This is a genomic window from Lysobacter firmicutimachus (assembly GCF_037027445.1).
GTDB lineage: Bacteria > Pseudomonadota > Gammaproteobacteria > Xanthomonadales > Xanthomonadaceae > Lysobacter > Lysobacter firmicutimachus.
Map to the genome: position 1 here is coordinate 5,234,270 of NZ_JBANDL010000002.1, position 55,568 is coordinate 5,289,837.

A 55,568-nucleotide genomic window follows, 5' to 3' on the forward strand; every position below is an offset into this window, starting at 1 on the left:
GGTTCGAGAACGCCGCCCGCATAAAGCGAAACGCCGCCCGGAGGCGGCGTTCGGCTGGACGCGATCGGCGGCCGGCTTACTTGATGTTGGACAGCATCCAGTCGACCGTGGCCGCGACCTGTTCGTTGGTCAGGGCCGGGTTGCCGCCCTTCGGCGGCATCACCCCGGCGCTGCCGGTGAAGCCTTCGATGGCGTGCTTGTGCAAGGTGTCCTTGCCCTTGGCGATGCGCGCGCCCCAGTGCGCGCTGTCCAGGGTCGGGGCGCCGCCGGCGCCGGACTTGTGGCAGCCCGCGCACAGGCTGTCGTAGATCACCTGGCCGTCGAGCGTGCCGCCGTAGGCGACCTGCGAGGCGGCCTTGGCCGCGGCCGCGGCGACCGCCGCCTGCTGCGCGGCGGCGCCGGTCGAGCCGGCGTAGACCGCGCCGACCGGACCGATGCGGTTCTCGGTGCGCTGCGCCGCGCGCGGATCGATTTCCGCCGGCAACTGCTTGTGGACGAAGTAGGCGGCGATCATCAGGCCGAGGGTGACCAGCATCAGGAAGCCGATCACCATCGAGAATTTCTTCAGGAATTCTAGGTCGTAATTGCGCACGATCCACCTATTGCGTGCGACCGCGAGGGCGCACCTGAGCCATCGACGTGGCCGTACCGGGGATCGGCGCGGCCGCTGCGGACCCGCCCCATGACGAACCCGCCGAGCGCTGCCTTGCGGGCAGAGATCGCGGGCCGGGAATGCCGGTCGGGTAGTTCCGCCGGACAGTTTAGCCCAATCGCGGCGGCCTGCGACCGGGCGCCGCAGGGGCCGCAAAGCCCCGTCGCGACGCGCATCCCACTCGCCGGCGCGGCCGGCGCACGGGACTTGTGCGCCTTGCGTCGGTCATCGCCCGCCCCTATAACCGTTCCCGATCCACGAGCACGGTCACGGACGATGATCGCAGGGCCAGGGTCGGGCCGCCGCCGGCGCCCGCGCCGCCCGCGACCCGGACGCGCGCCGCGCCCGTACGCCACCCCCACAAGGACCCCCTATGTCCCGTTGGACCACGCAAGAACTGTTGACCCGACTGGCCGCCAGCTTCGGCGCCGACAACGTCGAAGAAGTGCCGACCGCCGATTCGGCGATCCAGGTCACCCTGCCGGAAGCCGGCGACCTCGGCGTCACCATCGCGCTGACCGACCGCGAGATCTTCGTCTCCACCCCGCTGGTCGAGGCCGCCCAGGTCCGCGACGCGGCCGGCTTCAACGAAGCCTGCCTGCGCCTGAACCCGATCAACCCGCTGTCCAACCTCGGCCTGACCACGATCAACGACCGCGACGTCTATATCGTGTTCGGCGAAATGGCGCCGGACTCGACCGCCGAGCAGGTCGAGCTGGAAATCCGCACCCTGGCCGACAACGCGATCGACGCGGTCGAGGCCCTCAAGTCCTATCTGGTGAGCGCATGAGCCTGCTGCAGAAAATCCTGACCCTGTTCCGCGGCACCGCGCACGAGGCCGGCCAGGCCGTGGTCGACGCCAACGCGCTGAAGATCCTCGACCAGGAGATCCGCGACGCCGGCAACGAGCTGATCCGCTCCAAGGAAGAGTTGACCAAGGTCATGGCCCAGCGCCAGCTGCAGGCCAACCGCAGCAAGGACCGCTTCGCCAAGAAGGCCGAGTACGAGACCTACATCGCCGGGGCCCTGCGCCAGGGCAACGAGCAGCTCGCGCGCGAAGTCGCCGAGCGCCTGGCGACCGTCGAAACCGACCTCAAGAACGACGAGCAGGCCATCGCCAGCTACGACGCCAGCATCAACCAGCTCAAGACCGCGATCACCGCGACCGAGCGCAAGCTGGCCCGGGTCAAGCAGCAGGTCGACACGGTCAAGGCCACCGAGGCGGTGCAGCGGGCCCAGACCGCGGTCGCCGCGCGCCATTCCGGCGCCACCGGCAAGGTCACCACCGCGCTGGACTCGCTGGAGCGCATCCAGCAGCGCCAGGCCGAACGCGGCGCGCGCCTGCAGGCGGCGGCGCAGCTGGAAGCCGAGAGCGGCGACGGCGACCTCAACGCCAAGCTGGCCAACGCCGGCCTGCTGCCGGAATCGACCAGCGTCGACAACATCCTCGAACGCTTCCGCGAGAAGCCGGTGCAGCAGCTGGCCCACGAGCCGCTGTCGCTGCCGGCGATGGAGATCAAGGACGCCGAGCAGGTCGAGCGCAAGAACTGAGACCGCCGCGCGTCGTCCCCGTGCAGGCGGGGGCGGCACGCGGTACGGAGAGGGTTCGCGATCCACGCGCCCCGGCGCTCGCCATTTCTGCCAACGCGGGGCCGGGACTGCGCGGCGGCACGAGTGCGCAGTCTCCGGATTCCAGGCTCTTGCCCGTCGTTCCCGCGCAGGCGGGAATGGCGGGCGGCATCGCGGCAGGGGCTGTGAAGTCTTCGGATCTGCGCCCGCGCGAAGACGGCCGGCCCAAAGGAGACGGCGCGTCCGAGCATTCGTCTCCGCCGCCGCGATAGCTGTAGTCTTCGCCGCAACCGCAACCGCAACCGCAGCCGCAGCCGCGACCGCGACCGCGACCGCAGCCGCGACCGGCCCCGGACCGCGGCCAACCGCTTCCCGCCCCCCCGTTCCGCACCGCCCCACACGGACGTCACCAGGCACCCGCTCAGAATGATCGTCATCGGCAAGCTCTACCGCCTCGTCCGCGGCCACCTGCGTCGGATCAGCTGGGGCGTGGTCGCGACCGCGCTGGTGCTGCACATGGGCCTGACCTGGCTGCTGCTGGCCTGGGCCGGCGAAGCCAAGCTGATCGCAGCCGACGCCTTCCTCTACTACTACATGACCACGGCCAGCACGATCGGCTACGGCGACCTGTCGCCGGGCTCGACCGCCGGCCGCTACGTCGTGGCCTTGTTCGTGATGCCGGGCGCGATCGCCCTGTTCGCCTCGGTGCTGGCCAAGACCAGCGCCAGCCTGCTGCATTTCTGGAAACGCCACCAAATGGGCAAGATGAGTTACGACGACCTGCAAGGCCACACCGTGCTGATCGGCTGGCATGGGCGCGAATCCGAGCGCCTGGTGCGACTGCTGCTGGCCGACACCCACACCGACGACGAGGGCATCGTGCTGCTCGCCGAAGGCCTGACCGAGAACCCGATGCCGGACCAGATCCGCTTCGTCGCGGTCGACTCCTATGCCGACTGCGGCGAGTACACGCGCGCCGCCTTGGCCGGCGCGGCACGGGTGATCGTGCACGCGGCCGACGACGACCGCTCGCTGGCGGCGGTGTTCGCGGTCATGTCGCACCGACCGGCGGCGCACGTGGTCGCGCATTTCGACGCCACTGCCGCGGCCGATCTGGTGCGCAGCCATTACCCGCACATCGAGTGCACGCGCCCGCTGCATGTCGACGTGATCGCGCGCGCAGCGCAGGACGCCGGCAGTTCGCTGGTCGCCGGCGAATGGCTCGGCGCCGGCGGTCCGACCCAGTTCAGCCTGCAGGTGCCGGCCGACGCCGCGCCGGTCCAGGCCGGCAAGCTGGCCGGCGCGTTCCGCGCCCAGGCTGCGTTGTGGGTCGGCTACCGCGACGGCCGCAGCGCGGCGCCGGTGCTCAACCCGCCCGATCATGTCGAGATCGCGCCCGGCACATTGTTGTATTACCTTGCCGACGCCCGCATCGACGGACGCCGCGTGCCCTGGGCCGCGCTGGCGGCCGGCTGAGGCGAGTGCGGCGATACCGGGCCATGCGAGACGAGGGCAGGCGATGAGTTGGTTGAAGGGATTGTTCGGCGGCAACGACAAGGCGCCCGCGAAGCCGGCGCTGCCGTTCGCGCACGAACTGCCGTTGGGGCTGCGGATCAACGGCCGGGTCGCGTTCGACACCATGATGTACCGCGCCCACCCGCAGGCCTGGAGCGCGCAGCTGCCCGAGGGCCACCAGGGGATTCCCTGCTACGGTCACATCGACCTCGGCGGCGGCCATGCGCTGCACCGCTTCTACCTCGACGACGACGCCTACCTGCAGGTCAGCACCGCCAGCGGCCAGATCGAGGGCATCAAGGCCTTCATGTTCCAGGAAACGGTGAACCCGCCCAACCAGGCCGCGTTCCAGCGTTTCATCCACGAACATCCGCACCTGGGCGCGGACCGGATCGAATACGCCGGCCGCACCTGGTACCGCGAGTTCGGCGATGGCGAGGCCGCGGCCAAGGTGCCGGCGGTGGTCTACGACGAGGTCCTGTACCGCCACGACCCGCCCCGCCGCGACGACGACCTGACCCATTACGCCATGCTCTACCGCCGCGAGGTGGCCGAGCCGGAGCGCGAGGAATTCCTGCTGGTCACCGCCGAGGACTACGGCCCCAGCGAATTCGTCGTCACCTACGCGATCGGCCTGGACCTGACCACGGCCGACCTCGACATCACCTGAGCGCCGCGCCGCTCGTTCTTTCGCCTCAAGGATCACCATGGACGCCCCGATCACCGCCCACAGCTTCCTCAACTTCCTCGCCTACGCCGGCACCGGCATCGGCGTGCTGATCGCCGCCGCGGTGGCCGTGCTGCTGATCACCCCGCATCGCGAGCTGAGCCTGATCCGCGAAGGCAACGTCGCCGCCGCGACCGCGTTCTCCGGCACCCTGATCGGCCTGGCGCTGCCGCTGCATTCGGCGATTTCCAACTCGGTCAGCCTGATCGACGCGGCGATCTGGGGCGCGGTGTCGGTGGTGGTGCAACTGCTCGCCTTCCTGCTCGCGCGCCTGGTCCTGCCCAAGCTGTCGCAGCAGATCAGCCTGAACCAGGCCGCCGCCGGCATCTTCTCCGCCGGCGTGTCGATCAGCGTCGGCCTGATCAACGCCGCCGCGATGACCCCGTGAGCGATGCCATGAATCCGACCCAGAGCAAGCGTTCGCGCCAGCTGCGGCTGGTGTTGATGGCGGTGGCCGTGCCGGCCGCGCTGACCGGCTGCGAGGACGAACCCAGCGGCAAGATCCTGACCGCGCGCGAAGAGTGCGCGGTGCAGACCGAAATCTCGGTCGCCGACTGCCAGGCCGCCTACGAGAAGGCGCTGGCCGACCACGCCAAGCTGGCGCCGCGCTTCGAGAGCGAGCGCGAGTGCAACGACCAGTTCGGCGCCTGCCAGCCGGTGCCGCCGCAGTACGCCAACGGCAACCAGAACAGCTTCATGCCGCCGATGGCCGGGTTCCTGATCGGCTACGCCGTCTCGCAGGCGATGAACAGCGGCGGGGGCGGTTATTACTACGGCGTGCGCGGCGTCTCGCCGCTGTACCGCGACTACCGCGGCGGCGGCTACCTGCGCCCCGGCGGCGAATACGTCGGCAAGAGCAGCGGCATGGTCCGCGGCAAGTACGGCGACACCGCCCTGCCGTCCCGCGCGGTGACCGTGTCGCGCGCCGGCTTCGGCTCCAGCGCCGCCGCGCGCGGCGGCTTCGGCGGCAGCCGCAGCAGCGGCAGCTCGCGCGGTTGGGGCGGCTGAGCGCCGCCCCCATCTCGAACCGCATCCGACCGACCACGGACGACCGCACCGAATGAAGCGCATCGCCGCGACCCCGCGCCCGGACTGGCGCGAGCAGGCCCAGTCGCTGGGCTTCCATTTCCACACCATCGACGGCGCGCCGTACTGGGACGAGTCGGCGTACTACGCCTTCAGCCTGCGCCAGATCGAGGACGACATCGAGCAGCCGACCCAGGACCTGCACGACCTGGCGATGGGCCTGGTCGACGAGGTGGTCGGCTCGGAAGAACTGTTGCAACGGCTGGCGATTCCGCCGCAGTACTGGGACTGGATCGCCCAGTCCTGGCAACGCCGCGAGCCGCATCTGTACGGGCGCATGGACCTGGCCTACGACGGCCGCGGCCCGGCCAAGCTGTACGAGCTCAACTACGACACCCCGACCTCGCTGTACGAGGCGGCCTATTTCCAGTGGCTGTGGCTGGAACAGGGCATCGCCGCCGGCACGCTCGGCACCGGCGCCGACCAGTACAACCGCATCCAGGAACTGCTGATCGAAACCTTCGGCAGCCTGGCCCGCGACAAGCGCATCGTCACCCCGGTGCATTTCGCCGCGGTCGAGGGCTCGGCCGAGGACCAGGGCACGGTGCGCTATCTGCGCGATTGCGCCGAGCAGGCCGGCGTCGACACCCTGGAGCTGAGCATCGAAGGCATCGGCCTGAGCGCCGAGGGGTGGTTCACCGACGCCGACGACCGGGTCATCCGCACCCTGTTCAAGCTGTATCCGCTGGAATGGATGTTCGCCGAGGAGTACGGGGCCAAGCTCGCCGGCTCGCAGGTGCAACTGATCGAGCCGGCGTGGAAGGCGATCCTCAGCAACAAGGGCGTATTGCCGCTGCTGTGGGAGCGCCATCGCGGCCATCCCAACCTGCTCGAGGCGCATTTCGAGGACGATGCCGCGGCGCCGTTGCCGGCCGGCTGGGTGCGCAAGCCGCTGTTCTCGCGCGAGGGCGCCAACATCGAGCTAGTCACCGCCGACGGCCAGCGTCTGAGCAGCGACGGCCCCTATCGGGACGGCCCGACCGTCCGCCAGGCGCACCACGCCCTGCCGCGCTTCGACGGCGCCGACGGTGCGCCGAACTACCCGCTGATCGGCAGCTGGGTGGTGGCCGACGTCGCCGCCGGCATGGGCCTGCGCGAGGACGCCGGCCCGATCACCCAGGACAGCTCGCGCTTCCTGCCGCACGCGATCGTCGAAGACTGAGCGCTTCGGCGCGGCATGGGACGGCCGCTTCGCGGCCGTCCATACGCCGGCGCGTGGATTGAGCGAATTCCGCACTGCGGCCCAGTTTGGCCGTGATTGCGCCCGTGAAAGCCCGGGCCGCGATCCCTGGATGTATCGATGATCCCAGAGCGGGCCGGGCGGCCCGCCCGCGTCCGCCTCGCGGACCGGCGCCTCGATTCCAATCTCGGGAGTAAGGAAGCTATGCGACTCGAATCCAAGCCGACCCCCCTCGCGACGGCCCTCGCGATCGCCGCTGCCCTGAGCGTCGCCGGCAGCGCCCAGGCCGCCGACCTCAAGTCCGCCACCGCAGCGCAGGCGCGCGGCCTGATCGGCCAGCACCTGGCGACGCTCCAGGCCGACGCCGGCGACGTTTTCCAGGTGCGCGACACCGTGGTCGACCGCGACGGCACCGGGCACGTGCGCTTCGAGCGCAGCTACCGCGGCCTGCGCGTGATCGGCGGCGACGTCGTCGCCAAGACCCAGCGCGGGCAACTGCGCGCGGCCCAACTGACCCTGCGCAGCGCGCAGCGGCCGTCGCTGGTCGCGCGGATCGGCCGCGAGGCCGCCGCGATCGAGGCCGGCGCGCGCTTCGACGGCAAGCTGGTCCAGGTCCACCGCAACGAACGGGTGATCTACGCGCGCGGCGCGCAGCCGGTGCTGGCGTACGAGGTCACCCTGCAGGGCGAGGACACCCGCAAGCACTCCGGCTTCGTCACTTATTACGTCGACGCCACGAGCGGCAAGGTGCTGGACGCCCAGGACCAGTTGCAGACCGCGGCCGCGGTCGGCACCGGCAAGACCTACTACTACGGCAACCTCAGCATCGCCACCGACCAGAAGAGCGCGACCAGGTTCGACCTGATCGACACCACCCGAGGCAACGGCGCGGTCTACGACGCCAAGGGCGCGGCGATCTCGAACCTGTTCGACATCCTGTTCGCGACCTGGGGCGCGACCCTGTTCACCGACACCGACAACACCTGGGGCAACAACGCGCTCAGCGACCGCGCCACCGTCGCCACCGACGTCCACTACGGCGTCGGCGCCACCTGGGACTATTTCAAGAACGTGCACGGCCGCAACGGCCTGTACAACGACGGCGTCGGCATCAAGAGCTACGCCCACACCAACTTCAAGCGCGCCGACGGCAGCACCACCGGGGTCAACGCCGCGTATTTCGCCCTGACCAAGGTGATGTTCTACGGCGACGGCGACGCCGCGCGCGGCTTCGGCCCGATCGTCGGCATCGACGTCGCCGGCCACGAGATGTCGCACGGGGTCAACGCCGCCACCGCCAACCTGGCCTATTCCGGCGACGCCGGCGGCCTCAACGAGGCCAACTCGGACATCTTCGGCACCCTGGTCGAGTTCTACGCCAACCACCCCAACGACCCGGGCGACTACCGGATCGGCGAAATCATGCGCAGCGGCGGGCTGGCCTTCCGCGACATGTACAACCAGGGCGCCGACGGCAAGTCGTTCAACTGCTACATCCCCGGCGGCTTCGATCCCAGCCAGGGCGCCGGCGGCGCGCACGACCCGCACTACACCTCCGGGGTCGGCAACCGCTTCTTCTATCTGCTCGCCGAAGGCGCGGTGGTGCCGGCCGGCTCCGGCCTGACCCCGGCCCAGCTGGTGTGCAACGGCGACACCGCGATCGCCGGCATCGGCCGCGATAAGGCCGGCAAGATCTGGTATCGCGCGCTGACCACCAAGTTCACCTCCAGCACCAGCTACCCGCAGGCGCGGGCGGCGACCCTGGCCGCCGCGGCCGAGCTGTACGGCGCCGGTTCGGCCGAACAGACCGCGGTGGCGCGGGCCTGGAGCGCGGCCGCGGTCAACTGAGCCGCGACCCCGCCGAGGATGCGGCGGCCCGCTGCGGCGGGTCGCCGTGCGGCGACGGAAACCTTGCGCGGCGCCGCAAGCGTGCGCGCGGTCGCGGTCCGTAAGCGCGAAACCCGGCGCAGACGCTGCAGCCGGTGTTGCGCTATGCGATCCTGCCGGGCCGATCCGACGCGACCCCCGGCGCGAACGAACCGACCCGCATGAGCCAGCCCTGTCCGCCCGCTTTCCGTTCGCCCTGTCCGCCCGCCGAGCGCCGTCGCGCGATGGGAGGGCGGCGATGAGCGCCGATGCCGCCGCGCTGGAGCCCGCCGTGGACGCGGCCGATCCGCGGTCCGGCGACGACGGTTTCGTGTTCGACGCCGGTGCCTTCGCCTGCGTCGCCGCCGGCCGCGACCTCACCGGTTACGCCTGCCGTTTCCGCAGCGACGGCTACCGCGACGATCTGTTCGCCGCCTATGCGATCGCCTGGCCGTCCCAGCTCGACCGCGCCGTGGTCAAGCGGCGCAGCGACTACCTCGCCGGGCGGATCTGCGCACGGCGCGCGCTGGTTGCGCTCGGCCTGGGCGCGGTCGACGTGCCGATCGGGCCGGACCGCGAGCCGGTGTGGCCGGCCGGGGTGATCGCCTCGATCTCGCACGCCGGCGACCGCGCCGTCTGCCTGGCCAGCGCCGACCCGCAGGTCGTCGGCCTGGGCATCGACATCGAGGGCCGGCTGCCGCCAGGCATGGCCGCCGACATCCGCAACGAGGTCGTCGACGCGGCCGAGTCGGCGGCGATCGAGGCCCATTTCGCCGACCCGGTGCAGGGCCTGGCGACCGTGTTCTCGGCCAAGGAAAGCCTGTTCAAGGCCTTGTTCCCGCAGGTCGGCGAGTTCTTCGGCTTCGAGGCCATGCGCATCGCCGGGCTGCAGCCGGGACGGATCGAGTTCGCCGCTACCCAGACCCTGGCGGCGACGGTGCGCGAGGGCGACCGGTTCGCGGTCGACTATCTGCTCGACGGCGAGGATGTGCGCACCGTGGCCTGCGTGCTGCGCCGCGACTGAGCGTCGGCCGCCGTCCGGTCCCGGCCCGGCGGCGCCGATCTGTACGACAATGGGCGGATGCGTTGCCTGTTGATCGACAACTACGACTCTTTCACCTGGAACCTGGCCGATCTGATCGGCAGGGCGTTCGGCGAAGCCCCGGTCGTGGTGCGCAACGACGAGTACCGCTGGCCCGAACTGCGTGCGCGCGGCTTCGATTGCGCGGTGATCTCGCCCGGCCCCGGCAGCCCGACCCACGAAGCCGATTTCCACGTTTCGGCCCAGGCCATCGCCGAAACCGAACTGCCCCTGCTGGGCGTCTGCCTGGGCTTCCAGGGCATCGCCCACGCCGCCGGCGGCCGCATCGTGCACGCGCCCGAGCCCTTCCATGGCCGCGCCTGCGCCGTGCATCACGACGGCGACGGATTGTTCGCCGGATTGCCCACGCCGTTCCAGGCCATCCGCTACCACTCGCTGATCGCGGCCGCGCCGCTGCCGCCGGCGCTGATCGCCACCGCGCACACCGAAGACGGCCTGATCATGGCCCTGCGCCACCGGCAGCGGCCGCAGTGGGGCGTGCAGTTCCATCCCGAGTCGATCCTGACCGAACACGGTCTGGCGATGATCGGCAACTTCCGCGACCTGGCCGCGCGCGCGCGCGGTCGTGCGTGGAGCGCGCCCGGCGCGCGCTCCACGCACGAAACCGTCGAGTCGCAAGCTGGCGCCACACACGGAACCGCCGAGCCGCAGGCGCGCGCCGCGCCCGAGCCCGCCGCGCAACTGCGCTGGCGCGCGCTGGCGCCGGGGCTGGATCCGCAGTCGGTGTTCGGCGCACTGTACGCCGCGCGCCCGCATGCGTTCTGGCTCGACAGCCAGAGCGCCGACGAAGCCGCCGAGCATTCGTTCATGGGCGCAGCCGAGGCCGGCGAGGTCTACGCCTACCGCGTGGCCGACGACGACGCGGCCGGCAGCGCCGGCCAGGCCTGGCTGGCGCGGCTGGACGAGGAGCTCGAACGCACCCGCGTCGACGGCGCGCAAACTTTGCCGTTCGCGTTCTGCGGCGGCTTCGTCGGCTATTTCGGCTACGAGATGCAGGCATTGTTCGGCGGCGAGCGCCGCGCCGGCACCGCAGCGCCCGACGCCCTGTGGATGCGGGTGCGCCGCTTCGTCGCCTTCGACCACGCCGGCGGCGCCGCCTGGGCGGTGGCGGTCGCCGACGCCGGCGAAGATCCGGCCGACGCCGAGGCCTGGCTGGACGCGACCGCGCGCGCGGCGGAAGCCACGCGCGGTACGGCCGTCGCCGAGTCTGCCGCCGCCACGACGACGCAGTTGGACGTCGCAATGGACCTCGGCCGGGACGACTACCTGGCGGCGATCGGCGAGTGCCGTGCCGCCATCGTCGACGGCGAGTCGTACCAGGTCTGCCTGACCAATCACTTCCGCTTCGCCGCCGCGTTCGATCCCTATGCCCTGTACCGGCGCATGCGCCGCGGCAATGCCGCGCCGTTCGGCGCCTTCCTGCGCAGCGGCGCGTACAGCGTGCTGAGCACCTCGCCGGAGCGCTTCCTGCGCGTCGACCGCGAGGGCCGGATCCAGACCAAGCCGATCAAGGGCACGATCCGCCGCGCCGCCGACCCGCAGCGCGACGCCGAGTACGCGCGCAAGCTGGCCGACTCGCCCAAGGACCGGGCCGAGAACCTGATGATCGTCGACCTGATGCGCAACGATCTCAACCGGGTGGCGCAGCCCGGCTCGGTCGAAGTGCCCAAGCTGCGCGTGGTCGAGAGCTATCGCACCGTGCACCAACTGGTCAGCACGGTCGAAGCGCAACTGCGCCCGGACCGCAGCCTGATCGACCTGGTGCGCGCGACCTTCCCGGGCGGCTCGATCAGCGGCGCGCCCAAATTGCGCACCCTGCAGATCATCGACCGGCTCGAACGCAGCCCGCGCGGGGTGTACTGCGGTTCGATCGGCTACCTGGGCTATCACCGCGTCGCCGACCTCAATATCGGCATCCGTACCCTGTCCTACGACGGCCGCGAGGCCGCGTTCGGCGCCGGCGGCGCGATCACCTACCTGTCCGACGCGCAGGCCGAGTTCGACGAGGTCTTGCTCAAGGCCGAGGCGGTGCTGCGGCCGGTGTGGGACTTCCTCGCCGACGGCGCCGCCTACCGGGCCCGTCTGCGCGGCGATCGCCTGTCGCTGAGCGCAGCGCCGCTCAGCGACGCAGCGCCAGACTGAGCGCGACCGCCTGCACGGCGCGACCGCCCGGACCCGTGTCCGGCGGGCCGCGCATCGCCCGTCGCGCCAATCGCGATTGGTCCCACTTCAGTGCCGCGATGTAGTCCTCGTAAGCCTTCATCCGCGCCTGCCAGTAATCCAGCTCCATCGCGCTGCGGACCAGGAAGCGCTGCGCCTCGTTGTCGTTGGCGGCGAGATCGCCGGGGCTGTCGCGCACGCCGGCGCGTTGCAGTTCGATGTCCTGGAATTGCCGGCCGCGTTCGATCAAGGTCTTGAGCATGCGCACCGACTCGTTGTAGCGCGCGTTCTCGGCCAGCACCAGGCGCTGGCAGATCGCCAGCTGCTGGCGCGCGATCGGTCCGTTCAAGTCGGGAGCGGCCTGGCGCAGCACGCTCGGCAGGCGTTCGCGCACTTCGCCGCTGCGGCTCGGGCACAAATCCTCCAGGCCGTAGTCGTCCGGACGCGCGGCGAAGTCGTCGCGCATCTGCGCCGGAGCGAAATTCAGCCGGCGCAGGCCGATCAGTTGCTGGCGGAAATGCGCGACGGTTTCGCGCCAGCGCTGCGCCTGTTTGCCGAACTCGATCGCGTCCTTGCCGGTTTGCTGGATCTGGGCGCTGAGGTTGCCGGGGTCGCTGACCAGCATCTGCGCCGTCGCGGTGTGAGCGCACGACGCCGCGGACGCGACGAGCAGCAGGCGAGCAAGGCGGCGGCGAATGGGGCTTGCGGAAGCAGGCATGGCGATTCCTTTCGATGCGCAAGGCGCTGGTAGGTCGTTGCCGATGCGGCGACGCTGCGCACGACTATCGCACGCGCGGCGCGCATTGCGGCCGCGCGCGCAAGCGCGAGCCGCACGCACGCGTCCACGCGCGTGGCCGTTCGCGCCGATTGCGCTACTGCAGGTTTCGCGCGCGTGCATGCCGTCACCGCGCTCAACGAATGTGCGGCGATAAACATTTTGATTCCTGCGCGCTGTCGGCCCACAATCCGCGCCCCAACACGCGACACGGATGCGGCATCCGCCGCGGCGAGACGGCAACGCGACCGCTTCGCTCCATCCGAGCATCGCGCAGCGAACCAGCCATGATCCGAGTCCTCATCGTCGTCGACCTGCCCTTGCTCGGCAGTGGCCTGCGCTCGATTCTCGACCGCGAACCGGACCTGACCGCGACCGCGGAAATCGCGCCGGAACGGTTGAATGCGTTGATTCCGGCGCAGATCGACGCCGACCTGGCGCTGTGCGCGCTGGAGCGCGGCGACAGCGACGGCGTGCGCGCGGTGCGCCGATTGCTGCAATTGCGCTCGAATCTGCGCATCGTCTATTTCGCCGCCGCCGACGTGGCGGTGCCTGCGGCGCTGCTGGATGCCGGCGTGCACGGCTACCTCGCGCGCGGTTGCGATGCGCGCACCCTGGTCTACGCCCTGCGTCGTGTCGCCGGCGGCCACGACCACATCGACGCCTCGCTGCCGCGCAGCGTGCTGCTCGGTCTGTCGCCGTTCCGGCGCTTGAGCGCACGCGAACGCGAAGTCGCCTTGCTGACCGTGCAGGACTACAGCACCCGCGGCATCGCCGAACTGCTCGGCGTCGACGAGAGCACGGTGCGCACGGTGCGCTCGCGCGCCTATCGCAAGCTCGGCCTGCGCAGCGCGGTCGGCCTGAGCCGGCTGGCCGACAAACACGGCTTCGGCCAGTGAGGTCCATCGGGCCGGCGATGTGGGTGAAGCGTGAAAACCCTTTCGATTCCGAACGCGATCGACGCGTGGTCCGCACGGCCGCCCCGAGCTGAACGAGTCAGCTTGGCCGCCCGCGTCCGACTCGCGCACGGCTGCGCCGCCTTGCGATTGCCGTCACGAACGCAAGCGCGCCGGCGCTGCATTGTGTAGCCGACGCACTGCGGTCGATGCGGCCGCAAGACAAGCATCCGGGGGGCGTTGCTTGCGCAGAGCACTGGACCGACTGGAACCGGACGACCCGCGCCAGACCGCCGGCGACGGCGACGGACGGCCTGCCGATTTCGAAACCCGCTCACCGCCGCCGCGCGCGCGGGCCGCGGCGCAAAGCCGCCTGCGTACCCAGGCCGTGCCGCGGCGCGTGGCCGGTGCCCGACCGGCGCCGTTGGCGCGTTCTCGCGGCGAAGTCGAATGGAGCGAAATCGCCGCGACCCTGCTCGGCGCGCGCCGCGCCGGCCTGATCTGGCCGCCGGCGCCGGCGCAGCAGGCAGTGCTCGGCCGGGCGATGCCGACGGGGCCGCGCTGGCTGCACGAGATCCTGTGGAAAGGGCAGCGCCTGAGCGCGCTGATCGTCGACGGCGAGGCCCGGCTGTGGGCCGAAAACGGCGAGGAACGCAGCGACGCTTACCCGGGCATCGTCCTGACCCTGCAGCAATTGGGCTTGCAGCAGGCGCACCTGGACGGCGTGCTGATCGCCGATCCGGGCCTGCGCGAGCGCTACCGCACCGCAGCTCCAACGGCCGGCTTGGAACGGCGGCCGGCGGCGACCCTGATCCTGTTCGACCTGCTGCATGTGGACGGGGTCGACATCGAGCAGTCGCCCCTGGTCGACCGCAAGACCGTGCTCGAGCTGATGCTGCGCCAGGCCCCGCGCGGGCTGGAATACGGCACCCACATCCTCGGCAGCGGCAAGGCCGCCCTGGCATTGGCGCTGAGCCAGCACCTGGAAGGGGTGATCTGCAAGCGCGCGTTCGGTCGTCACGTGCAGGGGCCGAGCCCGGACTGGCGGCGGATCGGCTTGCTCCAGTTCGGCCAGTTCGCGATCGTCGGCTACACGCCGGCCGACCCGGCGGCGCGGCGGCCGGCCACGTTGCTGCTCGGCCGGCCCAAGGGCCAGACCGGTTGGCGCTATGTCGGCCGGGTCGCGGTCGAGGCCGGCAGCGAATTCGAACGCGAACTATTGCCGCGGCTGGTCGCGGCGGCGCGGCGACGGGTCACCTTCGGCCCTGACGTCGATCCGATCGAGGACGCGGTGTGGTGCAACCCGCGCCTGGTGGTCGAAGTGCGCAGCCACGGCTTCAACAGCAAAGGCCTGTTGCGCCAGCCGGGACTGCAAGCCTGGCGCCGCGAACGCAAGGTCGCCGAGCTGCGCCTGCCGGCTTCGACCCGCCGGCGTTCGTCCCGGCGCGATTGAGCCGGCTGCGCCGCGCGCCGCAACGGGCTGAACCGATGGCCTGAATCCGCAGCGTTGTGGCTGTCGGCACACGACAGGATGTGACGCAGAAGTGTGCCCCTGTTCGCTCTGCGTCAGTGTTTCATCTGCCCGTGCCGGCCCTGGACCCCGGTTTGCAAGGCTTCCGCAGATGGCATGATTTTTGTGACCATTGTCACTGAATAATGCTCGCAGCGAGGCCCCCGGTGGGCCGATGGACCTCCAAAAAGCCGGACGACGACGAAGGCGGGCGCAAACCCTCGCGCGCCTCGGTGATCGCTTTGGTCTGCGCCACTGCCTTGGCGGTGGTCGCCGCGCTGTTGGCCAGCCGCAGCCAGGCCGGCCCGGCCCCGGCGGCGCAGGGCCCGGCCGCCCGGACCGCACCTGCCGGCCCGCGTTGAATCATCGCGGCGTTGGGCCGGTCGAGGCCGTATCGCGGCATGGCCCGGCATTCCCTGGATGCCGACTTCGCGGGCATCACGGCTTGGGGACGCGCCGCTTTACCCACCCGCCGTCATCCGCGCCGCTACCGCCATTCGGCAGTGAGCGCCTCCTCGCGCGCGAAGCGCTGCAGGTGCTCCAGCACCACGCCTTGCAATGAAATCAGGCGCGCCGCATCGGCGGCGGCGAGTTCGAGCTCGAGGCGCTCATCGGCGGCGGTGGCGTCCAGGCGGGCGTCGGCGTCGAACACGATGCGGGCGCGGTCGTCGGCGTACTCGACCGCGAACTTGTGCCGCCAGTGATTGCACAGCGTGCGCAACAGCTTGCGCGCCTGGGCGCTGGCGATTCGGGCATGAGCGGTGGGCATGGCGTTTCCTCGATGGCGATGCAGCGGGCAGCGAAGGTCAGGCGGGCAGGGCGCAGCCGTCGGCGGCGCAGCCGAACGCGGCCGGCGCCGCGGCGCGCAGGCCGGCCAGGCGTTCGAGCAGATGTGCGCGCCAGGCCTCCGGTTGGCCCAGATACCGGCCGATGTCGAGCGATGCGGCGGTCGAGCCGCCGACCTCCAGCGCCACGGTCGGGAAGCCGTGACCGCCCAGCCGGCGCAGCAGGCCGCGACTGGCCTCGATGTGGGCCTGGCTCGGCGCGCCGAGCTGCGCCGCGAAGGCGATATCGAAGGCGTCCCCGTCCAGGCCGAGTTCGAGCGCGAGCGCGCGCAGGGTCGCCGGCTCGGCGATGCGCCGGCCGTGCTGGTAGTGCGCACGCTGGATTCGCTGCAGCAATTCCAGGCCGCGCCCGCCCAGGGTGTGCGCCGCCAGCACGGCGGCGATCGGCGGTTCGGAGTCGAGCAGCGCCGCTTCGTCGAGCAGCAGCCCGTCGAAGTAGGCTTCGCCGAACGGCTGGCCGCTGAGCTGGGCGATGCGGCGATCGTGCGGCAGCACGTACTCGCGCCAGTCGCGGCCGACGTGCCGGCGTTGCGCGCCGGCCATCATGCCGCCGGCGTGCAGTTCGATCGCCAGCCCGGGCAGACGGGCAGCGGTGGCGATCAGCGGGGCGACGGCGTAGCACCAGCCGCACAGCGGATCGTAAAGGTAGTGCAGGCGGGCGACCGGCGCGGTCGTGGCGGGGGCGGTGGTCATGGCAGATCCTGGATGTCGGCCGCGTGGCGGCTTGGGCGGCGGCGGGTCGCCGCTGCCGGGCAGGAGTGCACGATAGTTGAGTGAAACGGCGCAAAAAATGCCGTACAAGCGAAATATTTGTTGATCGAATCGCGCAGATATGGACCGGATCACCGCCATGACCGTCTTCGTCGAGGTCGCCGAACGCGGCAGCCTGACCGCCGCCGCCGAGGCCCTGGACATGTCCCGGGCGATGGCCACGCGCTATCTGGCCGCGCTCGAGGACTGGCTGGGCGCACGCGTCCTGCACCGCACCACCCGCCGGCTCAGCCTGACCCCGGCCGGCGAGGTGGCGCTGGACCGCTGCCGGCGCATGCTCGCGGTCGGGGACGAACTCAAGAGCGCGCTGACCGATGCCGAAGGCGTGCCGCACGGACAACTGCGGCTGACCTGCAGCACCTCGCTCGGGCTCAGCCATCTCGCCGGCGCCGTGTCCGATTTCGTCCGCCGCTATCCGGGCGCGGCGGTCGACGTGGTCCTGGCCGACCGCGCGGTCAACCTGGTCGAAGAGCGCATCGACGTCGCCATCCGCATCAGCCGCAGCCTGGAGCCGGGCCTGATCGCGCGCCGCATCACCGTCTGCCGTTCGGTGCTGTGCGCCGCGCCGGCCTATCTGACCGCCTGCGGCCTGCCGCACCGGCCGGCCGATCTGGCCACGCACAATTGCCTCACCCATCACTACGTCGGCAAGAGCCTGTGGTCGCTGCATCGCGACGGCCAGACCGACGCGGTCGCGGTGGAAGGTTCGATCAGCGCCAACGACGCCACCCTGATCGCCCAGGCGGTGCGCGCCGGCGCCGGCATCGGCCTGCTGCCGACCTATCTGGTCGCGCCGATGCTGCGGGCCGGCGAACTGGTGCGGGTGCTGCCGGACTATGCGCCCGACGAGATGGGCGTGTTCGGCGTGTACCTGTCGCGCCGGCAGATGCCGCTGATCGTGCGCGCCTTCCTCGACTTCCTGGTCGAACGTTTCGGCGAAGAACCCGAGTGGGACCGGGCACTGGGGCTGGCCTGAGCGAAGGCCGGCAAGACGCAGGCGACACTCTGCGGCCGGCGCGGCCGTAGGCTGCGGAACTGATAGTCCCGCAGGCCGCAGGCGCAACTGCATGCCGAAGTCGGCCTAACTTGGACAGGGCGATGTAGCGGTCACCTGTCGATTCGTCACTCATCAAGCCGGAAAAGCACACTGCTCGTGATCGAACGCCGACGACCGATCCTACGCGGTTCCTGTGGGCCGATTAGCGCGCTCTGGGTTCGTTGGCGTATGAGAGTGGTTTGGAGTTGGCTCAAAAGCCTTATTCGATAGGAATACAGGCAAGAACAAGAGAGAAGGCCCGCTGAGTCCGTTTACCGCCCGTCGGGACTCACGGTACCTCACATCGGGTGCCCGGCCGGACTGAGATCTATCCGGAGTCTTTTTGGGTTACTTTGTAAAAAATCGTGATATCAATCACATTTATGATTAGAGTTCAGTCGCATAAAAAGCAGGCGGAGATCCGATCGGAAAGCCGTTTGACTCGCGATTGTCCCGCTCCGGTCTGCTATTCACCACGGCGTGCGCTAGTGTGCTTGAGATCATTATCGCGGCCAACGCACGCCAAGACGAACGGAATCGACGACTAGCCAATCGCAGTTCTTTGGGCAAAGCACTTTGAAGGTCAGGGGGATAAAAGTGCCTATGAAGCAACTTATCGGCGAAGGTGCGGCACCGTCCCGAATTCGGACGTTCGCAACGATTTGCTCCGCGCTTTTCTTAGCTTTCGTCGGCGACGCGAACGCCCAGTTCAAGGTAGGAGCGACCTTCAGGAACGCTACCGAGCCTGGCTGGACCATATCCGGTACCAACAACGTAGGCACCGACGACAGCGGCATCCTGACCGGCGGCTACGGTGCGATTCCGAACAATGTCAACGACCCGGTTGGGAACGGCTGGTTGCGCCTTTCGACCAACCAGGTCAATCAATCCGGTACGGCGCTGTACACCGGCGCCACCTTTCCATCGACGCAAGGCGTTGTCGCCGAGTTCGACTACGTCAGTTGGGGCGGAACCGGCGCCGACGGTCTGAGTTTCTTCCTCTACGATGCGGCTTCGAACATGGCCGGCGCGGGTACCGGCGGGGCCTTGGGCTATTGCGCCGGAGCCGGCGGGTATCTCGGCATCGGGCTGGACGAATGGGGCAACTATTCCAACACGGGCGGCAATTCGTGCGCATCGGCTACCGGCATTGGATACGTTCCAGATAGCGTGGCGGTACGAGGCCCTGTTTCCAGCGGTAATCCCTATGTCGGTGGACAAACGCTCGCAGCGGGCATCGACGACCCCGGAGTCTTGGCCCGCCCCAGCATCAATCGCGTGCGGGTCGCCTTGGTTCCAAACGGTACCGGGGGATATCGCGTGAGCGTCGGCCTAGGCACGACGGCGACCAACATCGTCAACGTACTGAGCAATCTGAACTTTCCGTACGCAGCACCGACGAATCTGCGCATGGGCTTTGCCAGTGCGACCGGCGATGAAACCAATATCCACGAAATCCGCAACGTAACGGCTTCGGTGCCGGCGGACGTCGCCGTCACCAAGACTGTCGCTTCCGCCACGCTGTTTCGCGGCCAGACGCAGACCTACACCGTGGTCGTGCGCAACAACGATATCAATCCCGTCGATCCGGGAGACCAGTCGCCTCCGATCAACGCCGCCAACGCGCCGGACATCTCCGACGCCTTGCCGGCCCAGTTGCAGAGCGTCAGTTGGACCTGCGCCGCCTCCGCCGGCTCGACCTGCCCCGCCGCCAGCGGTACCGGCAACATCGCCATCGCAGGCGGCTACACCTTGGCCACCGGCGGGCAACTGACATTCACGATCACGGGCACGGTTGCCGCCACCGCAACTTGCGGCGCGACCGTCACCAACACGGCGACGGCGGACTTCTCCGCGACGGACGGCTTCTCCGATATCAACGTCAATAACAACAGCGCAAGCGCCGTTTTTACGGTGGCTTGCGCCGATCTGGCCATCAGCAAGACCAACAATCAGACGATCTATGCGCCCGGCCAGTCGATCAGCTATGTACTGGTTGCGAGCAACGCCGGTCCCGCAGCGGTGACGAACGCGGTCTTCGCCGATCCGGCCATCGCGAACTTCAACGTCACCGGCGTGACCTGCGCCAGCCCGGTAGGCGGTGCTGTCTGCCCCGCGGTAGGAGGCGCACCCGGACAGCTGTCGATAGCGAACATGCAAGGAAGCGGGGTGAACATTCCGTCCCTGCCCACGGGAGGTAGCGTTACCTTCACCGTCTCCGGAACCGTGGCTTCCAACGCGACCGGCAATTTGACCAATACCGCGCAGATCGCGTTGCCGAACGGCGGTGTCGACAGCACTCCAGCCAATAATACCGCGTCCGACACCGACACTCCCCAGCCCAATTTCGGAGTGTGCGACTCGCGGCTGTGGCTGGAGCAGTCGCCGGGCGCGCCGACGCCGACCACGCTGTACCAGATCAACACCAACGCCAATCCACTGACATTCACGCCGATCGGCGCTGCCAACTTGCTGTACAACGCAGTGGGCTACAACCCCAGCGACAACTATCAGTACGGCTTGGTGACGACCAACACCAACACCCTGGTCAAAATCGGCGCCGACGGCAGCGCAATCAGCCTCGGCGCGGTCAGCGGCCTGCCGGTGGCGACCTATATCAGCGGCGCGTTCGGTACCGCCGGCAACATCCTGTACGTCAAGGACAACGTCGCCGCCGGCACGACCATGTACGCGATCAACGTGACCACGTTGACCGCGACCGCGATTCCTCTCAGTACGGCGATCAACATTGCCGACTGGGCTTGGGTCAATGGCCTGCTCTATAGCGTGACCAACGGCGGCCAACTGGTGTCGGTCAATCCGACCACCGGCGCGGTGACCAGCATCGGCGCGCCGAACGGGCTGCCGGCCGGCTTCTTCGGCGCGATCTACGGCGCGCCCAACGGCCTCTACGGTTCGGGCAACAACCCGCCCAGCGGTTTCTATAAGTTCGACCTGGCCACCGGAGCGGCGACGCTGATCAGCGGCGCGCCGGGCTCCAGCGCGAACGACGGCTCCAATTGTCCGACCGCCAACATCACCTTCGGCGCCGACCTGCAGATCACCAAGACCAACACGCCCGCCTCGGGGCCGAACGATCTGGCCAACGACCGCTACACGCCGGGCACGGCGCGCACCTACACCGTCGTGGTCACCAACGCCGGACCGTTCGGCGCCGCCAATGCGGTGTTTACCGATCCGGCGATCGCCAACTTCACGGTGAGCTCGGTGACTTGCGGCAGCCCGACCGGGGGCGGCGTCTGCCCGAGCGTAGCCAACACCACCGTGGCGTTGATGCAGGGCGGCGGCATCGTGATTCCGTCGCTGCCGTACAGCAGCAACACGTCGAGCAGCGTCACCTTCACCGTGACCGGCACCATCGCCGCCGGGGCGACCGGCGCGCTGACCAACGTCGCCAACATCGCGGCTGGCGCCGGCACCAGCGACGCCACGCCGGGCAACAACAGCGCCACCGATACCGACACGCCGACCGGCACGATCGTGATCGTCAAGGACGCGGTGCCCAACGACGCTCAAGACTTCGCCTTCACCACCACCGGCACTGGCTTGAGCGCGTTCAGCCTCGACGACGATGCCGACGGTACCCTGCAGAACACGCGCACGTTCACCGGGCTGGAACCGGGCAGCTACGGCGTGACCGAGGCCGTGACCGCCGGCTGGAGCCTGACCGCCTTGAGCTGCAGCGATCCGGACAACGGCACCGTCGTCGACTTGACCAATCGGCTGGCGACGATCGACATCGACTCGGGCGAGACGGTCACCTGCACCTACACCAACGGCCGCCTGCCGATCCTGCGCTTGCAGAAGGCGTTGCCGCTGGGCCGCTTCGTCGCCGCCGACCAGTTCGCGTTGAGCATCGCCGGCAGCGGCGGTCCGGCGAGCGTCACCACCACCGGCAGCGGGACCACCGCGACCGGCGCGGCGACGTTGAACCCCGGCGCGATCGGAGCGGCCTACACCTTCTCCGAAGCGGCCGCCGCCGGCGCCGATCTGGCCAACTACGCCGGCACCTATGCCTGCACCAATGCCCTGGCCGGCGGCCAGGCGCCGAGCGGCAGCGGCACGACGTTCAACCTGACCGCCGCGGCCGGCGACGATCTCAGCTGCACGTTCACCAATACCCGCAATCCGATCGCCGATCTGTCGATCACCAAGACCAACACGCCCGGCTCGGGCCCGAACGATCAGGCCGGCGACACCCTGACCCGCGGCGCGAGCACGACCTACACGATCGTCGTCACCAACAACGGCCCCGACACGGTCGCCGGCGCGATCCTGGTCGACCCCCCCGGCGGCCGCAGCGGCCTGAGCTGCACCGCGCCGCCGGTCTGCACCGGTGCGGCCTGTCCGGCCGGGTTGACCCTGGCGCAGTTGGAAAGCGGCGTGGCGCTGGGCGCCCTGGCCAACGGTGCGACAGTGACGGTCACGCTGAGCTGCACGGTCAACTGAGGCCGGCGACTGTACGCGAGCGTGTGGCGGCGGCGGTGTGCAGGACTATTGCACACCGGCCGCAGCCACTAAGATGCCGCCGTTGCCCCACAGACGAGATACGGCGTTGATCATCCATCCCAAGGTTCGCGGCTTCATCTGCACCACCACGCACCCGCTCGGCTGCGAGCTCAACGTGCGCGACCAGATCCAGGCCACCCGCGCCCGCGGCACGCGCCAGGACGGTCCGAAGAAGGTGCTGGTGATCGGCGCGTCCAGCGGCTACGGTCTGGCCGCACGCATTTCCGCCGCGTTCGGCTTCGGTGCCGACACCCTCGGCGTGTTCTTCGAAAAGCCCGGTAGCGAGAAGAAGCCCGGCACCGCCGGCTGGTACAACGCTGCCGCGTTCGACAAGTTCGCCAAGGCCGAGGGCCTGTACTCGCGTTCGATCAACGGCGACGCCTTCTCCGATGAAGTGCGTGCCCAAGCCATCGAGCTGATCAGGAACGAAATGGGCGGTCAGGTCGACCTGGTGGTGTATTCGCTGGCGTCGCCGGTGCGCAAGCTGCCCTCGACCGGCGAAGTGAAGCGCTCGGCGCTCAAGCCGATCGGCAGCACCTACACTTCCACCGCGATCGACACCAACAAAGACCAGATCGTCCAGGCCTCGATCGAGCCGGCCAGCGAGCAGGAGATCGAAGACACCGTCACGGTGATGGGCGGCCAGGACTGGGAGCTGTGGATCGACGCCCTGGCCGACGCCGGCGTGCTCGCTCCGGGCGCGCGCAGCGTGGCCTTCAGCTACATCGGCACCGAAATCACCTGGCCGATCTATTGGCACGGCGCGCTCGGGCGGGCCAAGCTCGACCTCGACGCCACCGCGCAGCGCCTGGATGCGCGCCTGCGCGCGCACGGCGGCGGCGCGGCCAATGTGGCGGTGCTGAAGTCGGTGGTGACCCAGGCCAGCTCGGCGATCCCGGTGATGCCGCTGTACATCTCGCTGGTGTTCAAGGTGATGAAGGAAAAGGGCTTGCACGAGGGCCCGATCGAGCAGCTCGACCGCTTGTTCCGCGAGCGCATGTATCGCCAGGACGGCCAGCCGCCGGCGACCGACGAGCAGCGGCGCCTGCGCCTGGACGACTGGGAACTACGCGAAGACGTGCAGAACGAATGCAAGGCGCTGTGGCCGCAAGTGACCACCGACAACCTGTTCCAGCTCACCGACTACGCCGGCTATAAGCACGAGTTCCTCAAGCTGTTCGGCTTCGAGCGCGCCGATGTCGATTACGACGCCGACGTCGATCCGGACGTGCGCTTCGACTGCATCGAGTTGTAATCGCCCGCCGCTGGCGCGCGGACCGGCAACGAGGCGCGACACGGGGCAGACTCCGACGACGGGCCTGCCCCGTTCGTTTAGGGGGAGCGTGGCGTTTCCCGGCCCGCGGTGGCGTGGCTTTAAAGTGTCGAGCGGCTTGCCGCGGACGTTCGGTCGTGCCGGATTTGCGGCCGTTCGTCGGCGGACGGCTCGCCGCTGCCTTCGTGGAACCGGAGTTGAATTGATTAAAGCAACGGCTGGCCAAGGCTTGCTGATGTCCTTCTGGCGCCGTTCGGCATCGGTACCGGCGTCCGTGTGCCTTCTTGGCACTCGCAGAGCGGAATGGCGACGGTAAAATTGTGACATTCATTGCCGTATTTGCCGAGTAGCAATCGGAGGCCGGCTTGATTCACGCCGCATCCGCGGCGGCGCGCACGCGCAAGCCGCGACATCGGGCGCCCGAGGAGGGGCCTCCGCCGTGCTTCGCCATCGCCGCGGCCGAAGGCGCCGGCTTGGCCGCGGTCGCAATGTGAGTCTTGGTGAGTCCGGCCGTCGCGCGCGCATGCTTTGCTCTGCGCCCGCACGGTCGCGCGGCCGTTGTGCCATGTCGGCCGGCGCGGCCGACGAGCCGGAGAATCGCAGATGAGTCAGCAAGCGGCGGCGCAGTTCGATGCCTTGGCGGCGATGTACGAGGACATGGCGACGTGGCCGTTCCGTCGCGACATGGAAATCCCCAACGTGCTTGCGGTGCTCGGCGACCTGCACAACCGCGACGTGCTCGACTTCGGCTGCGGCAACGGCATGTACGCGCGCTGGATGAAGCAGCGCGGCGCGCGCCGGGTGGTCGGCTACGACCTCTCCGAGGGCATGCTGGACTACGCGCGCCGCCAGGAGGCGCAGCAGCCGCTCGGCATCGACTACGTGTCCGAACTGGGTCCGGCTTGCGACGGCGCGTTCGACCTGGTGCTGTCGGTGTACGTGCTGCCCTACGCGACCAATGCCGACGAACTGTTCGGGATGTGCGCGGCGATGGCGCGCGCGCTCAAGCCCGGCGGCCGGCTGGTGACGCTGCCGATTCATCCCGACTACGTGCGCCAGCGCGACTACTACGAGCGCTACGGCTTCCGCATGATGCCGGACGGCGCCGATATCGATGGCGGCAAGGTGCGCCTGGAGTTGTGCAAGCCGCCGTTCGACGTCAGCGTCACCGCCTACTACTGGAGCAAGGAAAGCCTGGAGTCGGCGATGCATCAGGCCGGCCTGTCGCCGGTGCAATGGGTGCAGCACGGCCTGCTCGGCGGCGACCGCCACGAGGCCGCCGACCGCTTCATGCGCGCCTACTGGCAAAGGCCGCACGCGGCGATCCTGCACTGCTGCCGCAACTGAGGCGACGCACCGCAGCGCCGGACGCACGTCCGACCGTGCGTCCGGTTTCGCCGCCGCCAATCCGTTTGGCGCAACGGAAAAGCGTTCGCGCGCGCCTGCGCCCACGGTCCTACGACCTTAGACGAACGCGCTCGCACCGCACGGTTTAACACCGGCGATGGGTCTACACCGATGCACGCGAACTCCGTCGATGCCGCCGCGTCGACGCGGCGTCGCCTGCGGGGCTCGCATCGTCGACCATCCGTGAGGACGCAATCATGAAACGCAGCATCATCCAAGCTTGTACGCCGGTCGTCGTCCTGGCCGCACTGTCGTGCCTGCCCGGCACTTCGCGAGCGGTGGCGTGCTACGGCTACATCAATGCCGACGGCACGATGCGCATGTCCGAACAGGACGTTCCCGATCGCTGGAGCACCTGTCGCGTGCACAGTTCGAACCGGCGGGGGACGGGAGTGTACTGGGTATGGATCGAGAATGGCGAGATCAGCGACCGTATCTGGACCCGCTCGACCTATTGCAGCGGGACGATCAGCCACCCCGGCACACAGAGTTCGAGCCTGACCTTCTGGCCGAGCATCCTGCCCAATCCGCACAGCAGCGGCGAAACCACGGTGTGGACCGTGCGCACTTTCGATCACCTCGGCGTTCCGGCGGACCGCGATTTCTTCCTGGTCTGCGCCGCCAGCGACCCGCCGCGTTGAGCCGGCGGCGGACATGACGCAACACGGGCGACGGGCCGGACACCGTCGCCCGACCGACCAACGGCAAGAAATTGCACGCTCCGACCCGGGAGGATGAATCATCTCCCCGCATAGGAGCAGTCGATGAGCAAGCACCTGCTGATGCTCACTACGGTATCGGGGCGGGCAAGCTCGGTGGATGTGGTCGGCGACCTCGCGCGCAGGGCGATGGCGCGTGTGCCGGAGGTCCGCAACTTCCGGATCGAGCGCCAGACCGAGTTGGAGGCGACGGTCAGTTTCGAAACCGATCGTTCCGACTGGCCCGGCCGGCTGGTACCCGAGTTGAAGTCCAGCGGACTGGTGCTGATCTACGCCGAGCTCAGCGACTGGTTGCCTTGATCCACAAAAAAGCACATTCGCAGGCTGGCACGGATTTTGTGAGTTGAATCACAAAACCCATGAGGTCTGCGGAGCAGCGAATGGACGATATTCCCGAACCCCGGATCGAGCGCGCGATCGGTTCATCGTCGGTCGCTGCCTGGACGGTGGCGTTCTTCCTGGTCCTGGTCGCCGTTCTGGTCGCCGGCACGCAGCTGGCCTGAGCCGGACGATATGCGCAGCCCCTCGAAGAAGATGCGCGGCCCCGGCCGGGGCGCGCCGGCCCTGGCGCGCGCCGTCGCCGAGCTGGCGAAGGCCGCGCTGTGCGGCCTGGCCGCCTTCGTCGCGTGCGCGGCCTGGCACCCAGACCGTCGGCCGGCGCCGGGCCTGTCGGTTCTCTCGCCCTTGGCGAGCGCTCCCACCGCGGCGATGACGGTCGAGGTTCCACCGCCGGCGTCGCTGTCGCAGCGGATGGGCACCTGCGTCCCGGCTGCGTTGAGGGCGGTGCGACTGAGCGATCGCGTCACAGACTGACCCGTCGCGACCCCTGTCGGCGATCAGCGTCAAATGTGCCAATTGAAACAGTAACGCCGCAGCGCGAGCGGTACGAGCCGCCTCAGTCCTTGCCCGGCTTGCCCGATGCGGGCATCTCGCCGTACAGCGTGCAGATCAGGCGTTGATCGCGGACGTGGAACAGCTCCGGCTCTTGCGCGTCCTGCTCGCCGATGAAGAACACCCAGGCCGCCTTGCCGCTGCCGCGATGCGCCTTGTGCTCCTGCACCAGCACCTCGACTTCGGTGCGCAGCGCATTGCGCGCCCGCGCGCTCCACGCCGCCCAGTGCACGCGAATGCGATACGGCCGCACCACCCGGCCGGCCTCGCGATCGCCGACGCTGAGCACGATCTCGAACCGCTCCGCGTCGTCCTCGTGTCGCGCGCTCCAGGCGATCTGGGTCAGCCAGACCTGGGCCTGCGCATAGCGGACCACGGCGTCGAACTTCAGTCGCCGGATCGCCTGGTCGTAGCTGCGGCCGGCGATGCCGTCGATGTGCAAGGGGCTGTTGCGATTGTAGGGAAAGCGGGCGTAGTCCTTGGCGATGCGGCGCAAGGTGTTGGCGGTGGTCGCGTGCCGTCGGGTACCGTCGGCCTCGCCCGCGTCGCCGCGAGCGGGCCGATGGCCGCGTGCCGCCTCGCGGCCGCCGTCGCCGGGCGTCGCCTGTGCCTCGCGCGGCGCGCGCAGCACCAGCCGGTTGGGCATGAACCCGGCGCGGCTGAGCTGCTCCTCGGGGATGCGCTCGGAGCGTGCGCGTTGCAGGCAGCCGTCTTCGTCCTGGGCGCCGCAGTCCGGGCGGTGGTCGACGTCCTTGGGCTTGAAGAAGTAGGGCCGCTTCTTGTTGATGTCCTTGCGGTAGGAGGCCGGGAACACCTGGATGTCGCAGCCGTGGCACTCGTAACGGCCGGGATCGACGACCTCGAGGTCCCACAGGTCCTCGGCATCGACCTCCTCGCCGGTAAGGGTATCCAGGGCCCGGTCCATCGTGCGTCTCCTTGCGGACTCAGTGCGGCGGCGCGCCGGTCGCCCGCAGCTTAGCCAAGCCGGCGGCGGCGTGGAGTGACCTGCGCCGCGATAGGCCGCGCGCGGGCGTCGATCGACGTGTGTGCCGTTCCCACGGCTGCGGCCACCCGCCGCGTGGGTTCGCAACTGCAGCTGCGACGGCGGCGGTACCGAAGCCCCCGCCGAATCGATGCGCGGCAGCGGCATATTGGGATATCTTCTGCTCGGGCGGTGGGCCGGTCAGACAGGGAGCGCGACGTAAGGAAACGTCGCAGGGCGATGCGCTACTTCGATGTCATCGAGGATACGTTGGGCCGATGGACCGTGAGAACGGACCCCGACGGATCGTCGGAGGGCCGTTACCCTTCGCGTGCCGACGCGATCGCCGCCGCCTGCGCCGCCGCGAAGATGCACCACCTAGACTCCGGCGCCAGCACTGCGGTGCGCCTGATTCATCCGCCCGACGACGACCAGATCCTGGTGCGCTATCTCTCGCCCGGCGAGCTCGACGCCCTGTGCTGGTTCGGCGACGACAGCCGCGGTCGGCACGGCTTCTGAGCTTCGGTCGTGGAGGGCGGCCGGCGGCGACTCGGCCGGCTGCGCTCCCGGTACGGGGCCACGGCCGGCACGTGCGTTTCCGGTACCCCGCCCAATCCCGGCAGGGGGCGAGCGGCGATGGGACATGCGCTCGTCGGCGGCGCTTCCTCGGCGGGACGTCAGGCGTGTACGCCGGTCTGCGGAGGCGACAAGGCGGTTTGAGTCTCGCAATCGGCAGCGGACGTTGTCGCTGTCGCCAGGCATCGATCGAGTACGAAGCGCGCCTCGGTTCTCGGGTAGCGCCGTGTGTCGTAGATCAGACCCATCGTCATCCGGGACGCACAGGAATAGGTGCACATCCGATAGCGATCGTCCAGGTCCTCGGCCTGTACGATCGCTTTCAGCAGCGCCAAGCGCGCCTGCACTTGCGGTCTTTGCCCCAGTACCCCGATCAGGCCGTCGCCGGTCAGCGCCGCCCACAGGGCGCGAATATCGTCGTCGGTGCGAAAGACCTGGGCCATGGCGTGCGATGCAATCGCGGGAACACGTCGTGTCGTGAGTCCACACCATCCCGTGTCGCGTGTGTAGGCCGAGAGAAGACTGTCGCGCCGTGATTCCCCGGTGCCGGCGGCGCGCCCGATAGGCACATTAGCCGTCCGCACAGAGGGGAAGCACATCATGGGAGCGCACAAGCGCCGCTACGTCGGCAAACCGATTCCCGGCGACGGTTGGCCGGTCTGGGACACCGCGCTCAGGCGCTGGCGGGGCAACGTTTTCGCCGACTATCCCGCGATGTTGCCGGACGGACCCGACCGCGTCGGCTCGCCGGAGCGCCTGACCGAATTCGCTCGCCGTGCGTGCGCGCCCAAGAGCTAAGGCGGCGGCCACCGAACGCCGAGGTCGCCGATAGGCTCGTCCCGGTCTGCGCCAGTTACGGATGTGAGCGGCTGCGCATGGCGGCGGGCAACCGATGGCATAGGCCGCCGCCGCGACCGCGCGGCTGAGGCCCGCCCGGGCCGGAACGGGCCTCCCGGCTTTCCGGCCCGTTCCCCGAAACTGGCCGAGCCCCGGGGTCTTCTCGCATGAAGCCCGCGTCCATCCATGTCCTGACGGGCGCGCTCCGGCCGACGCTGGCCTTGGCGCTGTGCCTGCCGGCGTCGGCCGCCGCGGCCGTCGATGCCGACACCGACGGCCTGATCGGCTCCTGGAACGTCGAAACCATCGCCGACACCGACGCCTCGGGCAAGACGACGTGTTCCTACGGTGTGCCTCCGAGGGCTGCCTGCTGTACGACGCCACCGGCCGCATGCACGCGCAAGTGATGCGGACGCCAGCGACGCCGCCGTTCGCATCCGGCGACGACGCCCGGGTCGCGGACGCGGAAGTGCGCGCCATCTATCTGGGCTGTGTCGCGTACTTCTGCACGCATCAGGTCGACGTCGAACGCGGCACCGTGGTGCACTGGGTACAAGAGAGCCTGATGCCCGGTTACACCGGCACCGCCCAACCCTGCCCGTTCAAGCGCGACAGCGCAGGGCCGACCATCGAAGCCGACAGCCAGGACTTGCACTTCCTGCGCCGGTTTCGCCGGGTCGAGTGAGGGCTCGACGACCCGGCAGGCGCGGGTCGCCGTGCGCTGGGCCGTCGCCGCGCAAACGCAACGCGAGTGTCCCCGTCGCCGCGGACACTCGCGCCGTCGGCGATCGACTTCAGCGATAGACGATCGCGCCCTGGACCGCGGCGTTGGCGGCCGCGGCCAGCGCCTGCCACTGGCTGGCCAGTTCCTTGGCGCAGACCGCGCCGGGTTTGCCGTTCACCGTCATTTCGATGTCGGAGCGGACCTGGTTGCCTTGGCGCACGTACTTGGCGGAAATCCGGCCCATCGCGTTCTCGAACGAGGCGTCCTTGGGCGTCTGCACCAGTTCCACGCTGTCCGGCAGGCGGATCGTGCGCCGGACTTTCATCTGCCCGGTGCTGCAACGGAACGCGGTCTTGCGCTGCTCCGGGTCGGGCAGCACCGGGACCTCGAAATCGGGCGTGCGGATCACGCCCTGGTACTTGTCCAGGTAGTTGCTCACCTTCATCGTCATCGTCTCGACGTAAGGTTCCTGCACCGATTCCAGCGCGGTCGTGCGCAGCGTGCCGGTGGCGATGAAGCCCTGGTCGGCTGCGGTTTTGGCGAAATCGCGATCGCGCTCGGCCTGACTGCGTTGCGCCATCATGGCGCGCCGTTCGATGCTCTGCGCCGCGGAGAAGCGCCGCACCGTGGTCCAGTCGGCGCCGCCCGCGGCGTCGACCACGATCGTTTCCTCGATATCGATCCCCAGCTCGGCCGGGCGCGGATGCGGCAAGCGCCGCTCGCGGACAAGGCCTGGCCGTGCTGCGACCAGCAGGGCGGGCTTGCCGGCGGATTCGGGACTCAGCACGCCGAAGTCGGCGTAGGCGATGGTGCTGTCGACGAAGGTGTCCCACTGCGGGAAATAGTTGATGACATGGTCGAACTCGGCGCGCACCGGCGCGGCGGCCGAGTTCGGAAACACCCCGTCCAGCCGCACCAACGCCTGCACCGAATCCACCCCGGCGACTTCGAGCATCGCCTGCAGCAAAGTCGCCTTGTCCTTGCAGTCGCCGTACATGGTGCGCAACACCTCGTCCGCGGCGCGCGGCACCTGGGCGCTGGACAGGTCGACTTTAAGGCTGGTGTATCGCACCTGCGAAGCGACCCAGCGGGTGATGGCCTTGGCCCGCGCCATCGGATCGTTCAGTCCGCGGGTGATCGTGGCGACGCGCGCGCGGATCGCGGGCGTGATCGCCGCCTTGCCGCGCACGCCTTCGTAGTAGCGGTCGCCGATTTCCTCGCGCGAACGGTAGCTGCTGATGTAAAGGCGCGGGTTGACCGAATAGTCCTCCACCGTGTTCGGCTCGTAGCCCATCGGCGTCGGATTGGACCAGCGCCAGGCGCGTACCGTCCGATCGGCGGACGAGGCCGTAGCCTCGGGCTCCCAGCCCTGGTGGTCGAAGCCGATCCGCATGGCCCGCGGGACGCTGATGCTGACGCGGTTGTCCGCGATCGCGATGTAAGGGCTGGCGGCGTAGAAGCGGTCGAACCGACCGGTCCGGTCGGGACGGTTGCGATAGCGCACCTTGGTATGGCGGGAGGAACCGGCCGCCAATTGCGGAAACACCACCGTGCGCACCGCCGCGTCGGAATCCACGCCGGTCTGCGTACCCGCGTCGCCGCTGGCCTCGTAGATCTGCGCCTTGGCCACATCGATGCGCTTGCCTTCCGGCGTGACGACATAAGCCTCGAGGATCTCGACCTCGCCGCTGGACTTGCTGTAGGCGAAGTTCTCGATGCCGAGCTCTTCCGCGCCGCGCAGCGAATTGATCCGGAATACGCTGGTGGTGGTCGTGGTGTCGCTGCCGTCGCTGTCCAGTTCGATCTCGGTGGCGACCGATTCCGCAGTCCAGTTGGGCGCATCCGCGGCTTGCATCGCGCCGGCGGGCAGCGCGATCGAGCATCCCAGCACTATCGGCGCAGTCCACGCGCGGGCGAAATCGGTACGTCGGTGATCCGTCATCAATACACACTCGGTTGGAAACGAGGTTCATGGTGTGCGCTGACGGCCGACGCTCACAACCGGATCGATGGCCGGTAATGTTTGCTCGATGTGTTTGCTGGCGTGTGTGCTATCGCGCTGTTACGTTGTGTTCGCGCCGCGTTTTGACATGCATCGCCACGCCGACCGTGCGGCGACGATTTCTTTCGGCGTCAATTGCGTCAGTTCTCGTACGACAGCAACCGCGGCGACGGTTGCGCATCCAGGTCCACGTCCAGGCCTTCCAGGAAGCGCGCGGTCATCATGTAGAACCCGGTCAGCAGGATCAGCTCGGCGACGCCGCGCTCGCCGAGCAGGGCCAGCGCGCGCTTGAAGCTCGGGTCCGCGATGCGCGGATGCGCCACGCATTCGTCGACCAGCCGCAGCACGATCGCGTCCGGCGCAGCCAGGCGTTGCCACTGGCCGTTCTCGATCGCCTCGATGTCGGCCTCGCTCCAGCCCGCATTCAAGGCGGGCTGCAGATGCTGCATGCGTTGATAGGCGCAACCGCTGAGCCGGGCCACGCGCAGGATCGCCATCTCGTAGTGCCGCACCGACAGACTGGTGCGGCGCAGAGCGAAGCCGAGATCGAGAAAGGGCTCGGCGCAGCTGCCGGTGGCGAGCAGCGCGCGCGTGAGGTTGACGGGAAGGCGCGCGTACTGCGCCGCTTCGGCGTCGCTCATCGCCGAGGCGTCCCTGAGCGGTAGTCTGGCCATGCGGTGGTCCCCCTGGAATGTCCGCCAGGGCATCCTCGCGGGGCCGGGCCGGCGCGTCTGCGACGGCTGCCGCCATCCGCGGTCGCGGGATATGCGGTTTGCGAGCCAGGTCCGGATCGCGGTCGCCGCCCGACGGCCTGGTCTTAGCCGGCGAGACCCGCGCCGGCTAGGGTCCGCCCCATGGACACGACCCAGACACCGCACGACCTGCCCGCCGGCTTCCATTGGGAAGCCCCGTTCGCCGGCTCGATCTTCCCTTCGCACCTGGTTGCGGTGCCCGACGAGGACGCCGAAGCCTGGCTGGCCACCGTCACGCCGCCGCGCGAAGGCCATTGCGCCGTGGCGACGATCCGCCGCCACCTCGGCGTGCGCGACCACGTCAGCCGCCCGTTCCGCACCGAGGCCGCCGCGGCCAATTGGGTCGCACGCTGGCTCAGCGCGCAGGGCGAGTCGGTGCGCGCCGAGCTGTCGGCCTGCGCCTGAGTCTAATGAGCCTAGCCGCCGCCGCGCCTGGGCGATGGCGCCGCAGGGGACGGGATCGGCTCAGCGTTTGGCGCGCTGCGGCGCGAATGCCAGAAACTCCTGCAGCGCCGGTGCGTGCGCTCGCCGGGATTGATCGCCGCCGGTTTCGCCCAGTCTGCGCCGCCGAACCGCTTCGATTACGCCATCGCCATCGCCACCGACGCGCCGCCGGAAGCGGTCTGGGCCTGCCTGACCGCTCCTGCACTGATGGCGCAATGGAGGATAGGCGAGGCGGAGACGGCGTTGACGGCGACGACCGATGGGACGGCCGGCAGCGCGGTCGCCGGTTTGCACCATGCCGCGTTCCGCAACCCGAGCAGGCTGCCGGACTTTGAGCGGCCGGCGCGACTGTGGTCCAGAGCCGCCTGTGTTCGCCGTCGTGCTCGGCCGGCGAACCGGCGCATCACGCCAGCTTCGCGTTTGGCTCGCGGCCGCAGGGCGCGGGCACGACCCTGGCGATGAGCGCACGCGGCTTCGCCAGCGAAGCGATCGTCGGCCATCTCGGGTTCTATGGAGTCACGCTGGAGCTGCCGACGGTCTTCGCCCGGACGCGCCGCGCGCTCGCCGGTCTGGACGCCATCGCGGCGGCGGCGTTGCGGCCGGGAGCGCGGACAAAACGATCCGGGCGGGCTACGCCCGGCGCTGCAAGCGACGCATCGGTGCGCACGAGGTCCGCTCGGCGCGCTGTCGATCGGGCGCCCCGGCTGCAGCCAAAGTTGGCATGATTTTTGTGATGATCATCACTGTGCATCAACGTACCGAGGGGCGTCACATGCTTCGTAACACACTCCATTCGTACACCCCGTGGGTCCGGGACGAGGCCATCCTCGCGGCGGAGATCCCGGCCGCGCCCCAGGCCCCCTCGGCTAAGCATCTGGTCATGCTGACGACGCGCGCCGGCGGCTTCCGCTCGTTGGCCGATCTCGCCGATCGCGTGCAGCGTTTGGGCGAGCGTTGCGGCGACGTGCGCAACCTGAAAGTCGTCCACCAGGCGGCGAAGGTGGTGACGGTGTGTTTCGACACCGACACCCCGTCCTGGCCGTATCGCCTGGCGCCGGAACTGCGCGCGCTGGGCTTGGTGCTGGTTTATACCGAGTTGATGGACTGGGTTGCGTGATCCGCGATGTCGCCACGGTGCGCAGTTCGAAGGTCAGGAACTGACCTGCCGCGACAGCCCGGCCGCAGTTAGGTCAAGTGTGCTTTTTTTTCGGAGCTTTGTGATGCGGCCGAGCCCGTCAGGGCCGGCCTAGATGGCGTAACCCGCAATGGCGCATCGCCAGGTTCGCCCCGCCCCGTTCGGCTCCTCCTCTTCCGCGCGATTGGCCCGCCGCCGGCGACGCCGATACAGTGACGTCGCATCGGGCTGGGACGCCCGGCCTGGACGGGTTGCCTATGGCAGGTTCGCTGCTTCCGCGATTGACTGCCGCCGTCGCGTCGTCGGGGCTGGCGCTACACGCGTACATCGCCCTGTTCGAGTCCTCAGGCAAGGATGTCTGGAGCGTCGCCTTCCTGGCCTGGGGTGGCCCGCCATATCTGATTTGCCTGGTCGTCGCCTGCCTCGGCCGCCGTGCGCTGCATGGGCTGTTCGCCGCGCTCGTCTGCCTGGGGTTGGATGCGGTCAATTACTACCAGGTGTTCGTCGATCCGCAGAGCTCGACCGCGGCGCTGGGCCTGTTGTTCGTTCCGCTGCTCAATCTCGTCGTGTCGATTCCGCTCGGCGTGACGGTCGCGGCGCTGATCGGCTGGACCGTGCGCAAGAAGGGCGGTTCCGTTCCGAAGCGCTGACGCGCGCATTCGCGGCGCGCGCCGTGAGCCCGCGCCGTGCGATGTACGGGGGCGGCGTGTCGTCACTCAGCGTCCGGCATCGTCCCCGCGGGCCGGGCGGCCGTCGAACGGATCTCGCCGCGTTGCCGTTGCGCCCAGCGTTGCGCATGGCGCGGCGCGATGCGGTCGGGGGTCAAGCGGCGCGGGGACGGGGGGCTCAGGCCATGCGCGCAGCAGGCAGGCGGGTCTGTTCCTGGCTCTGCTGCTCTTCGGCCGCGGCCTGTTGCGGGTGGAAGGCCGCCAAGCGTTGGAAGGAAGTCTCCAGCGGAATCTGCTCCGCGAGCTCGGTATGGGTTTGTGCCCGCTTGTGCGCCGGGTCGTGCAACTCGCCCTGCACGGCGAACACGTCCGTGCCCGTACTCTGGTTGCGGCCGGCGACGACGTGATCGACCCGGGTCAGTCCGCTTTCGCGCGCGTTGGCGAGCAGCGCGGCGCTGGTGCGCTCGGCGGCTTCACCGGCGGAACGACCTTGCTGCGCATAGATCCGCTCCACGCCAGCATGGATCGCGTCGTGCATCGAATGACCGGGATGGTCGCAATGGCGCGGATCGAACGGACGCGCCGCGCCGGTGGGCAGCGCGCCGTGCGCGTCTTTGAACGGACTTTCGGCCGGCTTCTCGGGGACGTGGCGCATGATTTCTTCGGCTACGCCTTTCGGCCCCCTCAGCGCCGCGCCGCCGATCGACAGGCCTTCGCGCAGGGCCCACACGTCGCTGCGGAACTTGTCGATCATCGCTTCGAAGCGATGGGCGTTGACGCGGGTTTCCGGGTCGCGGAGCACGGACAGGTCGCGATCCTCGTTGCCGTCGACATCGCGAAAATGGTGCAGGCTGTGCGACAGCGCGCCCGCTCCCGTGGCGACGAGAAAGTTGCGCGGGTCGGTGTAGTTGCGGTCGTTGTTCGCGTGGCCGGCCAGGGACAGCGACTTCACGTCGTGGCGGCTGGCATACACGCGGACCTCGCCGAAATGATGGCCGGCCGAGCTGACGAAGTCGGCGGCCATGACGTGGTTGACCACTTGATGCCCACCCTCGGGGATGCGCATGTTGAGATCGGCAGCGCCGAATGCGTTGAATGTCTCGCCATACAGGCCGAGCTTGGCTGCCGTGATCTGGGTCAGGCAGCCGCCGAGCGAGTGCCCGGTGACGGTGATGGGGACGCCTTCAGCGCGGGCGCGCTCTACGGCCTTGCGGGTGAACTCGATGGCGTCGGCTGCTTGCTGATTGGCGCGTCGCGCCACCATGCCTCCGTCGGCGCGAATCACATCGTCCAACGGTTCGCCGAAAAACTCGGTGCCGCGATGGGCTACCACGATTTCGCCGGTGTCCTCCCGTTGGAACATTACGCCTTGATAGCCGGATAGTTTTTCGTCAGAAACTTCAATCACGCTGTAGTTGATGCCGGCGATATTGACGATGTCGCGCTTTCCATTCTCTTTGACTAGGGGAGGGGCATAAGCGACATGAGAGAGCTCGGCATAGTGCAAACTGCTAATGGGCATTGCCTCATTCCTTGGCGTCTACGGTGATGGTGAAGGCTTTCGACAAATCCGTGCCGTACCGGGTTATGAAGTTTTCCTTGCTCGTGGTGTACTCGACGTTGTGGGTCGCATGAATCAGAGGCGCTGAGTACGCATCGCGTCTGGCATAGAAAACGGTTCTTTTCCGGCTGGCCAGTTCGGGGGGCTGCAGGGAAATCAAGAATTCCCGTCCGTTCTCGTCCCGCGTCGGCTGTAGATAAATACTGGCCAATTCGACAACCCAGGTGCATACGCCCTTTCCGAAATAGTCCTTAGCCAACATCCCATCCAGATATATGTCGAACTCGTATGTCGTGTCCGATAGCTTTCGCATGGGGATCGATATCGAGAAACGCTCCGGCGTAGGAAACGTGCCGGAAAAAGGCTCTGCCGAAGGCATGCAAGTCCGCTCCGGCCCGATGATGTACTGAACGCTGGCCGTCGCCTCCGCGAACGATCCCGGCGCTCCATCGATCGTCGCGGTGACGACGCGCTTCTGCCGTGGATTCGTATTGCGCTCGTACTTCGGGTCCAGGACCGCATTCGAGCAAGCGGTCAGCGCAAACAGGAAGCATCCGGCAAGCGTGAGGGGAAGGGGCGTTTTCATCGTGGGCTCGAATAGAGGACGGCATGCTCATCGTAGATCGGCATCAGGAGCCGCAGGCCCAGGAGCTGCTCCAGCGCCCGGGTCGAGAGCGAGCATATGCGCGTTGCGCGTGCTGTCCGAGACCATGTCTGGAGGTGGCACGACGCGGGGCATGTTCGCCTTGGGCATCACGTCAGCGAGGTGGCGGGAAGACTGGCGAGTAATGTCCGTCCGCCGCGTATCCGGGTCTATAGGAAAACCCTGATTCGGTGTGGACGTTTGTCCAAGCCAATGGTTAGCGTCGACCACGGTCGATTCAGGCGCTCCCGGAAATATCGACGCTTGCACGGCGAGGCAGCACCAGCTCGGCCGATACTGGACAGGCCGCGCGACCGGCCTCGGCGCGGCCGGTCGCCAGCGAAGCGCCGCATGGGTGCCTGTTGAGCGCCTGTCGGGCCTGGACTGTGGGCGAGCGCAGCACCGCCCCGGCCGCTGCCGGCCCGGTGCCGGTCCGCCGTCCGCGGCCGCGACCCGGTCGCGGCGTGTCCCGCCTCGTCTTGCGGGACCCGACGGCCGACGGTCTGCCGCCGCTGCGGCGAAGCATTTGCGGCACCGCCGCGCCGCGGATCGCTGCGCCAGCGCTGGGGATCGTCCCTTTCATCGGGAGGGGCTTCAGACGCAGGGGGCGGCCGCCTCATCGGCGACCCCGCCAGGCGGCCGAAAGTCACGGCCGAATCGCCCGTCCGCGGGGCAACGACCGCCGCCGTCACGCAACACGTGCCCTCGGCCCGATTTGCGTTTAGAATGCCGGGCCGCACGACGCGTTCGTGCGATGCAGCTCATACGCGCCTGTAGCTCAGCCGGATAGAGTAGCGGCTTCCGAAGCCGTTGGTCGGGGGTTCGAATCCCTCCAGGCGCGCCAAATACCCCAGTTCGAACCTCTCAATTTCGAGAGCAGCGACCGCCGAAAATGCCTTGTTTTCGGCGGTTTTCGCGTTTTTGCGTTGGACCAAGGTCGGCGCGGTTTCGACCGAAATGGGGCAGGTCAACCCCACTTTTCTCTCTCTTCTCTCAGGGCGTTGGTTTTTTAGTCCAACGCCCCGGCGCGCGCGTCCTTTTATTTCAAAGACTTAGCGTTGGACCAAATAGAGCGGTTTTGCCGCCACTTGGCCGTTCCAGGGCAACCAAGGTTCAAACAGGTGCTCGCGCGCCGGATCAACCTCCGCGCCTGCGCCAGTAGAGCCTAAAGCGCAGGACTACGAAGAGCGCCGCCGCGCCGCCGGCTCCGAGCAGCGCTAGCCCGAAGGGATTCAGCCCCGAACTCATCGTCACCCACAGGCCGAAGACCAGGAACCAGTACGCGGTCTGCGTCGCCCAGCCAACTACGCCCCAACCCCACCACGCCCGCCGATCTACTCCGGTGTGATAGCACCACCGCGCGAATAGGGTTTCGGCGACCCAGCCGAGTAGCGGTCCCACCAAGCCCACGCCCGCTAGCAACCATCCGACATAGCCGTACTGCATCCCTGCTTCTCCTTTTGGTCTGTCGCGAGCCTACTCCAACCAGCCGGCATACGGCTTCATGTCCTCGACGTAGGAAATCAGATTCGCTGCGCTACTTGCCCCGCCCATGCGCCCTTAGTAGAGCCCGCGCGTCAGCTAGCTTGGGAAGTAGCTCGGTCACCTCGCAGTCGAGCGCGAAGGCCAGCTTGTACAACGTCATTACGGTTATCGCGGCTTTGCCTGCCTCGATCATCGACAGGTGAGAGCGATCCATCGGTATCCCGACCGCCAGGTCATCCTGGCTCAACCCTCGTTCCTGCCGGATCGTCTTGACTCGCCCCCCGACGATCGCGAGAAGCGGCAACTGCACGCGGCGACCGCCGCCTTTGGCCGGCGTTGGCCGCGGCCTCTTGCCCACAGGAGAGAAAGGGGGATTGGTCGCCATCGCATAAAGGTAGATCGGCACGAAATTGCGCGCCGCTGGACAAAATGCGCCGGCACATAAACTCTCGGCGCAAAAACATGTTGGCTAAACACCGCATGGCCAGATGCCACCAGTTTTGGCACCGTCTTGGAGATGTCTCTGGCATGAACGCCAGTTTGATGCGACTGTCCGGCAGTGCGATTCGCGTGCAGGACGGCGCCTGCATTCAACAGGGATTTCTTCCAAAGCCCGCAGCACGCGCCATCGCAATCAGGGCCGTTTCTCTGTCAATTCCCAGCTTCGCCAGCAACCTCGACTTGTGCCGGCGAACAGTGACCTCCCCGATCTCCAGTTCCATAGCGATCTCCGCATTCGTCCGCCCCTCAGCGAGAAGCGTCAGCACTTGAAGTAGCCGCCCCGAAATCTTGTCTAGCTCGCTGGGCTCAAAGAGGGCCGCTCCAGCTAGCGATTCGTCCACATAGCGCTCGCCTTTGGCTACTTTTCGGACTGCCCGGATCAGCACGGAAGCATCCGCCGCCTTTACTACGTAGCCCAGGGCACCTGCCCGCAGCAACTGCGCCGGTATCTCTGCTGTTTCCACGGAGGAAACCACCAAGATCTTGCAGGCCGGATCAGATCGAAGCAGCTGCTCGACTAAGTACAACCCGTTCCTGACGGGCAGGTAGTAGTCGCAAATGACTACATCGGGCCGCAGGGATGCGTAGGTCGATAGAGCGCCTGCCGCGGAATCAGTTGCTCCGGCAATCTCGATACCAGCCGCTGCGCCGAGAAGCATCCGAAGGCCAGCAACGGCAAGCGGGTGGTCATCAACAATGAGCACGCGGATCATGCGCCCTCCTGGCTTGGATTGATCCTTGGGGGACGCGACTTAGCCAAATTACGCTTAGAGCAATCAAGCCATTTCCGTTCAATCATCACGACCTTTGTTCCTCGTAGCACATTCATGATTCAGAAAGCTGATGCCGTGGCGATTGAACAGCGTTGAACAGATCCAACGCCTCGATTGAACAACGTTCAATCGCACGTTTTTTTTTCACGGTTCCGTTAGAAATGCCTTGCAAACACTGTCACCGAGAGGTAACCCTATCGCCGCGACAAGGAGGGTCGTATTGCCATGACTGAAATCGGAATTCAACGCTCATCTCGAGGAAGCGCGACCCTAGGAGTTTCTGCGATACGGAGAGACGGGCGCGTCGTCGGGTATCAAGCGCGAACCAGGCTGCCTTCGAAGCAAGTGTTGACGAAGTACTTCAGCGTCGATAGTTATGGGGCCGCATCCGCTCTTTCGCTGGCAATCAGCGAGCGACGGCATCAGTTGGTTGAGATTTCTGGGGTAGGCCTAGCGCCGCGTGCTCTGCAAGAAGGCCCAAGGTCTCGGCCGGGCAGAAATGCCCACCTGCTGAAGTTGACAGCCCTAGACGTCGATCTCGAAGCAAAGTTCGCTGCAATCCTGATGGCCGAACGTGGTGCTGAGCTGATCGGGATCGATCGCATAGAGATCGTCAATGCCGAGGGCTGGACCGTCCTTGTCCGCCGGGGTCATCGATCGTCGCTCTACTACTTTCTCGATGCGCGCTACGGCGGGGCGGAGGTATCGCTCAGCGAAGCTGTCCGGTTTCGGGATGCGCATCCCGCTCACAGAAAGCGGCTCCTGCGAGTGTCCGCCCCGCAGGCAGCGATGGGTTGATCCAGCTACAAGCGGACACCCCCACAAGAAGGCCGATCACAACAGGAAGTGGAGTAGGTATGAACCATCGCAGCAGAGTAGAACGTCGCTCAGTCAGGGGGGCTGCCATCAGCGTCGCCCTCGCCATCGCCCTCCTGGGCGGGCCGGTCAACGCCCAGTACATCGTCAAGGACCCGTTCGGGCTGATAGCGAAGATGCAACAGATCAGCAAGGACGCCGCTGAATTCGGGAAGAACGCGCAGCGTTGGAAGTCTACGGCCGACCACTACCAGCAGCAGCTAATCAAGCTGCGGCGACTCAACTTCGGTCAAACTCAGATGGAAGACAGCTTCGCGCTGCGCCCGCTCGACTACGGCATGGACGATACTTGCCCGGGGCCTGGCCGCGGCATCAAGGATCAGCTTGTCGGAGCATTCAAGCAGGCCATGCCGAAGCTTGACGGCAACATCGTCGGCGAGCAGATGGCCGTCTGCCAACGCATGGTCTATGCCGAGAATCGGAAGTACAACGATTCGGTCACCATGTTGAAGACGCTGCTTCAGCGCAGCAGAGAGTTCGGGCAGATCGAGCAGCAGCGCGACAACGTCAGCGACAGCCAAGGCGCGCTCGCCGCGAACGACAATGAGGCCTATCGCTTCGTGGCCCGCAACCAGCTCGACCTGGACTACTGGCAGGCTCGCATGAAGGCGTACGACGACTACATCGCCGCGATGAAGGCGGACCACGCGCGGCTGGCGAAGCGCGCGCTGCAAGGCAAGAAGGGAGGCGGCGACGGACTTTTCCCTAGCAGCGCACTGAACTCTGTGGTCGGCAACTGACCTCCCAATCTACTCGGTGAAACAGCAATGGATCTGTTAAGCAACGCCTCCAGCCTTGTGGATTGGCTCTCTCCTTCGGGCGGCGCCGGCATCGGCGACTACATGGGCTTCCGCCTCATCAACACGTACCTGACCTCGCGGATCGGCGATTTTGGCCTGGCGATGATGGGCCGCATGATGAAGTTCGTTGCCGGGATCGCCGTCTCTGTCGTGACTCTATGGGTGCTCTCCCAGGGCTACCGAATCCTGACGGGACAGCTCCGCGACCCGCTCATGAAGCTGGTTGTCGATGGTTTGAAGATTGCACTGTGCTTGGGTATCGCGACGTCAATGGGCGTCGGTGGCGTCAAGCTGTACACGCTTCTGACACACGATATGGACGAGGCTGTCCACGAGCTGGTCACCGGTAACAAGGGTCAAACCACAGCCGATGCCGTCGACAAGAACTTGGCCTACTTGCAGATCGCCATGACGGCCATCGATAGCGTTCAGGTACTCGATGGCAACCCGGAGCTGCTCGAGGAAAAGCGCACAGCGAAGTTCTTCGCTGGCCTTGGTGCCGCTGGCCCAGCCATTGCGGCGGGCGTCATGCTCCTTCTAATGAAGATTGTTGTCGCGATGTGGGTGGGGTTCGGCCCTCTGTTCATTTTCGCTTTTGCCTTCGATGCGACCAAGGCCATGTTCCACCGCTGGCTCCAGTACGGGCTAGGCGCGCTCTTCACGATGGCGATGCTGAGCTTCATTTCGGGCCTGATCCTCGACCTGATGATCCGGGTCTCAGCGGCAACCTGGCTCATCAAGTTGACCAACATATCGGGGGCGAGCGCCGAGGGAATTTCCGGCCAAGCCATGGAGCAAGGCGGTATGGGGCTGATACTGACGATGCTCATCATTTCAGTACCGCCGATTGCGGCACACTTCTTCCAAGGACAAGTCGGAAACTTCATGCACTTCTCGGCGTTCAGCAGTCAGGGCCAACCCGGGGCGCAAGGACAACCTCCGGGCTCCTCCCAGGCTGCTCCCGTTAATCCGAATACACCAACAGTGCCGCAAGCGGGGGCAAAGCACGGGCCGGACTCGACATACAATCATGCTAACCGCGTCAGTGGCCAACCTATCGGTAGTCAAGAGAACCGCGTGAAATCTGCCGACGAAGTACGAAAGGACTGAATATGCTCAGGTACTTGCTCTTTCAGCTGCTGCTTCTGCTTCCGAGCCTGGTTCACGCCGAGGGTGGATGTCCTCCTGGACAAATTCCCTACTCCGGCGCTTCGGCCGCGGGCTCTGCGGCGTCCATGGCAACCTGCGGCCCAATTCCTACGACGCGGCCTGCTGGGCCGCAGTGGCGATCACAGTGGGGAGCGGTGGCTTCCGATAGCACCGGCGAATTTGGAATCGTTTCGGGCATGAAGAGTGAGCGCGCCGCTCGAAAAGCAGCAGTGGAAGAGTGTGCGAAGCGCGGAGGGGTATCTTGCAGCGCGAACTTCACCTTTCACAATCAATGCGCCGCTGTTGCTTCTTCTGAGTCCGTTTCGTTCTCACAAGGGGCTCCGACGGAGGAAAAGGCGAAAGAACTAGCTATGCGCGAATGCGAGGCGGCTCAATCTGGCAGGTGTTGGCTCTACTACAGCGGTTGCAGCCTTCCTGTCCAGGTCAACTGAGGCGGGACATATTCATTCGCGCTTGCCTGCGGCATTTCATTTAGAGATTCAAAATGAATGTTCATATTCTTGTATGTGGGCGCCTATATGTGGCCGCAGCACTTATTTTGCTCACTACTAGCTGCGCAGCTCCGAAGGACATAGCCATGGCCGACATCAAACTCAACGCGAACCCAGAGAAGAAGCACACGATTACCTTTTCGATACAGGACGCACCAGGCGCGTTTAGCCTAGCGAAAGCCTTCGCTACCTACGACATAGCCGACAAGACGTGCCTGCCACCTGCTGACAATTTCCAGGGTGTGCAGATGGCCAAATCAGCATTCACGCTGCCCCTTGAGCTAGTGAAGAGTGCTGGCGACAGTTACGTTGCGACAGTCGCAGAAGACGCGATTGCGGACAGCGACCTGTATGGGCAAGGCATTTGTCATTGGAAGCTTACATCTGCTCACATTCGACTTTCAGCAAGCGGACGGTCCGAAGATACAAGCTACGTCGCTGCGTTGCCGAGCGGGGATGCTGCCGAAGCCAGAACGCTAACCCTCTACTACTTGAAGTCTTCTTATCCCTCGTTGGGTAGCAAGAGCCCCCCCGACCATGGAATTGAAGACGTAGCGCTGCTCAATCCAGCAGTTCCCGCTGCCGGCTGGTTCACCATCACTGTTTCGTCAACGGAACTGACGCCATGACAATTTCAACTCGGCAGTACGCGCAGCTTGCTCAGCACTCGTACGCCCCCCCGGAAATCACTGCCGATGGCGAACGACCGTTCATCGTAGCTGATGGCGTTCGCTTCAATGTACTGAAAAATGTCGACAAACCTTCTGGCTACCAGGGGACAATTTTCCAGCGACAGGACACCGGTGAAATTGTCGTGGCCCATCGCGGCAGCGAATTTGATCGACAGCCGTTTGAGGATGGTGTTATTGCCGATGGCGGGATGGTGGCAAACAGGGCAAACAAACAATTGGAGGACGCTCTCGCCCTTACCGACGAAGCATCCGAGATGGCGCGCGGAATGGCGCATAAGTATGGACAGGCGCCACAGGTTACGGTCACTGGACACTCGCTTGGCGGGTGCTTGACTCAGCTCACTGCTGCCAAACGTGGCTTGAATGGTGAGGCTTTCAATCCCTATGGCGCCGTCAGTCTTAATCAAAACGTCCCGGAAGGTGGAACGCAGGTCATCAATCACGTCATGGCTGGGGACGTCGTCAGCGCCGCCAGCAAGCACTTCGGCAAAGTGACCATGTATGCCGAGCCGGTTGAGCTGAACGTACTGAAAGCGGCCGGTTACGAGGACAGCGGAAGCCAGCTCGACATCCGGAATCCGATCAAGGCGGCAGTCACCGGCGGCGACTCACATCGCATGCACCATTTCCTCGACGTCGATGGCAAGGGTCAACCGGACCGGTCGATATTGTCGCAGCCGCAGGCGCGCGAACTAGCCGACCGACACCGGCCGGTGTTCGAGAAGTACAGAGGGGACATCGAGGACATTCGCGCGGGCGCAACCATCGGTGCCGCGGTCTATCGCGGCAGCCAGGCGATTGCGGAGGAGATCCGGCGCCATCTGCCCGAAAGCGCTCCCGAGAGCCCGTTTAGAGACGCGCACGGCGCGCTGCCTGCCCATGGTCGGCACTCGCTTGACCCGCGCGATCCCGGCCACCCCAACCGCGCCATGCACGAGGCGATTCACACGGGCGTGGAGCATGCATTCGCCAGCAAAGGCCTGCAAGTCGGGGAGAGCTCCGATCGGACGTCGGCGGCGCTGTTGGTCAACGCTCGGCAGAACGGTCTAAGCCAAGTGGATCAAGTCGTTACAGGCCGCCAGACAGCGGCTGGCCTCGACGTGTTTGCCGTGCAGGGCGATGTTCACGACCCGGCCCACAAGCGAGCGCAGGTCAACACGCAGGTCGCCGCTCAGATCCCGGTCGAGGCCTCGTTCCAGCAGTTGGCGACGGTCAATCAGCAGCAGGCTGTGGCCCAGGAACAACACAACCAGGATCAGGCCCGGACGCAAGCCGCCCGCACGGTCTGATCCACTTTTCAACTCGACCTAAGCCGCGCCGCTCCCTGCTGGGGGCGGCCATGGGGGGCTTTGTGTCCGCGATTTTGAAGCCGGTGATGCATTGGAAGCTACCACATTGGATTCGCCGGATTCTTCTTCCCGGCGCCGCAGGCGTGGACGCCAGGCTTGGCTACGAAGCCAAGCTTATGGCCGCCCATGCCCGCACCGCTCTCGCCGGCCTCCAGCCGCCGCCATTTACAGCGGAGTCGGTCCGCTACGCCCCCGCCACCGCTCAGCAGGTACATCGACATATCAGTCGGACGCTCGGCCACCTCAGCGAGGACTTGGTGGTTCGGCAGCGGTTCGGCCTGGTGCTGTTGATGCGAGGTTTGCTGGAGCGGGAGCTTCGCGTGCCGCTGACCTACACCCTCGGATACGTGTACCAGTGCGGCCAGCGCCTGTATCACACCCCGATTGTGGGGTTGGAGCAGATGCTGCTCACCGGCATTGCCCCAGGGGCGCGCATCAGTCTGCACGCGTGGCTGACCTTGCCCAGTCATGAGGTTGTCGACCTGACGTTCTGGGCCGCATTCCCAGCCTTCGCATCTGAGCAGGAGCGGATTCACCGAGGGCTGTTCATGCATCCAAGCCAGATGGCGGCGAGGAGCTATCACCCGCAGTGGGTGGGGGATGGATTCGTCCGCCGTATCGGAATCCTGAAGGAGTACGAGGGATGGTAGGCCGGACAGTGGTGACCTACGAGGCGGTCCGCCGTGGCGCGCTCGACTGGCGCGTCTGCGTCGATGGCGTCGACGAACACGTCCCGTTCGCGAACCGCGAAAGCTGCATAGCAGCAGCAAGCTCGAGAGCCAGGCTACGCCACGTCGATACGGGCTGCGCTACGGAGGTCTGGGCGCCCGGCTACGGCAGCAAGCCAGAGTGCTTGATCCGATACATGACGCCGCTCGAGCTGGATGACCTTCTCATTCGCTCCGTCGGGAACGTAGATCGGATGGCCGGCCGCGGCAGCGATGGAGCGCCAACGGAGCATTGCGAGGACGAGCATCCAGGCTGAGCTGCCTGCGCCCGGCCTCGAGCCAGGAGAAAGCGTGCGCATCGCTGGCGCCAAACCAAGAAGGTGTCCGGCGCACGCTGCAAGAATTCTCCGCAGGACCTTGGTCGGCCTGCGGAGGCTGTCGGTGGAGCGCGGCACCCGCCGGCCAATTGGGGCCGGCGGGAGGCGTTGGGGACGCCACGAGTTCATATGTCCAAGGCAGCCAGCATGCAGCCTTTGGCTCGAACTGTCCGCGATAGTGCTCCGACCAAAGCATGGCTGGTTCCATTCGGTCTCAGCTTGTGCGCTTGGCTTGAGTGACATTGAACAGACGATCCCGACCACGATCAACTGCACGGAGCGGTAATTGGCTATGAAGAAACTTGCCTTGGTTACAATTGCAACCGGCATCTTTGCTTGGGGAAGCGCAACAGCGAAGGGGCCACGGGACCATCTCGGATACGTTGCCGAGTACGCGCGATACTACGGAATTGACATAGGCGAAGCTCGACATCGCATTTCTGCCACGGACCGCGCGATTGAGATCCAGACTGCACTCCGCGACAACACGCCCGATACGTTTTCCGGAATGTACGTCGAGCACAAGCCGAAATTCAGAGTCGTGGCCAAGTTCACTAGTCCGCCAAGCGCAGCGATACGCCCCCTATTGCAGAGCCCTGCGATTTCCGTTCAATTCGGTGACCACTCGGAAACTGAGCTGAAGGCAGCACTTGCTGCGGTAACTCAGGATCTCGGGAGCCGTGGCATCCGGCACCTGGCTGGCATCGAGATTCAGCGCTCTAAGGTATTGGTTGAAGTTGCGCCAGAGGATGCGACTAGGATCGGTGCTGCATACGCAGCGAAGAACAGCTCGATCTACGAATGGAGAGTCGCGCAAGGATTCGTAGCTCCAACGTTTGCGCCATATGCCGCCTATTATGGAGCTGATCGATTGTGGGGATCGACAGGGAAGATCTGCACTTCGGGCTTCCACGCCAAGCTTGCTGACGGAACGGCCGTCATTACGACAGCTGGACACTGCGACGACCAAATGCGAATCTGGAATAGTAGCGGCCAGCAAATTCCTCTCGCAGGCCAACGAGTCAAGGGATCGCTAGATCTGCAGTGGCTTCGGTACTCGTCGTCCGTCTACTACCTCGCCCCAGGCATTTCAAACGGCTCGTGGACGTACGATATCCGCGCCGTTAGGAGCAAGTCTCAGATGATCGTCGGGCAGCATGTCTGCAAGTACGGCGATACGACTTACACGACTTGCGGCGATATCTCGCGCCTGGATTCAGTTGAGATGTTTAACGGCGAGCGAGGAAACTACATTCAGGTACATCATCAGAATGGAAGTGTCATGAACGACGGCGGCGACAGTGGCGGTCCTGTCTATGCTTGGCACGAAGGCGTTGGCTATGCCGCCTACGGAATTGTTCACGGGCGGGGTGATGTGGGAACAACGATCCGCAACGACCTATTCTTCATGCCCTCGGATGGATACGCCGCAGCAGGGCTGACCATCATGGTGCGTACCGACTGACCTGATTCGGCAGGATTGCGGGCGGCCTAGGCCGCCCGCATTGTTGGGTCATCGACCGGATGCGGTTAGCTCGATCTGCCCTAGCGCAACGACTGAGGTCGAAGAAAGATCGACCCCTCTAGCTAGTAGGAGCGCCCTGGTAGCTTCTACCTTTGCCTCATCGACCCAAACTCGCAGTTCGGTCTGTCTGGGATCGACATTTGTTGAACTCTCGATGCCTTCCGCATCGAGCAACGTCTTTATCTCGCGTCCCTTTGCTTCAAGCTCTTGAATCGAGTGCGACGATTGAACCGCTACGAAAGCCGGCGTAGTGGTTAGAGTCCGCAGGCTTGCCTCGGCGTCGCGGCTGAACTTGACTATGACTCGATAGTTCGGTTGGCTCTGGATATACAGACCACCAAATGTTTCGGGATATTTCTGTTCCGCCTTTTGCTTAACCTCGATCGCCTCATCCGAAATACTGAGCTGGCGACTGGCTTCTGCAGTACTGACGCCGCGCGTAGCGGCGTAGTCTTTAACGAACTGGACAGGCTCCTTCTCGGCAGACTCCGCGCTGGCGCTTAAGGAGAGTAGAGCCGTAATGGCGAGAGACATTGCTGGCAATTTCATAGAACCTCCGTGTAGATGCCGAGTGTTGGACAATACGGCCATACTATACCGCTCGGCGGCCATAGATTTTCCAGTACGGAGCCCCATTTTTATCCAGTAGTTCGTCGTCGCTGGCCGTTGTGCGTCTTCGGACATGGGATGTCGGCAGCCGGCATTGCTCCAGAGGTCGAAATCTAAAATGGATATGAAGGGCTTCTTGGATTTTTCGACGCCTGCGATCACGCCGCTTCTAGTCGACGCAGTATGCGACGCCATCGAGCGATAGCCACTGAACGGTTCCGCTCAGCGGTTGCACTACAATCACGTCGCCAGCCGCGGTGACGTCGATGCGGGTCGGTTCGCTCCGATCGCTGATGCAGGAGAAGAGCAAGCGCATCGGTGGCCGCATGTTGGCGGGCAGGCGGAAGGCCGTCGAGCCGCCGGCACCGCCCTTGATCAGCCCCCGCAGGTACACGCGGCTTCCATCATTGCGGAACGAGGGTGCTGCGAATGGATCGCCGAACGCAACCCATGGCGCCTCCAGCGTAGCGTTTTGCCATGTGCCCTTTCGCATGTTCGCGATGGCCGTCAAGGTGGTGGCCTTGGTTTGTCCGCCTTGGACGATGGGCACCAGTTCGGCTCCGGCCAACGGTGCCGCCGCCGGCAGCTGGGATAGCTTGAGATTCGCCATGTCACTCCACTAGCAGATAGTCGCCGGCCTCGGAGACCAGCTCATCGCCTGTCTCCGTTCGGAGCAGGCCGTTCTTGAAATCGAAGATGTGCGTGGCCTTCTGCCAACTCGCCAGCCCGTCGCGCATCGAGCCGATCTCGGCGCGCACTCGGTGTGCGCCCTTGAGCGGCGAGGTGTAGCTGGTGCCGGTCATCGGCGCCGGGGTGTCCAAGACGCTGCCGGCGATGGCGTCCAGCAAGCGCAGCACGTAGACAGAGCCCGCCTCGGGTCCGATCGATCCTTGTCCGTGATCGACCATCTGGTCCGCCTGCAACTTCCGATCGCGATGCGCCCAGCTCACCACCAGGTCGCCCTCAATCGCAGTCGGGTAGCGTGCGCCGCCCAGCTGTAAGTCGCCCGGCGGGTACGGCCGCACCTGGCGCTGCGCGAGGCGCACGCTGTCGACGGGCGCGAGTGTCGGGTCCAGAACCGCGCTCGACGTGCGGGTCAGCAGCTTGGCCTCAACCGTTTCGCCGACGCTGTAGTCCGTCGGGTCGGCGGCGGCGAAGTCGTCGTAGAACCAGATCCGGGCGCCCTCTGCATGCGGCACCGGCACGGTATCGGCGCAGCCACGCGCCAGCGTCGCGGTCTGGGCCTGCGGGTCGATCGCCACCACCCGGACCAACTCGTCCTCGATCCAGGCCGCGGTCCCTGCGGCCACCTGATCCAGCGCGCGCCCAGCGGCAAGCTGGACAGCGGTCGTCGTCGCCGTCAGGGCGCCGGCCAGCATTGCGGTCGGGCACCAATCCCCCGTGCCGGCCTCAGCGAAGGCGCCGCCACCGGTCCGCGTGGCCAGGATGTAGTTCAACGCCAGGCCGCCCGGCTGCTCGCCTACGGCCAGGACGACGCCCACGTCCGCCGGCAGCGCCGCCAGTGCGCCCGGGTCTAGGGTGGTCGCCAGGTCGCGATAGCCGGCCTCAAACAACCGGCGCGTCGGCGCCGGCTGCGGCGTGCGGTCCGGCGGCAGCCAGATCGGGGGCTGCGGCTGGAGGTAGCTGGTGGCCGGCAGGCCGAACACATCCTGCACGGCCTGAACGGTGATGGCGCCTTCGGCGATCCGTCCGTCGTCGAAGGTGCCGGCACGCAGCACCAAGGTGCCGATCTCGCGGAACGGATCGCGGATGCAGAACACGCTGCCGGGCGCCAGCACGCCGCCGCGGCGGTCGAGCTTGATCTTGAACCGCTTCAAGGCCGAACAGGCGATCGACAGATCGCGCGTGCCGACCCGCGCCGCGAGCTCGGCGGTCGGCAAACCACGGTACTCGGTCGTGGTGGAGGCGACGCCGCCGGTGGCCTGGATGCCGGCCAGGTCCTGCACCCGGACCTGCCGCTCCTCGTCTTTGATCGGGTCGCACCAGGTCACGATGACCTGATTGACCGCCGCATCCTGGGCGCCGCCCTCGTCCTCCTCGATCGCCAGCAGCCCGGACTCGTAGTCGAACAGCGGCAGGTCTTCGACGCGGTAGTCGTCGCGCAGCAGCCGCAGCGTGGACCGGCCGGTGCTGCGGTCGGTGTACTGCGCGGCGCCGATGTGGTCGATCACGACCTGCATGAAGTCGCTGATCGACGTCTGTCGTGCCCAGCGCAGGCACAGACCAAAGCCTTCTGCGTGCAAGGTGTCGGCAGCGCGGCGATAGCTGGCGTCGTCCAGCAGGCCGCGGTCCAGCCCACGGCCCCAATCCCGGTTGGTCAGGCACTCGACCAGGATGTGCGCAGGGTTCATCGCCCGGATGGCGCCGTTCGCCAGCCAGATCACCGCTTTCTCGGGATACCACGGCGCACCGTCCCAGCCGGCCAACGCGCGGCGCGCGCGGGTCTTCCACGGCTTCGGGTACGGGTTGTTCGCGGTGATCTGGCCGTCGAAGTACATCGTCGCGCCGCCGCGGAACGCGGGCGTTGGCGTGCCGTGCAGGGCCGCCAGCGCCGGCAACACGGCTTGATCGGCATCGCCCATGAGCACATCGAGCTTGCCCTTGATCCCGCCCTCGCCCTTGTCGCCGCCAAACAGGTCGGGCTTGTTGATGACGATCCGGTCGCTCTGGGTAACCGAGCCCTTCCAGGCCTCCCGGTCGCCGCCCCGGATCTCGACAATCTCGTCCAGGGGTCCTCGTGCGAGGCCCATGTGCAATCCGAACAGGTAGCGGTGGCCGACCGTCTGCTTCTTGCGACTACCCACGCGCGGCCTCGGCACGCGCGAAGGCGACGAGGTGCAAGCCCAAGGCGTCGCCGGTCGCTTCCAGCGTGTCCGCGTCGATGCCGTCGCGCACGAACGCACCCCAGTCCAGGCCGTAATAGGCGAACCATTCGCGACCGCCTTGAGCGCAGAAGCCAGGCTGCGCGCTGAAGCCGGGCGCTCGGCGCAAGTGATCCACGGTCACGATCACTTCTTTCCGCCCTTCTGCTTGATCGCCTGCGTGCGGTACTGGCCGACGCCCAGAACCATCCAGTCGGAGATCCAGACGTCGCCGAAGATCACTGCCTGCGGCGTACCCTCGGTGGCTTGCGGGAATTGGAAGTCGCCGAAAGCGGCCGGCTTGGGCTGCGGGGGTTTCGGCCGTGCGGCCGCCGAGACGAAATAGCTGACCAGCCAGATCGCGAGCTGGACCCAGATGTTCATAAGTAGGACTCGATAGGGAGCAGCGACGCCGCTAGAAGATTGGCGTGCCGTCGAAGGGGGATTTGCCGGGTAGTCCCGGCACGCCGCCGTAGTTCGGCGCGTTGGCGAACTTGCTGTGGCAGATCGCGATGGTTCGCCCGCACCCGGGATAGGCGACGACGGCCTGGCCGACGCGCAGGCCGTCGCCGGCTCCGAGCAAGATCAGCCGCTCGCCTTCGTGGAATCGAATGCCGCGCCGCTCGATGCCGGCCTCGCCCAGATCCCAGGCCAAGAAGCCGCCGGCCAACCACCCGTCCGGCAGCAGGCCGAAGGCGCCGGCCGTGACGACGTTGCCGGCGACCGCCGTCAAGGACGCCGGCACCCGATGCGCCTCGGGATTGATCCGGCAGTTGCGGTCGTAGAGCGTGTGCGGGCAACCGCGTGTCCACGCCAGGCGCAGGCCGGGCTGCCCGAGCGCGGCGTCCAGCGACTGGCAGCGGATTTCGCTCGCCTCCAGGCGTGGCCGGTTGACCCCGGCCACGCGGCCGACCCAGGCCACCCGCGCCTCTCCGTCGCCCTCATGGATGTCCCGGATGAATACAGAGACCTCGGTCGAGGGCGGCAGGCCGCGGTACAACCGCGCGACCTCGAAATCGCCCGGTGCGGTGATCGTCAGCACATCGCTGGCGACGTGGCCGGACTGGCGGATGCCGTCGTCGCTGATCGCTATGGCGCGATACGCCTGCGTGTCGAGTTCGAAGTCGCGGTCGCCGCCCGTATAGCGCCAGCGCTGCGCGCCGCGCACGAACTCGTACAGCCGCCGGGGATTGCCCGCGGCAACCGAACGCTCAAGTTGGTCGAAGCTCACGTCGGGGCAGGTCCATCGTCTTGATCGCGATCACGCACCGCCCGCAGCACGAGGGCGGAATCGGCGGCGCCGTCGCTGTCGGTGTGGTGTTCGATTTCGGTCTCGTCGCTATCGGCGCGCGACAGCACCAGGAAGCTGATCCGCTTCACGTCGCGCGGGCGCACGTCCACGCCAAGAGCAGCGTCAAGGGTGATGCGGTCGGTCGCATCGTCCAGGCTGGCCGCGGCGGTGATCCGGCGGTGGAAGGCGCGGCCATCGCGGAGTTCGATCCGCACGTCCCGCCGACCGGGGCGCAAGCCGGCGAAGCGGGCCAGGCCGACGTTGGCCACGTCCGCCGCCGTGGCGGTGCCGGCAACAGTGGCCAGCAAGGTCAGGTCGTCGGCGTGGGTGGGCCGCCACACGGCGCGGTGGCGGCCCCGCAGGGCGTACAGCCAGGACCGGACCCGCGCGCGCTCGGCGCGACCGTGCATCCGCCAGCGGTGGGATTGGGTGACCGCCGCCCAATCCGCCGGGTCCAAAACGAACGCGGTGCCAAGCTCGTTGTCCAGGGTCAGCAATGCCCGCTGCCAGCCGGCCGATAGGGATTCGGACTCATCGGGTCGATCGGCCAAGACCGGATGGCCGCGGTAGATCGGCGCATCGGCCAGCGCCGACCAATCGCAGGGTTCGACCACCTCGAAGCGCACCGCGACCGACGCGGCCTGATCGGACAGACGGGTGATCTTGGGCGATTCGGCGAGACGGGCGGCCCGCACCGGATACAGCCGGGTGCCGCGCGGCCAGGCCCGCGTAGTCGGGTGCCGAAGGACGACGCGGTCGGCGCCGATCGACTCGATCTCGGCGACCTCGGTGTCGAACGCCGTTGGCCCGCGCAACAGCACCAAGCCGCCGGACCGGAAATCCCGATGGGCCGGATCGCACGCCAGGACCCGGACGCCGAGGGCATGCTCGGCCGCCAACCACTGCCCGTCCGGCCAGATCGGCAGCGCCCAGGTCCGTCCGCCCCAGCCGAACACGGCTAGGTCCAGCAGCACCCGCTCGCGGCCGTCCACGATCAGCGTCGCTTCGAACGACCGCCGCGGCGTGGACCGCAGCCCGCGGCGCTGCTCGACCTGCAGCGGGCTGGTCAGGATGTCGGTGCGCCAGGCCAGCCGCTCCAACACGCCCCGCGACCAATCGGGCACGAAGGCGAAGGCGACGATGCGTTGGCCGGTGATGACGACCGGGATCTCGGCGAAGCCGTCGAACCGGAACGCCAGGTTGGCGCCGATCACCGGCGGGCCGTCCGTTCCCACTGCGACCTGCCACGCCCGTTCCGATAGCGGGACGAACGGCATCGGCGGCACGCCGGGTGCGGTCAGGACAATGCCTTCGCCCGCAGACAGCGTTGCCTCGGTCAGCGCTAATGCTCGGCTACGGAACGCGTTCCAAACCCGAACGGCTCGACGCTGAACGGTGCTGACATTGCCGAGATTCAGAGTCCGCGGCTCGACATGGATGCGATCGAAGAAGTCGTCGCCGAACAACGGTTGCACCGCGCCCCGCCGCCGATCGGCGACATGCTGCGGTACGACGACCGTTCGGCGGCCGTACTGCGGCTCGGCGCCGAGCGCGCCGCCAGGCCGGTCAAGTCCGGTGCGCGAGGGGAAATAGTCGCCCTGACCGCTGAAGGTCAGCGGCCACAGGCCATGCCACATGGGATCAAATCGCTACTCGGTGATGCGGTAGGCGTAGCCGTAGACGCCGCTGTTCGGAGTCCCGGCGGGTCCGTTCTTGCGATGCACCGGGAACACCTTCCAGCGGTCATCCCCCAGCACTAGCTCCTCGCCAGGTGCGTAGCTGTCGAGCCGGATGAAGCGCAGGTCGGGCGGATGCCCGATGTCGGAATACAGGTCGGCGCCGCGCGGCACCGCGCACCATAGCGGATACGTCGGGGCCCGACCCGTCAGCGCGCTGTGGCCGATGTCCTTCAGCAAGCTGATCGGCGACGTCTTGCCCCTCCACCCGCACAGCAGACGCAGGCTATCGCTCGGCGAATCCGACACGGCATGCCAGCGCGGAGCCACGCCATCGAAGTCCGCGCGGATGCGGGTCGCCGGCGACATGAAGTTCGCCCAGAAGTCATCGAACGCGATCGCATGGTGGTAATCGTCCGGGCTATTGATATAGCGGGCGTCGTAGTACCACTGGCTGCCGTATACGTACTGCCCAGTGTTCACCGCACCGGCCGTAACCAGGCGCCCGGTGCCAAAGTGCTTGAAGGTACCGGCCTGGGTTTCCAGCACCACATGCAGATAGGGCCGCGGCGCGCTGCGGCCGAAGAAGTGAACCGCGCTGTACGGTCCCTGGAGGTAGTTGGACCACGCGGGTGCGCCGGCTTCGCTCTGTACGTCGGGATTGGCGTTGGCGGCGTAGCCGGTATGGCCAAACACGCCGATGAACGGCGGCGGTCGGTTGCCATCGCCTCCGGTCAGCTCGGTCAGGAAGGTCGCAAATAGCCCCGCTGCGTTCAAGCTCAACGCCTTGCCGGGTTTTGCAGTGCGATCCCGGAGCCCGTCGATCGACCACCCGGCCCCTTGGGCGAACAACCGCAGCTTGTCGAGCAGTTCGCCGGGGTCGTTTGCCGCCGAGGTCGCGTAAGGCATCAGTCCAGTTTCAGAGCGAAGTAGTTGTCGGGCGAGGTGCGAAAGGCGTTCTGGAAGGCCAGCCAGGATACGCCGTCGTGGTCGACCCGCGATTCGGAGGCAGTGCCGAAGCCCGTCGTCCAGCCGCAGCCGTCGAACTCGCCGAAAGTGTGGCGGGGCGCAGTATTGCCTAGCACCAGCGGAAGCACCGGCGAAGAGTCGTCGAGGTTCCCGCGCAGATAGCTGCGGTGGCCCTCCACCGACATCGCACTGGGGTAGACCTTCCCGGGCGTTTCCTGATCCCCATACTCCGCATTGCCCACCGCGAAGCGATTGCTGTGCGGCCGCCAAACGTTGTCCGGATAGTTGGCGGCGAGCGCATACCGGCCCGGGTCGAAAAAGCAGCGGAAGTTCGAATCCGTCGCGTCCGGGGTCAAGGTCTCCAGCGATCCACAGGCTCCGACCACCAGGGGATACTCGTGGATCGAAGGCGGCTCATAGGCGTGGGCGAACCCGAGGTAAGCACTCAGGTACACGGTACCCACCCGGGCCACGATCACCACGCGCTGCCCGTTGATCGCCAGCCAGTAGGCGAACGGGCCGTTGCGCAGCGGTAGGCAGCGTAGGCCGCTGTGGTTGGTCTGGGTCCGAACGCCGCGCAACGGGTTGTAAGCCCGGAAG

58 protein-coding genes and 1 tRNA gene (1 of these 59 cut by a window edge) are annotated in these 55,568 nt (G+C 67.0%); 37 read left to right on the forward strand and 22 right to left on the reverse strand.

Annotation, left to right across the window (positions count from 1 at the left end; translation table 11 throughout):
• Positions 1-76: 76 nt before the first annotated feature.
• Complete coding sequence (locus V2J18_RS22545) at positions 77-592, reverse strand: c-type cytochrome (protein WP_336132972.1); 516 nt, start codon at positions 590-592, stop codon at positions 77-79.
• 433 nt (positions 593-1,025) lie between these two features.
• Between V2J18_RS22545 and V2J18_RS22550 the strand changes: the two genes are divergently transcribed.
• The 10 genes from V2J18_RS22550 to pabB all read left to right on the forward strand — a co-directional run bounded on the left by V2J18_RS22550 (position 1,026) and on the right by pabB (position 11,839).
• The gene (locus tag V2J18_RS22550) at positions 1,026-1,442 is read left to right on the forward strand and encodes a YjfI family protein (RefSeq protein ID WP_064747383.1); all 417 of its coding nucleotides are present in this window, start codon (positions 1,026-1,028) and stop codon (positions 1,440-1,442) included.
• Entirely contained in the window at positions 1,439-2,203 is a 765-nt protein-coding gene (locus V2J18_RS22555; RefSeq protein ID WP_336132973.1) for a PspA/IM30 family protein, read from the forward strand. The genes V2J18_RS22550 and V2J18_RS22555 overlap by 4 nt, the downstream gene beginning before the upstream one ends.
• A 444-nt stretch (positions 2,204-2,647) precedes the next feature.
• On the forward strand, positions 2,648-3,697 hold the full coding sequence (locus V2J18_RS22560) for a potassium channel family protein (protein ID WP_336132974.1): 1,050 nt from the start codon (positions 2,648-2,650) through the stop codon (positions 3,695-3,697).
• Positions 3,698-3,740: 43 nt separating this feature from the next.
• Positions 3,741-4,406: a DUF2491 family protein gene (locus tag V2J18_RS22565; RefSeq protein ID WP_064747386.1), complete on the forward strand. Its 666-nt coding sequence runs from the start codon at positions 3,741-3,743 to the stop codon at positions 4,404-4,406.
• Between the two features lie 37 nt (positions 4,407-4,443).
• Positions 4,444-4,851: a DUF350 domain-containing protein gene (locus V2J18_RS22570; RefSeq protein WP_064747387.1), complete on the forward strand. Its 408-nt coding sequence runs from the start codon at positions 4,444-4,446 to the stop codon at positions 4,849-4,851.
• A gap of 8 nt (positions 4,852-4,859) precedes the next feature.
• Positions 4,860-5,471, forward strand: coding sequence for a DUF1190 domain-containing protein (locus V2J18_RS22575; RefSeq protein ID WP_336133159.1), 612 nt, complete (start codon positions 4,860-4,862; stop codon positions 5,469-5,471).
• A 52-nt stretch (positions 5,472-5,523) separates the two neighbouring features.
• Complete coding sequence (locus V2J18_RS22580; RefSeq protein WP_336132975.1) at positions 5,524-6,711, forward strand: glutathionylspermidine synthase family protein; 1,188 nt, start codon at positions 5,524-5,526, stop codon at positions 6,709-6,711.
• 222 nt (positions 6,712-6,933) lie between these two features.
• The gene (locus tag V2J18_RS22585; RefSeq protein WP_336132977.1) at positions 6,934-8,577 is read left to right on the forward strand and encodes a M4 family metallopeptidase; all 1,644 of its coding nucleotides are present in this window, start codon (positions 6,934-6,936) and stop codon (positions 8,575-8,577) included.
• Between the two features lie 277 nt (positions 8,578-8,854).
• The gene (locus V2J18_RS22590; RefSeq protein ID WP_336132979.1) at positions 8,855-9,619 is read left to right on the forward strand and encodes a 4'-phosphopantetheinyl transferase family protein; all 765 of its coding nucleotides are present in this window, start codon (positions 8,855-8,857) and stop codon (positions 9,617-9,619) included.
• Between the two features lie 57 nt (positions 9,620-9,676).
• Positions 9,677-11,839 carry an aminodeoxychorismate synthase component I gene (gene pabB / locus V2J18_RS22595; protein ID WP_336132981.1) on the forward strand — a complete coding sequence of 721 codons (2,163 nt, stop codon included), beginning with the start codon at positions 9,677-9,679 and terminating at the stop codon, positions 11,837-11,839.
• Here pabB and V2J18_RS22600 read toward each other — a convergent pair.
• Positions 11,817-12,575 (reverse strand): hypothetical protein, encoded by a 759-nt coding sequence (locus V2J18_RS22600; RefSeq protein WP_336132983.1) that lies wholly within the window; start codon positions 12,573-12,575, stop codon positions 11,817-11,819. The two genes, pabB and V2J18_RS22600, sit on opposite strands and share 23 nt — an antisense overlap.
• A 344-nt stretch (positions 12,576-12,919) precedes the next feature.
• On the opposite strand from V2J18_RS22600, the gene V2J18_RS22605 reads away from it, so the two are divergent.
• The gene (locus V2J18_RS22605) at positions 12,920-13,531 is read left to right on the forward strand and encodes a LuxR C-terminal-related transcriptional regulator (RefSeq protein ID WP_336132984.1); all 612 of its coding nucleotides are present in this window, start codon (positions 12,920-12,922) and stop codon (positions 13,529-13,531) included.
• 241 nt (positions 13,532-13,772) lie between these two features.
• The gene (locus V2J18_RS22610; RefSeq protein ID WP_336132985.1) at positions 13,773-14,981 is read left to right on the forward strand and encodes an ATP dependent DNA ligase; all 1,209 of its coding nucleotides are present in this window, start codon (positions 13,773-13,775) and stop codon (positions 14,979-14,981) included.
• 193 nt (positions 14,982-15,174) lie between these two features.
• Here the strand turns inward: V2J18_RS22610 and V2J18_RS22615 are convergent, their stop codons facing one another.
• The 3 genes from V2J18_RS22615 to V2J18_RS22625 all read right to left on the reverse strand — a co-directional run bounded on the left by V2J18_RS22615 (position 15,175) and on the right by V2J18_RS22625 (position 16,576).
• The gene (locus tag V2J18_RS22615; protein WP_336132986.1) at positions 15,175-15,441 is read right to left on the reverse strand and encodes a hypothetical protein; all 267 of its coding nucleotides are present in this window, start codon (positions 15,439-15,441) and stop codon (positions 15,175-15,177) included.
• An 84-nt stretch (positions 15,442-15,525) separates the two neighbouring features.
• Positions 15,526-15,807 (reverse strand): DUF2218 domain-containing protein, encoded by a 282-nt coding sequence (locus tag V2J18_RS22620; protein WP_064747396.1) that lies wholly within the window; start codon positions 15,805-15,807, stop codon positions 15,526-15,528.
• A 37-nt stretch (positions 15,808-15,844) separates the two neighbouring features.
• Positions 15,845-16,576: a DsbA family protein gene (locus V2J18_RS22625; RefSeq protein WP_064747397.1), complete on the reverse strand. Its 732-nt coding sequence runs from the start codon at positions 16,574-16,576 to the stop codon at positions 15,845-15,847.
• A gap of 157 nt (positions 16,577-16,733) precedes the next feature.
• Between V2J18_RS22625 and V2J18_RS22630 the strand changes: the two genes are divergently transcribed.
• From V2J18_RS22630 to V2J18_RS22665, 8 genes are all read left to right on the forward strand, one after another.
• Positions 16,734-17,630: a LysR family transcriptional regulator gene (locus V2J18_RS22630; protein ID WP_336132989.1), complete on the forward strand. Its 897-nt coding sequence runs from the start codon at positions 16,734-16,736 to the stop codon at positions 17,628-17,630.
• A gap of 918 nt (positions 17,631-18,548) precedes the next feature.
• Positions 18,549-22,160, forward strand: a complete 3,612-nt coding sequence (locus V2J18_RS22635) for a DUF6923 family protein (protein WP_336132991.1) — start codon at positions 18,549-18,551, stop codon at positions 22,158-22,160.
• Positions 22,161-22,266: 106 nt separating this feature from the next.
• Complete coding sequence (gene fabV / locus V2J18_RS22640; protein WP_064749872.1) at positions 22,267-23,475, forward strand: enoyl-ACP reductase FabV; 1,209 nt, start codon at positions 22,267-22,269, stop codon at positions 23,473-23,475.
• Between the two features lie 621 nt (positions 23,476-24,096).
• Complete coding sequence (locus V2J18_RS22645; RefSeq protein WP_336132993.1) at positions 24,097-24,840, forward strand: class I SAM-dependent methyltransferase; 744 nt, start codon at positions 24,097-24,099, stop codon at positions 24,838-24,840.
• Between the two features lie 257 nt (positions 24,841-25,097).
• Complete coding sequence (locus V2J18_RS22650) at positions 25,098-25,541, forward strand: hypothetical protein (protein ID WP_336132995.1); 444 nt, start codon at positions 25,098-25,100, stop codon at positions 25,539-25,541.
• Positions 25,542-25,664: 123 nt separating this feature from the next.
• Positions 25,665-25,919: a hypothetical protein gene (locus tag V2J18_RS22655; RefSeq protein WP_064749869.1), complete on the forward strand. Its 255-nt coding sequence runs from the start codon at positions 25,665-25,667 to the stop codon at positions 25,917-25,919.
• 80 nt (positions 25,920-25,999) lie between these two features.
• Entirely contained in the window at positions 26,000-26,122 is a 123-nt protein-coding gene (locus tag V2J18_RS22660; protein ID WP_261370227.1) for a hypothetical protein, read from the forward strand.
• Between the two features lie 10 nt (positions 26,123-26,132).
• Positions 26,133-26,432 (forward strand): hypothetical protein, encoded by a 300-nt coding sequence (locus V2J18_RS22665; RefSeq protein ID WP_064749868.1) that lies wholly within the window; start codon positions 26,133-26,135, stop codon positions 26,430-26,432.
• Between the two features lie 82 nt (positions 26,433-26,514).
• Here V2J18_RS22665 and V2J18_RS22670 read toward each other — a convergent pair whose 3' ends face one another.
• Entirely contained in the window at positions 26,515-27,435 is a 921-nt protein-coding gene (locus V2J18_RS22670; protein ID WP_336132997.1) for a hypothetical protein, read from the reverse strand.
• Positions 27,436-27,777: 342 nt separating this feature from the next.
• Here V2J18_RS22670 and V2J18_RS22675 point away from each other — a divergent pair, with 342 nt between their 5' ends.
• Positions 27,778-28,011 (forward strand): hypothetical protein, encoded by a 234-nt coding sequence (locus V2J18_RS22675; protein ID WP_141233610.1) that lies wholly within the window; start codon positions 27,778-27,780, stop codon positions 28,009-28,011.
• A 158-nt stretch (positions 28,012-28,169) separates the two neighbouring features.
• Here the strand turns inward: V2J18_RS22675 and V2J18_RS22680 are convergent, their stop codons facing one another.
• Positions 28,170-28,511, reverse strand: a complete 342-nt coding sequence (locus tag V2J18_RS22680) for a hypothetical protein (protein ID WP_064749865.1) — start codon at positions 28,509-28,511, stop codon at positions 28,170-28,172.
• Positions 28,512-28,668: 157 nt separating this feature from the next.
• Between V2J18_RS22680 and V2J18_RS22685 the strand changes: the two genes are divergently transcribed.
• The 3 genes from V2J18_RS22685 to V2J18_RS22695 all read left to right on the forward strand — a co-directional run bounded on the left by V2J18_RS22685 (position 28,669) and on the right by V2J18_RS22695 (position 29,590).
• The gene (locus tag V2J18_RS22685; protein ID WP_064749864.1) at positions 28,669-28,866 is read left to right on the forward strand and encodes a hypothetical protein; all 198 of its coding nucleotides are present in this window, start codon (positions 28,669-28,671) and stop codon (positions 28,864-28,866) included.
• A 206-nt stretch (positions 28,867-29,072) separates the two neighbouring features.
• Positions 29,073-29,312, forward strand: coding sequence for a hypothetical protein (locus V2J18_RS22690; protein WP_064749863.1), 240 nt, complete (start codon positions 29,073-29,075; stop codon positions 29,310-29,312).
• Positions 29,312-29,590, forward strand: coding sequence for a lipocalin-like domain-containing protein (locus V2J18_RS22695; RefSeq protein ID WP_064749862.1), 279 nt, complete (start codon positions 29,312-29,314; stop codon positions 29,588-29,590). Before V2J18_RS22690 ends, V2J18_RS22695 begins: the two co-directional genes overlap by 1 nt.
• Before the next feature lie 109 nt (positions 29,591-29,699).
• On the opposite strand, the gene V2J18_RS22700 is transcribed toward V2J18_RS22695, so the two are convergent.
• On the reverse strand, positions 29,700-31,571 hold the full coding sequence (locus V2J18_RS22700) for a DUF3857 domain-containing transglutaminase family protein (RefSeq protein ID WP_336133000.1): 1,872 nt from the start codon (positions 31,569-31,571) through the stop codon (positions 29,700-29,702).
• Positions 31,572-31,771: 200 nt separating this feature from the next.
• Positions 31,772-32,305, reverse strand: a complete 534-nt coding sequence (locus tag V2J18_RS22705; protein WP_075574963.1) for a carboxymuconolactone decarboxylase family protein — start codon at positions 32,303-32,305, stop codon at positions 31,772-31,774.
• A gap of 180 nt (positions 32,306-32,485) precedes the next feature.
• Between V2J18_RS22705 and V2J18_RS22710 the strand changes: the two genes are divergently transcribed.
• The 4 genes from V2J18_RS22710 to V2J18_RS22725 all read left to right on the forward strand — a co-directional run bounded on the left by V2J18_RS22710 (position 32,486) and on the right by V2J18_RS22725 (position 34,612).
• Complete coding sequence (locus V2J18_RS22710) at positions 32,486-32,788, forward strand: hypothetical protein (RefSeq protein WP_064746428.1); 303 nt, start codon at positions 32,486-32,488, stop codon at positions 32,786-32,788.
• A 497-nt stretch (positions 32,789-33,285) separates the two neighbouring features.
• Positions 33,286-33,552 (forward strand): hypothetical protein, encoded by a 267-nt coding sequence (locus V2J18_RS22715; protein ID WP_141233326.1) that lies wholly within the window; start codon positions 33,286-33,288, stop codon positions 33,550-33,552.
• 8 nt (positions 33,553-33,560) lie between these two features.
• Positions 33,561-33,944 (forward strand): hypothetical protein, encoded by a 384-nt coding sequence (locus tag V2J18_RS22720; protein ID WP_336133001.1) that lies wholly within the window; start codon positions 33,561-33,563, stop codon positions 33,942-33,944.
• A 275-nt stretch (positions 33,945-34,219) separates the two neighbouring features.
• Positions 34,220-34,612, forward strand: a complete 393-nt coding sequence (locus V2J18_RS22725) for a hypothetical protein (protein WP_064746425.1) — start codon at positions 34,220-34,222, stop codon at positions 34,610-34,612.
• 196 nt (positions 34,613-34,808) lie between these two features.
• Here the strand turns inward: V2J18_RS22725 and V2J18_RS22730 are convergent, their stop codons facing one another.
• Both V2J18_RS22730 and V2J18_RS22735 read right to left on the reverse strand, forming a co-directional pair.
• Entirely contained in the window at positions 34,809-36,152 is a 1,344-nt protein-coding gene (locus tag V2J18_RS22730) for an XVIPCD domain-containing protein (protein WP_336133003.1), read from the reverse strand.
• A 4-nt stretch (positions 36,153-36,156) separates the two neighbouring features.
• Positions 36,157-36,777 (reverse strand): hypothetical protein, encoded by a 621-nt coding sequence (locus tag V2J18_RS22735; RefSeq protein WP_336133004.1) that lies wholly within the window; start codon positions 36,775-36,777, stop codon positions 36,157-36,159.
• A gap of 824 nt (positions 36,778-37,601) precedes the next feature.
• On the opposite strand from V2J18_RS22735, the gene V2J18_RS22740 reads away from it, so the two are divergent.
• A tRNA-Arg gene (locus V2J18_RS22740) sits at positions 37,602-37,678 on the forward strand.
• Between the two features lie 693 nt (positions 37,679-38,371).
• On the opposite strand, the gene V2J18_RS22745 is transcribed toward V2J18_RS22740, so the two are convergent.
• Both V2J18_RS22745 and V2J18_RS22750 read right to left on the reverse strand, forming a co-directional pair.
• Entirely contained in the window at positions 38,372-38,725 is a 354-nt protein-coding gene (locus V2J18_RS22745; RefSeq protein ID WP_336133005.1) for a helix-turn-helix domain-containing protein, read from the reverse strand.
• A 184-nt stretch (positions 38,726-38,909) separates the two neighbouring features.
• Positions 38,910-39,533: a response regulator gene (locus tag V2J18_RS22750; protein ID WP_064746419.1), complete on the reverse strand. Its 624-nt coding sequence runs from the start codon at positions 39,531-39,533 to the stop codon at positions 38,910-38,912.
• A gap of 408 nt (positions 39,534-39,941) precedes the next feature.
• Here V2J18_RS22750 and V2J18_RS22755 point away from each other — a divergent pair, with 408 nt between their 5' ends.
• From V2J18_RS22755 to V2J18_RS22785, 8 genes are all read left to right on the forward strand, one after another.
• Positions 39,942-40,391, forward strand: coding sequence for a hypothetical protein (locus V2J18_RS22755; RefSeq protein WP_336133006.1), 450 nt, complete (start codon positions 39,942-39,944; stop codon positions 40,389-40,391).
• 59 nt (positions 40,392-40,450) lie between these two features.
• Positions 40,451-41,209 (forward strand): hypothetical protein, encoded by a 759-nt coding sequence (locus V2J18_RS22760; protein WP_336133007.1) that lies wholly within the window; start codon positions 40,451-40,453, stop codon positions 41,207-41,209.
• A 27-nt stretch (positions 41,210-41,236) separates the two neighbouring features.
• Positions 41,237-42,379: a TrbL/VirB6 family protein gene (locus tag V2J18_RS22765; RefSeq protein WP_336133008.1), complete on the forward strand. Its 1,143-nt coding sequence runs from the start codon at positions 41,237-41,239 to the stop codon at positions 42,377-42,379.
• A gap of 125 nt (positions 42,380-42,504) precedes the next feature.
• Entirely contained in the window at positions 42,505-42,870 is a 366-nt protein-coding gene (locus tag V2J18_RS23200; protein ID WP_363800794.1) for a DUF4189 domain-containing protein, read from the forward strand.
• A gap of 146 nt (positions 42,871-43,016) precedes the next feature.
• Positions 43,017-43,559, forward strand: a complete 543-nt coding sequence (locus V2J18_RS22770; RefSeq protein ID WP_336133009.1) for a hypothetical protein — start codon at positions 43,017-43,019, stop codon at positions 43,557-43,559.
• Positions 43,556-44,911 carry an XVIPCD domain-containing protein gene (locus V2J18_RS22775; RefSeq protein ID WP_336133010.1) on the forward strand — a complete coding sequence of 452 codons (1,356 nt, stop codon included), beginning with the start codon at positions 43,556-43,558 and terminating at the stop codon, positions 44,909-44,911. Before V2J18_RS22770 ends, V2J18_RS22775 begins: the two co-directional genes overlap by 4 nt.
• A gap of 62 nt (positions 44,912-44,973) precedes the next feature.
• The gene (locus tag V2J18_RS22780) at positions 44,974-45,621 is read left to right on the forward strand and encodes a hypothetical protein (protein ID WP_336133011.1); all 648 of its coding nucleotides are present in this window, start codon (positions 44,974-44,976) and stop codon (positions 45,619-45,621) included.
• A gap of 687 nt (positions 45,622-46,308) precedes the next feature.
• Complete coding sequence (locus V2J18_RS22785; protein ID WP_336133012.1) at positions 46,309-47,481, forward strand: S1 family peptidase; 1,173 nt, start codon at positions 46,309-46,311, stop codon at positions 47,479-47,481.
• A gap of 48 nt (positions 47,482-47,529) precedes the next feature.
• On the opposite strand, the gene V2J18_RS22790 is transcribed toward V2J18_RS22785, so the two are convergent.
• The 9 genes in view from V2J18_RS22790 to V2J18_RS22830 are tightly spaced (at most 31 nt apart) and all read right to left on the reverse strand, a layout consistent with a single transcriptional unit that may run on beyond the window.
• Positions 47,530-48,312, reverse strand: coding sequence for a hypothetical protein (locus tag V2J18_RS22790; RefSeq protein WP_336133013.1), 783 nt, complete (start codon positions 48,310-48,312; stop codon positions 47,530-47,532).
• A 7-nt stretch (positions 48,313-48,319) separates the two neighbouring features.
• Positions 48,320-48,760: a hypothetical protein gene (locus V2J18_RS22795; protein WP_336133014.1), complete on the reverse strand. Its 441-nt coding sequence runs from the start codon at positions 48,758-48,760 to the stop codon at positions 48,320-48,322.
• Between the two features lies 1 nt (position 48,761).
• The gene (locus V2J18_RS22800) at positions 48,762-50,975 is read right to left on the reverse strand and encodes a phage tail protein (RefSeq protein ID WP_336133015.1); all 2,214 of its coding nucleotides are present in this window, start codon (positions 50,973-50,975) and stop codon (positions 48,762-48,764) included.
• A complete protein-coding gene (locus V2J18_RS22805; protein ID WP_345786511.1) occupies positions 50,968-51,177 on the reverse strand; it encodes a hypothetical protein in 210 nt (69 codons plus the stop codon). Before V2J18_RS22805 ends, V2J18_RS22800 begins: the two co-directional genes overlap by 8 nt.
• 2 nt (positions 51,178-51,179) lie before the next feature.
• Positions 51,180-51,416: a hypothetical protein gene (locus V2J18_RS22810; protein ID WP_064746409.1), complete on the reverse strand. Its 237-nt coding sequence runs from the start codon at positions 51,414-51,416 to the stop codon at positions 51,180-51,182.
• 31 nt (positions 51,417-51,447) lie between these two features.
• Complete coding sequence (locus V2J18_RS22815) at positions 51,448-52,263, reverse strand: phage BR0599 family protein (RefSeq protein ID WP_336133017.1); 816 nt, start codon at positions 52,261-52,263, stop codon at positions 51,448-51,450.
• Entirely contained in the window at positions 52,260-53,960 is a 1,701-nt protein-coding gene (locus tag V2J18_RS22820) for a hypothetical protein (RefSeq protein WP_336133018.1), read from the reverse strand. Before V2J18_RS22820 ends, V2J18_RS22815 begins: the two co-directional genes overlap by 4 nt.
• Positions 53,961-53,972: 12 nt before the next feature.
• Complete coding sequence (locus V2J18_RS22825; protein WP_336133020.1) at positions 53,973-54,908, reverse strand: hypothetical protein; 936 nt, start codon at positions 54,906-54,908, stop codon at positions 53,973-53,975.
• On the reverse strand, positions 54,908-55,568 hold the 3' end of the coding sequence (locus V2J18_RS22830; RefSeq protein WP_336133021.1) for a hypothetical protein. It continues 947 nt past the right edge of the window; 661 of the gene's 1,608 nt are visible here — the last part of the coding sequence; the start codon falls outside the window, past its right edge; the stop codon is at positions 54,908-54,910. The genes V2J18_RS22825 and V2J18_RS22830 overlap by 1 nt, the downstream gene beginning before the upstream one ends.

Bases quoted from the DNA above. Each gene is read 5' to 3' on its own strand.
- V2J18_RS22820 (WP_336133018.1), bottom strand. From the start codon at position 53,960: ATGTGGCATGGCCTGTGGCCGCTGACCTTCAGCGGTCAGGGCGACTAT.
- V2J18_RS22590 (WP_336132979.1), top strand. From the start codon at position 8,855: ATGAGCGCCGATGCCGCCGCGCTGGAGCCCGCCGTGGACGCGGCCGAT.
- pabB (WP_336132981.1), top strand. From the start codon at position 9,677: ATGCGTTGCCTGTTGATCGACAACTACGACTCTTTCACCTGGAACCTG.
- V2J18_RS22625 (WP_064747397.1), bottom strand. From the start codon at position 16,576: ATGACCACCGCCCCCGCCACGACCGCGCCGGTCGCCCGCCTGCACTAC.
- V2J18_RS22660 (WP_261370227.1), top strand. From the start codon at position 26,000: ATGGACGATATTCCCGAACCCCGGATCGAGCGCGCGATCGGTTCATCG.
- V2J18_RS22825 (WP_336133020.1), bottom strand. From the start codon at position 54,908: ATGCCTTACGCGACCTCGGCGGCAAACGACCCCGGCGAACTGCTCGAC.
- V2J18_RS22685 (WP_064749864.1), top strand. From the start codon at position 28,669: ATGGGAGCGCACAAGCGCCGCTACGTCGGCAAACCGATTCCCGGCGAC.
- V2J18_RS22680 (WP_064749865.1), bottom strand. From the start codon at position 28,511: ATGGCCCAGGTCTTTCGCACCGACGACGATATTCGCGCCCTGTGGGCG.
- V2J18_RS22645 (WP_336132993.1), top strand. From the start codon at position 24,097: ATGAGTCAGCAAGCGGCGGCGCAGTTCGATGCCTTGGCGGCGATGTAC.
- V2J18_RS22735 (WP_336133004.1), bottom strand. From the start codon at position 36,777: ATGAAAACGCCCCTTCCCCTCACGCTTGCCGGATGCTTCCTGTTTGCG.
- V2J18_RS22655 (WP_064749869.1), top strand. From the start codon at position 25,665: ATGAGCAAGCACCTGCTGATGCTCACTACGGTATCGGGGCGGGCAAGC.
- V2J18_RS22700 (WP_336133000.1), bottom strand. From the start codon at position 31,571: ATGACGGATCACCGACGTACCGATTTCGCCCGCGCGTGGACTGCGCCG.
- V2J18_RS22575 (WP_336133159.1), top strand. From the start codon at position 4,860: ATGAATCCGACCCAGAGCAAGCGTTCGCGCCAGCTGCGGCTGGTGTTG.
- V2J18_RS23200 (WP_363800794.1), top strand. From the start codon at position 42,505: ATGGCAACCTGCGGCCCAATTCCTACGACGCGGCCTGCTGGGCCGCAG.
- V2J18_RS22670 (WP_336132997.1), bottom strand. From the start codon at position 27,435: ATGGACCGGGCCCTGGATACCCTTACCGGCGAGGAGGTCGATGCCGAG.
- V2J18_RS22650 (WP_336132995.1), top strand. From the start codon at position 25,098: ATGAAACGCAGCATCATCCAAGCTTGTACGCCGGTCGTCGTCCTGGCC.
- V2J18_RS22580 (WP_336132975.1), top strand. From the start codon at position 5,524: ATGAAGCGCATCGCCGCGACCCCGCGCCCGGACTGGCGCGAGCAGGCC.
- V2J18_RS22550 (WP_064747383.1), top strand. From the start codon at position 1,026: ATGTCCCGTTGGACCACGCAAGAACTGTTGACCCGACTGGCCGCCAGC.
- V2J18_RS22600 (WP_336132983.1), bottom strand. From the start codon at position 12,575: ATGCCTGCTTCCGCAAGCCCCATTCGCCGCCGCCTTGCTCGCCTGCTG.
- V2J18_RS22725 (WP_064746425.1), top strand. From the start codon at position 34,220: ATGGCAGGTTCGCTGCTTCCGCGATTGACTGCCGCCGTCGCGTCGTCG.
- V2J18_RS22705 (WP_075574963.1), bottom strand. From the start codon at position 32,305: ATGGCCAGACTACCGCTCAGGGACGCCTCGGCGATGAGCGACGCCGAA.
- V2J18_RS22620 (WP_064747396.1), bottom strand. From the start codon at position 15,807: ATGCCCACCGCTCATGCCCGAATCGCCAGCGCCCAGGCGCGCAAGCTG.
- V2J18_RS22695 (WP_064749862.1), top strand. From the start codon at position 29,312: ATGCGGACGCCAGCGACGCCGCCGTTCGCATCCGGCGACGACGCCCGG.
- V2J18_RS22765 (WP_336133008.1), top strand. From the start codon at position 41,237: ATGGATCTGTTAAGCAACGCCTCCAGCCTTGTGGATTGGCTCTCTCCT.
- V2J18_RS22715 (WP_141233326.1), top strand. From the start codon at position 33,286: ATGAGCGCACGCGGCTTCGCCAGCGAAGCGATCGTCGGCCATCTCGGG.
- V2J18_RS22605 (WP_336132984.1), top strand. From the start codon at position 12,920: ATGATCCGAGTCCTCATCGTCGTCGACCTGCCCTTGCTCGGCAGTGGC.
- V2J18_RS22665 (WP_064749868.1), top strand. From the start codon at position 26,133: ATGCGCAGCCCCTCGAAGAAGATGCGCGGCCCCGGCCGGGGCGCGCCG.
- V2J18_RS22760 (WP_336133007.1), top strand. From the start codon at position 40,451: ATGAACCATCGCAGCAGAGTAGAACGTCGCTCAGTCAGGGGGGCTGCC.
- V2J18_RS22710 (WP_064746428.1), top strand. From the start codon at position 32,486: ATGGACACGACCCAGACACCGCACGACCTGCCCGCCGGCTTCCATTGG.
- V2J18_RS22750 (WP_064746419.1), bottom strand. From the start codon at position 39,533: ATGATCCGCGTGCTCATTGTTGATGACCACCCGCTTGCCGTTGCTGGC.
- V2J18_RS22690 (WP_064749863.1), top strand. From the start codon at position 29,073: ATGAAGCCCGCGTCCATCCATGTCCTGACGGGCGCGCTCCGGCCGACG.
- V2J18_RS22795 (WP_336133014.1), bottom strand. From the start codon at position 48,760: ATGGCGAATCTCAAGCTATCCCAGCTGCCGGCGGCGGCACCGTTGGCC.
- V2J18_RS22770 (WP_336133009.1), top strand. From the start codon at position 43,017: ATGGCCGACATCAAACTCAACGCGAACCCAGAGAAGAAGCACACGATT.
- V2J18_RS22630 (WP_336132989.1), top strand. From the start codon at position 16,734: ATGACCGTCTTCGTCGAGGTCGCCGAACGCGGCAGCCTGACCGCCGCC.
- V2J18_RS22775 (WP_336133010.1), top strand. From the start codon at position 43,556: ATGACAATTTCAACTCGGCAGTACGCGCAGCTTGCTCAGCACTCGTAC.
- V2J18_RS22560 (WP_336132974.1), top strand. From the start codon at position 2,648: ATGATCGTCATCGGCAAGCTCTACCGCCTCGTCCGCGGCCACCTGCGT.
- V2J18_RS22570 (WP_064747387.1), top strand. From the start codon at position 4,444: ATGGACGCCCCGATCACCGCCCACAGCTTCCTCAACTTCCTCGCCTAC.
- V2J18_RS22785 (WP_336133012.1), top strand. From the start codon at position 46,309: ATGAAGAAACTTGCCTTGGTTACAATTGCAACCGGCATCTTTGCTTGG.
- V2J18_RS22730 (WP_336133003.1), bottom strand. From the start codon at position 36,152: ATGCCCATTAGCAGTTTGCACTATGCCGAGCTCTCTCATGTCGCTTAT.
- V2J18_RS22585 (WP_336132977.1), top strand. From the start codon at position 6,934: ATGCGACTCGAATCCAAGCCGACCCCCCTCGCGACGGCCCTCGCGATC.
- V2J18_RS22565 (WP_064747386.1), top strand. From the start codon at position 3,741: ATGAGTTGGTTGAAGGGATTGTTCGGCGGCAACGACAAGGCGCCCGCG.
- V2J18_RS22720 (WP_336133001.1), top strand. From the start codon at position 33,561: ATGATCATCACTGTGCATCAACGTACCGAGGGGCGTCACATGCTTCGT.
- V2J18_RS22615 (WP_336132986.1), bottom strand. From the start codon at position 15,441: ATGCCGCGATACGGCCTCGACCGGCCCAACGCCGCGATGATTCAACGC.
- V2J18_RS22555 (WP_336132973.1), top strand. From the start codon at position 1,439: ATGAGCCTGCTGCAGAAAATCCTGACCCTGTTCCGCGGCACCGCGCAC.
- V2J18_RS22810 (WP_064746409.1), bottom strand. From the start codon at position 51,416: ATGAACATCTGGGTCCAGCTCGCGATCTGGCTGGTCAGCTATTTCGTC.